This is a genomic window from Insolitispirillum peregrinum (genome assembly GCF_900156605.1).
GTDB lineage: Bacteria > Pseudomonadota > Alphaproteobacteria > Rhodospirillales > Rhodospirillaceae > Insolitispirillum > Insolitispirillum peregrinum.
Genome location: NZ_FTOA01000002.1, coordinates 461373 through 518890, shown reverse-complemented (window position 1 = coordinate 518890; position 57518 = coordinate 461373). Strand labels below are relative to the sequence as shown.

The 57518-nt window shown below is 62.7% G+C and carries 49 protein-coding genes and 2 pseudogenes (2 of these 51 cut by a window edge); 19 read left to right on the top strand and 32 right to left on the bottom strand.

From position 1 onward, the window contains the following. Positions 1-1417 carry the 3' portion of a class I SAM-dependent methyltransferase gene (locus tag BW995_RS06350; protein WP_076399327.1) on the top strand. Its footprint begins 542 nt before the window's first position, so only the last 1417 of its 1959 coding nucleotides appear in the window; its start codon lies off the left edge, out of view; the stop codon is at positions 1415-1417. A 64-nt stretch (positions 1418-1481) separates the two neighbouring features. Here BW995_RS06350 and BW995_RS06345 read toward each other — a convergent pair whose 3' ends face one another. From BW995_RS06345 to BW995_RS06330, 4 genes are all read right to left on the bottom strand, one after another. Beyond that, positions 1482-3158: a cation acetate symporter gene (locus BW995_RS06345; protein ID WP_217696050.1), complete on the bottom strand. Its 1677-nt coding sequence runs from the start codon at positions 3156-3158 to the stop codon at positions 1482-1484. Beyond that, positions 3158-3466 carry a DUF485 domain-containing protein gene (locus tag BW995_RS06340; RefSeq protein ID WP_076399326.1) on the bottom strand — a complete coding sequence of 103 codons (309 nt, stop codon included), beginning with the start codon at positions 3464-3466 and terminating at the stop codon, positions 3158-3160. Before BW995_RS06340 ends, BW995_RS06345 begins: the two co-directional genes overlap by 1 nt. A 581-nt stretch (positions 3467-4047) precedes the next feature. Further along, positions 4048-4767, bottom strand: a complete 720-nt coding sequence (locus BW995_RS06335; protein WP_076399325.1) for a pirin family protein — start codon at positions 4765-4767, stop codon at positions 4048-4050. 39 nt (positions 4768-4806) lie between these two features. After that, positions 4807-5754, bottom strand: coding sequence for a glutathione S-transferase family protein (locus BW995_RS06330; protein WP_076399324.1), 948 nt, complete (start codon positions 5752-5754; stop codon positions 4807-4809). A gap of 126 nt (positions 5755-5880) precedes the next feature. Between BW995_RS06330 and BW995_RS06325 the strand changes: the two genes are divergently transcribed. Then, positions 5881-6834 (top strand): LysR family transcriptional regulator, encoded by a 954-nt coding sequence (locus BW995_RS06325; RefSeq protein ID WP_076399323.1) that lies wholly within the window; start codon positions 5881-5883, stop codon positions 6832-6834. A 20-nt stretch (positions 6835-6854) separates the two neighbouring features. Here the strand turns inward: BW995_RS06325 and BW995_RS06320 are convergent, their stop codons facing one another. Next, a complete protein-coding gene (locus BW995_RS06320; protein WP_076399322.1) occupies positions 6855-7079 on the bottom strand; it encodes a DUF1150 family protein in 225 nt (74 codons plus the stop codon). Positions 7080-7180: 101 nt separating this feature from the next. Beyond that, on the bottom strand, positions 7181-7663 hold the full coding sequence (locus tag BW995_RS06315; RefSeq protein ID WP_076399321.1) for an Hsp20 family protein: 483 nt from the start codon (positions 7661-7663) through the stop codon (positions 7181-7183). Between the two features lie 255 nt (positions 7664-7918). Between BW995_RS06315 and BW995_RS06310 the strand changes: the two genes are divergently transcribed. Further along, positions 7919-8644 (top strand): class I SAM-dependent methyltransferase, encoded by a 726-nt coding sequence (locus tag BW995_RS06310; protein WP_175617002.1) that lies wholly within the window; start codon positions 7919-7921, stop codon positions 8642-8644. Positions 8645-8657: 13 nt separating this feature from the next. Here BW995_RS06310 and BW995_RS20250 read toward each other — a convergent pair. From BW995_RS20250 to ccrA, 6 genes and pseudogenes are all read right to left on the bottom strand, one after another. Next, positions 8658-8801 (bottom strand): annotated as a pseudogene (locus tag BW995_RS20250) (LuxR C-terminal-related transcriptional regulator); the annotation flags it as partial. A gap of 15 nt (positions 8802-8816) precedes the next feature. After that, positions 8817-9368 carry an autoinducer binding domain-containing protein gene (locus BW995_RS06300; protein WP_084194633.1) on the bottom strand — a complete coding sequence of 184 codons (552 nt, stop codon included), beginning with the start codon at positions 9366-9368 and terminating at the stop codon, positions 8817-8819. A 448-nt stretch (positions 9369-9816) separates the two neighbouring features. Further along, positions 9817-10125, bottom strand: a complete 309-nt coding sequence (locus BW995_RS06295) for a DUF3253 domain-containing protein (protein WP_076399320.1) — start codon at positions 10123-10125, stop codon at positions 9817-9819. A 34-nt stretch (positions 10126-10159) separates the two neighbouring features. After that, the gene (locus tag BW995_RS06290; protein ID WP_076399319.1) at positions 10160-10705 is read right to left on the bottom strand and encodes a hypothetical protein; all 546 of its coding nucleotides are present in this window, start codon (positions 10703-10705) and stop codon (positions 10160-10162) included. A 649-nt stretch (positions 10706-11354) separates the two neighbouring features. Continuing rightward, positions 11355-13016, bottom strand: coding sequence for an acyl-CoA dehydrogenase family protein (locus BW995_RS06285; protein ID WP_076399318.1), 1662 nt, complete (start codon positions 13014-13016; stop codon positions 11355-11357). 84 nt (positions 13017-13100) lie between these two features. Beyond that, positions 13101-14381: a crotonyl-CoA carboxylase/reductase gene (gene ccrA, locus BW995_RS06280; protein WP_076399317.1), complete on the bottom strand. Its 1281-nt coding sequence runs from the start codon at positions 14379-14381 to the stop codon at positions 13101-13103. 323 nt (positions 14382-14704) lie between these two features. Here ccrA and BW995_RS06275 point away from each other — a divergent pair, with 323 nt between their 5' ends. After that, positions 14705-16714, top strand: coding sequence for a protein meaA (locus tag BW995_RS06275; RefSeq protein ID WP_076399316.1), 2010 nt, complete (start codon positions 14705-14707; stop codon positions 16712-16714). Positions 16715-17117: 403 nt separating this feature from the next. Here the strand turns inward: BW995_RS06275 and BW995_RS06270 are convergent, their stop codons facing one another. After that, positions 17118-17525 carry a hypothetical protein gene (locus BW995_RS06270; protein ID WP_076399315.1) on the bottom strand — a complete coding sequence of 136 codons (408 nt, stop codon included), beginning with the start codon at positions 17523-17525 and terminating at the stop codon, positions 17118-17120. A gap of 78 nt (positions 17526-17603) precedes the next feature. Continuing rightward, on the bottom strand, positions 17604-18281 hold the full coding sequence (locus BW995_RS06265) for an EI24 domain-containing protein (protein WP_076399314.1): 678 nt from the start codon (positions 18279-18281) through the stop codon (positions 17604-17606). Between the two features lie 280 nt (positions 18282-18561). On the opposite strand from BW995_RS06265, the gene BW995_RS06260 reads away from it, so the two are divergent. Together BW995_RS06260 and typA are read left to right on the top strand one after the other, a co-directional pair. Continuing rightward, positions 18562-19554, top strand: a complete 993-nt coding sequence (locus BW995_RS06260; RefSeq protein ID WP_076399313.1) for an adenosine kinase — start codon at positions 18562-18564, stop codon at positions 19552-19554. Between the two features lie 184 nt (positions 19555-19738). Continuing rightward, the gene (gene typA, locus BW995_RS06255; RefSeq protein WP_076399312.1) at positions 19739-21559 is read left to right on the top strand and encodes a translational GTPase TypA; all 1821 of its coding nucleotides are present in this window, start codon (positions 19739-19741) and stop codon (positions 21557-21559) included. 183 nt (positions 21560-21742) lie between these two features. Here the strand turns inward: typA and BW995_RS06250 are convergent, their stop codons facing one another. The 11 genes from BW995_RS06250 to BW995_RS06200 all read right to left on the bottom strand — a co-directional run bounded on the left by BW995_RS06250 (position 21743) and on the right by BW995_RS06200 (position 33250). Then, entirely contained in the window at positions 21743-22633 is an 891-nt protein-coding gene (locus tag BW995_RS06250; protein ID WP_076399311.1) for an alpha/beta fold hydrolase, read from the bottom strand. 56 nt (positions 22634-22689) lie between these two features. Next, complete coding sequence (locus BW995_RS06245) at positions 22690-23448, bottom strand: ABC transporter ATP-binding protein (protein WP_076399310.1); 759 nt, start codon at positions 23446-23448, stop codon at positions 22690-22692. After that, complete coding sequence (locus tag BW995_RS06240; protein WP_084194631.1) at positions 23445-25304, bottom strand: branched-chain amino acid ABC transporter ATP-binding protein/permease; 1860 nt, start codon at positions 25302-25304, stop codon at positions 23445-23447. The genes BW995_RS06245 and BW995_RS06240 overlap by 4 nt, the downstream gene beginning before the upstream one ends. Further along, positions 25301-26338 (bottom strand): branched-chain amino acid ABC transporter permease, encoded by a 1038-nt coding sequence (locus BW995_RS06235; protein WP_076399309.1) that lies wholly within the window; start codon positions 26336-26338, stop codon positions 25301-25303. The genes BW995_RS06240 and BW995_RS06235 overlap by 4 nt, the downstream gene beginning before the upstream one ends. Before the next feature lie 70 nt (positions 26339-26408). Next, the gene (gene dmpG, locus BW995_RS06230) at positions 26409-27470 is read right to left on the bottom strand and encodes a 4-hydroxy-2-oxovalerate aldolase (protein ID WP_076399308.1); all 1062 of its coding nucleotides are present in this window, start codon (positions 27468-27470) and stop codon (positions 26409-26411) included. A gap of 47 nt (positions 27471-27517) precedes the next feature. Beyond that, complete coding sequence (locus BW995_RS06225; protein ID WP_076399307.1) at positions 27518-28408, bottom strand: acetaldehyde dehydrogenase (acetylating); 891 nt, start codon at positions 28406-28408, stop codon at positions 27518-27520. 34 nt (positions 28409-28442) lie between these two features. After that, positions 28443-29276 (bottom strand): fumarylacetoacetate hydrolase family protein, encoded by an 834-nt coding sequence (locus BW995_RS06220; RefSeq protein ID WP_076399306.1) that lies wholly within the window; start codon positions 29274-29276, stop codon positions 28443-28445. After that, on the bottom strand, positions 29273-30424 hold the full coding sequence (locus BW995_RS06215; RefSeq protein WP_076399305.1) for an ABC transporter substrate-binding protein: 1152 nt from the start codon (positions 30422-30424) through the stop codon (positions 29273-29275). Before BW995_RS06215 ends, BW995_RS06220 begins: the two co-directional genes overlap by 4 nt. A 38-nt stretch (positions 30425-30462) precedes the next feature. Further along, positions 30463-31014 carry a flavin reductase family protein gene (locus BW995_RS06210; RefSeq protein WP_076399304.1) on the bottom strand — a complete coding sequence of 184 codons (552 nt, stop codon included), beginning with the start codon at positions 31012-31014 and terminating at the stop codon, positions 30463-30465. 43 nt (positions 31015-31057) lie between these two features. Continuing rightward, positions 31058-32257 carry an acyl-CoA dehydrogenase family protein gene (locus tag BW995_RS06205; RefSeq protein WP_076399303.1) on the bottom strand — a complete coding sequence of 400 codons (1200 nt, stop codon included), beginning with the start codon at positions 32255-32257 and terminating at the stop codon, positions 31058-31060. 39 nt (positions 32258-32296) lie between these two features. Continuing rightward, positions 32297-33250: a 3-carboxyethylcatechol 2,3-dioxygenase gene (locus BW995_RS06200; RefSeq protein WP_076399302.1), complete on the bottom strand. Its 954-nt coding sequence runs from the start codon at positions 33248-33250 to the stop codon at positions 32297-32299. A gap of 350 nt (positions 33251-33600) precedes the next feature. On the opposite strand from BW995_RS06200, the gene BW995_RS06195 reads away from it, so the two are divergent. After that, positions 33601-34443, top strand: coding sequence for a DNA-binding transcriptional regulator (locus tag BW995_RS06195; protein ID WP_076399301.1), 843 nt, complete (start codon positions 33601-33603; stop codon positions 34441-34443). A gap of 323 nt (positions 34444-34766) precedes the next feature. Here the strand turns inward: BW995_RS06195 and BW995_RS06190 are convergent, their stop codons facing one another. After that, the gene (locus BW995_RS06190; protein ID WP_076399300.1) at positions 34767-35795 is read right to left on the bottom strand and encodes a VHL beta domain-containing protein; all 1029 of its coding nucleotides are present in this window, start codon (positions 35793-35795) and stop codon (positions 34767-34769) included. 138 nt (positions 35796-35933) lie between these two features. On the opposite strand from BW995_RS06190, the gene BW995_RS06185 reads away from it, so the two are divergent. The 5 genes from BW995_RS06185 (at position 35934) to BW995_RS06165 (ending at position 42107) form a co-directional block, all read left to right on the top strand. Beyond that, entirely contained in the window at positions 35934-37223 is a 1290-nt protein-coding gene (locus BW995_RS06185) for a glycerate kinase type-2 family protein (RefSeq protein ID WP_076399299.1), read from the top strand. Positions 37224-37307: 84 nt separating this feature from the next. Further along, positions 37308-37754, top strand: a complete 447-nt coding sequence (locus BW995_RS06180; RefSeq protein WP_076399298.1) for a DUF2946 family protein — start codon at positions 37308-37310, stop codon at positions 37752-37754. 176 nt (positions 37755-37930) lie between these two features. Continuing rightward, positions 37931-40075: a TonB-dependent receptor domain-containing protein gene (locus BW995_RS06175; RefSeq protein ID WP_076399297.1), complete on the top strand. Its 2145-nt coding sequence runs from the start codon at positions 37931-37933 to the stop codon at positions 40073-40075. Between the two features lie 397 nt (positions 40076-40472). Continuing rightward, positions 40473-40973: a hypothetical protein gene (locus BW995_RS06170; protein WP_076399296.1), complete on the top strand. Its 501-nt coding sequence runs from the start codon at positions 40473-40475 to the stop codon at positions 40971-40973. Between the two features lie 117 nt (positions 40974-41090). Continuing rightward, positions 41091-42107 (top strand): hypothetical protein, encoded by a 1017-nt coding sequence (locus BW995_RS06165; RefSeq protein ID WP_076399295.1) that lies wholly within the window; start codon positions 41091-41093, stop codon positions 42105-42107. A 355-nt stretch (positions 42108-42462) separates the two neighbouring features. Here the strand turns inward: BW995_RS06165 and htpG are convergent, their stop codons facing one another. Further along, on the bottom strand, positions 42463-44337 hold the full coding sequence (gene htpG, locus BW995_RS06160) for a molecular chaperone HtpG (RefSeq protein WP_076399294.1): 1875 nt from the start codon (positions 44335-44337) through the stop codon (positions 42463-42465). Between the two features lie 540 nt (positions 44338-44877). Between htpG and BW995_RS06155 the strand changes: the two genes are divergently transcribed. From BW995_RS06155 to BW995_RS06135, 4 genes are all read left to right on the top strand, one after another. Further along, complete coding sequence (locus tag BW995_RS06155) at positions 44878-45228, top strand: HPF/RaiA family ribosome-associated protein (protein WP_076399293.1); 351 nt, start codon at positions 44878-44880, stop codon at positions 45226-45228. A gap of 249 nt (positions 45229-45477) precedes the next feature. Further along, positions 45478-46521: a hypothetical protein gene (locus BW995_RS06150; RefSeq protein ID WP_139332781.1), complete on the top strand. Its 1044-nt coding sequence runs from the start codon at positions 45478-45480 to the stop codon at positions 46519-46521. Between the two features lie 42 nt (positions 46522-46563). Continuing rightward, the gene (locus BW995_RS06140) at positions 46564-49158 is read left to right on the top strand and encodes a helicase-related protein (protein WP_084194629.1); all 2595 of its coding nucleotides are present in this window, start codon (positions 46564-46566) and stop codon (positions 49156-49158) included. After that, positions 49155-49541 carry an RNA-binding S4 domain-containing protein gene (locus BW995_RS06135; protein WP_322099112.1) on the top strand — a complete coding sequence of 129 codons (387 nt, stop codon included), beginning with the start codon at positions 49155-49157 and terminating at the stop codon, positions 49539-49541. The genes BW995_RS06140 and BW995_RS06135 overlap by 4 nt, the downstream gene beginning before the upstream one ends. Positions 49542-49667: 126 nt before the next feature. On the opposite strand, the gene BW995_RS06130 is transcribed toward BW995_RS06135, so the two are convergent. From BW995_RS06130 to hrcA, 3 genes are all read right to left on the bottom strand, one after another. Further along, the gene (locus BW995_RS06130; protein WP_076399289.1) at positions 49668-50852 is read right to left on the bottom strand and encodes an integrase core domain-containing protein; all 1185 of its coding nucleotides are present in this window, start codon (positions 50850-50852) and stop codon (positions 49668-49670) included. 203 nt (positions 50853-51055) lie between these two features. Continuing rightward, the gene (locus BW995_RS06125; RefSeq protein ID WP_076399288.1) at positions 51056-51688 is read right to left on the bottom strand and encodes a nucleotide exchange factor GrpE; all 633 of its coding nucleotides are present in this window, start codon (positions 51686-51688) and stop codon (positions 51056-51058) included. Positions 51689-51703: 15 nt separating this feature from the next. After that, positions 51704-52765 (bottom strand): heat-inducible transcriptional repressor HrcA, encoded by a 1062-nt coding sequence (gene hrcA, locus BW995_RS06120; RefSeq protein WP_076399287.1) that lies wholly within the window; start codon positions 52763-52765, stop codon positions 51704-51706. 254 nt (positions 52766-53019) lie between these two features. Between hrcA and rph the strand changes: the two are divergent. The 3 genes and pseudogenes from rph to hemW form a co-directional block, all read left to right on the top strand. Continuing rightward, a pseudogene (gene rph, locus BW995_RS20955) lies at positions 53020-53727 on the top strand (ribonuclease PH); the annotation flags it as partial. A 48-nt stretch (positions 53728-53775) separates the two neighbouring features. Next, the gene (gene rdgB / locus BW995_RS20950) at positions 53776-54372 is read left to right on the top strand and encodes an RdgB/HAM1 family non-canonical purine NTP pyrophosphatase (protein WP_217696058.1); all 597 of its coding nucleotides are present in this window, start codon (positions 53776-53778) and stop codon (positions 54370-54372) included. After that, positions 54369-55556 (top strand): radical SAM family heme chaperone HemW, encoded by a 1188-nt coding sequence (gene hemW / locus BW995_RS06110; RefSeq protein ID WP_076399285.1) that lies wholly within the window; start codon positions 54369-54371, stop codon positions 55554-55556. The genes rdgB and hemW overlap by 4 nt, the downstream gene beginning before the upstream one ends. Positions 55557-55578: 22 nt before the next feature. On the opposite strand, the gene BW995_RS06105 is transcribed toward hemW, so the two are convergent. Together BW995_RS06105 and wecB are read right to left on the bottom strand one after the other, a co-directional pair. Then, on the bottom strand, positions 55579-56670 hold the full coding sequence (locus tag BW995_RS06105) for a glycosyltransferase (RefSeq protein ID WP_076399284.1): 1092 nt from the start codon (positions 56668-56670) through the stop codon (positions 55579-55581). Continuing rightward, a protein-coding gene (gene wecB / locus BW995_RS06100) for a non-hydrolyzing UDP-N-acetylglucosamine 2-epimerase (RefSeq protein ID WP_076399283.1) crosses the window boundary here: on the bottom strand, positions 56667-57518 show its 3' portion. Its footprint extends 189 nt past the window's final position; the window shows 852 of its 1041 coding nt (coding positions 190-1041); its start codon lies off the right edge, out of view; the stop codon is at positions 56667-56669. The genes BW995_RS06105 and wecB overlap by 4 nt, the downstream gene beginning before the upstream one ends.

The window sequence follows — 57518 nt, the reverse complement described above, 5'->3', positions numbered from 1 at the left end:
TCCCGGTGACTGTGTGGTCGTTTGTAGCTGTGGCGCGGGATACGGCGCGGCGATGATCGCGGCACAGGCTGCGGCGGGTCAGGTCATCGGCATTGATTCCGATGCCAGCGCCGTCGCCTATGCCAGCGCCCACTACGCCCGTCCGGGACTGAGCTATCAGCAGGGCGACCCTGCCCTGCTGGAGCAGAGTCCCGACGCGTCGGTCGATCTGGTGGTGGCGATGGATACCCTTGCCCTGACGGCTGACTGGCAGGCCGTGCTGCAAACCTTTCGTCGCATCCTGAAACCCGATGGCCGCCTGATTGTCAGCGTGCCCGATCAATCGAGCGCCGATTCCACCCAACAGGGCTTTGACTGGGCCACCCTTAACGACGGCCTCAGCGCGCATTTCATTGTCGAAGCCCGCTACCTTCAGGCGGCCCCCGGTGGGGTGAAGCTCCAGCGCTCGCCCCGCCTGTTGCAGCAGGTGGCGCTGGACAGCGCGACCGAGTCGGACTGGATCATTGCCGTCGCTTCGGTCAACCCGCTGGAAGACGGTGCCGCCCGGCGGGATGACTTCCGCCATCCGGCCTTTACCTCGGCGCTGGCCGCCAATCCGCTGCCGGTGATCGACTTTGTCGCCGGCTATGACAACCCCTATCTCTATCGCCCGCTGGTCCAGATGGGCGAGCGACTGAAAGACAACAACCGTCTGTATCGTCTGGCCTGTCTGGCGATGGAGCTGTCCCGCTCCGGCTCGGTCGATCAGGGGGCAGCCCTGTGCGTCGCCGGGTATCAGGCGCTGGAACATCGCAATGGGCAGGTGATCGGTCAACTGTTGCCCTACCTGCTGGGCTATGTCGAAGAAACCGCTGACCAAGCCCTCAACAATCCTCATCTGGTGCGCTGGCGCCTGTCGATTGCCTTTCTGATCGGACGACTGTTCAGCCTGCGTGGTGAGGACCAGCAGGCGCTCGACTGGTTCCGGCAGGCGGCCGCCATGGACTGGGCGCCGTTCTCCCCCCTGCTGGCCACCAAAGCCATCGCCGCCTGCTTCCACGCCGCCACCCTGTTGTTGGCCCGCGAGCAGGACAGCGAGGCCAAGGCCCTGTTCCAGCGCGGGCTGGAAATCTCGCTGCACGCCCTCGCCCAGCCGTCGCAGGCAATCATCGGTTCGGTGGAGGCCCCGATTCCCTTCGCCATGCAGGAAATCGCCGAAGTAGCCGACATGGGCAGCCAGTGCGCACTGGCGATCCATGCCTGGCCCCTGCTGGCCCGCGATCGTGGCCTGTTCTGGCGTCAGATCGACGTCAAACGCTTTGGGGTGGTGAGCTGGGCCAAGCATCTGGAGACCATCAACGCCCATCTGCAACAGCGCCTGCAAACCATTCAAAGCGACCAGCGGGCCGCTCGCCGGGCGATGGCCGCCGCCCAGTAATGGCTGCAAAACAAAACCCCCCGCCAATACATGGCGGGGGGTTTGTTGTCTGCGTCACACTATTTTAGTGCGAAGAGGCACTTTCGGCACCCAGACCGGTCTGGCTGCGCACGAACTGCGCACCGAACTTGGCCTTTTCTTCATCAGCCTCGCGGCTGCCATCGGTGACCGAGAAGAACCAGATTGCCAGAAACGCCACCGGCATCGAGAACAGGGCCGGCTGTTCGAACGGGAACAGTGCGTCCTTGAAGCCGATCACCTGCACCCACACCGTCGGACCGGTGATCACCAGCGTCAGGGCGGTCAGCAGGCCGATGAAGCCGCCAATCAGCGCGCCACGGGTGGTGGTACCCTTCCACATCATCGACAGGATCAGCACCGGGAAGTTGGCCGAAGCGGCAATGGCAAAGGCCAGACCGACCATGAAGGCAATGTTCTGCTTTTCAAACAGGATGCCCAGCACCACCGCCAGCACGCCCATCGCCAGGGTGGCAATCTTCGACACGCGGATTTCGGTACGCTCGTCCGCCTTGCCCTTTTTGATCACCGAGGCATAGAGGTCATGCGACACCGCCGACGCCCCGGCCAGCGCCAGACCGGCAACCACCGCCAGAATGGTGGCAAAGGCAACCGCCGAGATGAAGCCGAGGAACAGGTCCCCGCCCACCGCCTTGGCCAGATGCATCACCGCCATGTTGTTGCCGCCGCGCAGCTTGCCGTCAGCATCCAGGAATTGCGGGTCGGTCCCGACGATCACGATCGCCGACAGCCCCAGAATCCCCACCACCAGAAAGAAGTAACCGATGAAGCCGGTCGAATAGACCACCGACTTGCGGGCTTCCTTGGCATCGGTGACGGTAAAGAAGCGCATCAGGATGTGCGGCAGACCGGCGGTGCCGAACATCAGCCCCAGACCCAGCGAAATGGCTTCGACCGGCTTGGACAGCAACGACCCCGGCGCCATGATCGCGTCGTGCATCGGATGGACTTCGACGGCCTTCTTGGCCAGCGTTTCCAGGCTGAAGCCAAACTGGCTCATCGCCATCACCGCCATGAAGGTGCCGGCGCCCAGCAACATGCAGGCCTTGATGATCTGCACCCAGGTGGTGGCCAGCATGCCGCCAAAGGTGACATAGGCAATCATCAGCACACCGACCAGCATCACCGCATAGGCATAGTCCAAACCGAACAGCAGCTGGATCAGCTTGCCCGCGCCCACCATCTGGGCGATCAGGTACAGCGCCACCACCGACAGCGAGCCACAGGCCGACAGGGTGCGGATCTTGGTCTGATTCAGGCGATAGGCGGTAATGTCGGCAAAGGTGTACTTGCCCAGATTGCGCAGACGTTCGGCCATCAGGAACAGGATCAACGGCCAGCCGACCAGAAAGGCGATCGAATAGACAAAGCCGTCATAGCCCTTGGCAAAGGTCAGGCCGGTCAGGCCCAGCAGGGTGGCCGCCGACATATAGTCGCCCGCAATCGCCAACCCGTTCTGGAAACCGGTGATCCCGCCGCCCGCGGTGTAAAAGTCCTTTGCCGACTTGGTGCGGCGCGCCGCCCAATAGGTAATTCCCAGCGTCATCAGGACGAAAATCAGGAACATCACAATGGCGGTCGGGTTGACCGCCTGCTTCTGGACTTCCCCGCCAATGGCCCCCGCGGCCCATGCCGGAGAAACAGACGCCAGTCCGGCAACAGCAGCCAGCGCTGTGGCGAACATCGCACGCGATGCCTTCATCACTTCAGCTCCTCGATGATCTGCTGGTTCAGACGTTCGAATTCGGTGTTGGCGCGGGCCACGTACAGGGTGGTCAACAACCACGCCAGCACGATGATCGCCGCCCCGATCGGCACGCCGACCGACAGGGTTGCCCCGTCGTACAGCTTGGTGGCCAGCAGGTCGGGGCGAAACGCCACCACCAGCACATAGCCATAAAACACGACCAGCATGATTGCCGACAGCAGCCAGGCGAACCGCGAGCGCTTGGAGGTCAGCTCCAGAAAGCGCGGGTTTGCCAGAATGCGCGCATAAGCGTCCTCTTGCATGAATGTCCCCTCTCTTTTTGTCCTGCCGCCACGATCAGCCAGCGCAACGGCGAGAGCTTTGGTCTAACTCTTTGTATTGCCGCAGGGAGCGAAAACGCTCGAAGCTTTCAAGACTCTGGTGCGGCGCAACATCAGATGAGCCGCATAGACTGTTCTTAGCTCTAGCGCGCTTTAATTGCCACTGAAATCATTTCATCTGCGCGTAATTTTTTGTCGTAGAAATGTTGCGCAATGTAATTTCGTGTTTCACGGAAAACTGTCAAAGAGTCCGATCTCCACAGAGAAAATGGCGCCATTTGGCGTTTTTTTATTGCGCGTCGATGTCGAAGACCACAGGGGGCTTGATCGGTGCCCTCAAGTTGTCGTTATGGGAATGCTGCTTTTACCCCGCCAATCCCGCAGTGCAGCAGTTAGAGCGTTTTCATACCGAGCGAAAACGCTCTTCCCTTTTAGGGTCGCATTTTCCGAGCCGTTGACCGGAGACGGTCAACTTGAAAATGCTCTAAAACGCATCAGGCCGGGCACCTTGCGATGCCCGGCCCGAGAGCAGGAAGAGAGAAGCCGTCTGTTACACAGCCCCTTCACAGGGCCACATCAGCCACCACCACTTCGGCGTCTTCGTCCAGCGCGGTCAGGGCCATGGTCTCGACGCCAGCCACCACCAGCCCGTCGCGCGGGGCAATCTCGATCCGTTCGCCGTCGCTGGTTTCAATGCGCATCCGGCCCCGGGTCGGCACCAGATAGGCGGCGCGATTGCGCCCCAGCTGATAGCGGTCGCTCTGACCACTGGACAGCACCCCGCCAAGGATGGCAGCATCTTGATAGATCTCGATCGGGTTGGCGGCGGCGTGGATCTGTCGCCCTGACGCCAGCGGAATCAAGCCTCCGGCGACTTTGGGGAACTCGCGGTTTTCCCAACGCGGCTGAACTCGTTTCTGGGCCGGAACAACCCAGATCTGAAAAAGCTGCATGTCTTCGGGTTCCAGGTTGTATTCGGCGTGCATAATCCCGGTTCCGGCGCTCATTACCTGCACATCGCCACGTTCCGTGCGTCCCCGGTTGCCCAGTCCGTCCATGTGGGTGATCGCCCCGGAGCGGATGTAGGTGATGATTTCCATGTCACGATGAGGGTGCGGATCAAAGCCGCTGCCCGCTTTGATGGTGTCATCGTTCCAGACCCGCAACGACCCCACCCCCATTCGACTACGATCGTAGTATTCACCGAAGCTGAAGTGGTGGTGTGCATCAAGCCAGTCATTGCGGAACTGCCCGATGGAGGCAAACGGACGGTGGTCGAGCATGATAAAATTCCTTATGTTACAGTGTATTGATAGACACTGTTAAACCAGTTCATGACGGGTGTGCGGCCGGGAAAAATCATCCTCGCCCCCCTTGGGGACCACGCCGCCGGGATTGATGGTGCGCTGGCTGCGGTAGTAATGGGCCTTGATGTGATCCAGACGGACCGTCTCGGCGACTCCGGGGACCTGATAGAGATCGCGGACATAGCCCGCCAAAGCCTGCGTATCGGCGATTCGGTAGGCATTGCATTTGAAATGCCCGAAATAGACCGCATCAAAGCGCACCAGCGTGGTGAACAGACGCCAATCAGCCTCGGTAATCTGCTCGCCAACCAGATAGCGGTGCTGGCTCAGGTGCTGTTCCAGCCAGTCCAGCGTCCGGAACAGCCGGTCGTAGGCTTCGTCATAGGCCTGCTGGGTGGTGGCAAAGCCCGCCCGGTAGACCCCGTTGTTCACGTCGGAGTAAATCCGGCTGTTGATGGCATCGATCTGCTCGCGCAGGGCCAGCGGGTAGAAATCCGGTCCTTGTGCCAGCGCCCCGAAGGCGCTGTTGAACATGCGGATGATTTCCGAGGACTCGTTGGAAACAATCGTCCCGCTGACCTTGTCCCACAGCAGGGGCACCGTCACCCGCCCGGTCATCGTCGGCTGGGCGGCGGTGTAGACCTGATGCAGGAAGCGCGCCCCGTGGATCGGGTCGGCACCGGGGGCAATTTCCCACCCCTGTTCCAGCATGTCCGGCCCGACCACGCTGACCGAAACCACGTCCTGCAACCCCTTCAGCGCCCGGACAATCAACGTCCGGTGCGCCCACGGACAGGCATAGGACACATACAGGTGATAGCGCCCGGCCTCGGCCGGATAGGGGCTGGCCGGATCATCGCTGATCCAGTGGCGGAAGCGGGCTTCTTCGCGTTCAAAGCGGCCACCGGTGGCGGCGGTATCGTACCAGTGATCCTGCCACTGACCATCGATCAACAGTCCCATCGGTGTGCTCCTCATCTCATGCGGTGAATTCCTGAGAAGCACTGTATGGTTCCAGAGAGAGATGGACAATTCAGTGAATTTTCACAATATTGTTTCGCTGTAGGAAACAAAGCCCCGGAGCCTCCGATGGACCGTCTGTCTGCGCTGGAGATTTTTGTCACTGTGGTCAGCGAAGGCAGTTTCTCGGCTGCCGCCCGCTCGCTGGGGATGAGCAAGTCAGCGGTCAGCAAGCATATTGCCGCGCTGGAAGACCGCCTCGGCGTCCGCCTGCTGAACCGCACCACCCGCCGCCTGTCGCTGACCGATGCCGGAGCCCTCTATTGCGAGCGCGCCAACCGGCTGATTGCCGAGGCCGAAGACGCCGAGGCCGAAGTGTCGCAACTGTCCTCCGCCCCCAAGGGGGTGTTGCGGCTCAGTGCCCCCTTGAGCTTCGGGATTCGCCACCTCGGCCCGCTGCTGCCGGCCTTTCTGGCGCAAAACCCCGGCCTGACGATTGATCTGAAGCTGGATGACCGGCTGGTCGATCTGGTGCAGGACGGCTTTGACATCGCCCTGCGGGTGACCACTCTCACCGACTCCAGCCTGATGGTCCGCCGTCTGTGCCCGTCGCGGGTGGTGATGGTTGCCAGCCCGGACTATCTGGCCGAACGCGGGATTCCCGCCGAACCGGCGGACCTGAAGGAACATGCCTGTCTGGTGTACAGCAACCAGACCTATGGGCTGGAATGGCGGCTGGTCGAGGCCGCCAGCGGCGACAAGCTGACCGTCCGTCTGGGGGACAGCCGGGTGCGGGCCAACAACGGCGACATCCTGCGCTTTGCCGCCTTGCAGGGGCAAGGCATCGCCATCCTGCCGACTTTTTTTGTCGGCGAGGATATTTCCTCGCAACGGTTGGTGCGGGTGTTGCCGGGGTGGGAAGGCGTCAGCAATGACGTCTGCCTCGTCTGGCCGCACGCCCGCTATACCCCGGCCAAGGTGCGGGCGTTCGTCGATTACATGGTCAAGGCACTGGGCGGCGGGACCCCGCCGTGGGAGGATTGCCCGTCACTCTCACGCGGCCTTCCTCCCTCTCAGGGATAACCCGTCAGCGGGGTAATCCTTCAGTGGGCGCTGACCGGTTCCAGCTCGTACTGCCGGATGGCAGCAAAGGCCACATCACGCGACGGGGCAGCCCCCAGCGGCTGTCCGTCGGCACCAAAGATGCCCCACACCGATTGACCTTCCGGGTTGACGCTCTGGCGGACATAGGCGGTGTGCCCCAGACCCAGACCGATAAAGCTGTCGGTATCACCAAGAATGAACGGGATGGCTTCGCTGGACGTCATGATAGTCCTCCTGACGCGACGGGCCGGTGCAGATCACCGGCTCCGTGCAGCCGTATGTATTCTGCCAGTGTCCTGTTAAACGGCGGTTAAATATCCCGCGCTCAGCGGGGGCGCCGTTCGGGGGACAGGTCAATGGTGCGCGGTTCGCTGACCATCGGCTCGCTGGCGGGGGGGGCACAATTGATCTTGATGTGACGAACCACCGGCTCGGGCATCGGACGCTCGAGGTCGATATGCAGCAGACCGTTGTCCAGATGGGCCCCGGTGATTTCGATGCCTTCGGCCAGCACAAAGCTGCGCTGGAACTGGCGTGAGGCAATGCCACGGTGCAGATAAATCTTTTGTCCGTCATCGCATTGCTGCTTGCCACGGATCACCAGCTGGTTGTCTTCGGTCGCCACCGACAAATCCTGTTCGGCAAACCCGGCAACGGCCAGAGTAATGCGCAAACGGTTTTCCCCGATCTGCTCGATATTATAGGGCGGATAGCCTTCGGCCTGGGTTTTGGAAACGCGGTCAAGCACACGTTCAAAATGATCAAAACCCAGCAGCAACGGGCTGTTGAAAACAGACATGCGGGTCACGGGAGTCCTCCTGTCGAGCGAGTCCCGGCATTGGACGCCACCGGGCGACCGCCGCCAACAGATAAAGCCAAGGGCCTGACATCTCAGCACCCGGTGAACCGGCGGTCCGGGATGGACCCGCCGGGCGAAACCGGCACCGGTCATCAGAATAACCGGTGTCCTGTCAATCTTGGTCAAGGCCGCGCATTCGTCAAGGGGGCCGGGCCTTCCAGAGAATTGACAGCCATCCGCCAGTGCCTCACTTTTGGGGCCATCATGACCGATCCTGCCGCTCCTCCGCCAGCCCCGACCGACCGCCGTTCCTTTTTACAGGAATTGGGCGACGCCCTGTATCCCGGTGACCGTCTGCTGCCACCGACCACGCTGGCGCGCATTGCCGATTCCTATGATTACACCCTGCGCACCCGTGGTCCCCGCCCGCAAAGTGTTCTGTGGGCCGGCTGGTACAGTCAGTGGCTGCGCTTTCGCGTGCTGCTGGGGGTGATCGAAAGACACTCCTGGCGCACCGGCGGGCTGGTGATCAATGATCTGGGCTGTGGCTATGGCGCGTTGTTCCACCACATCAAGCGCAAACGCTTTCTGAAGGGCGGCGACTATTACGGCTATGACCTGAGCGGATCGATGGTGCGGGCAGCGCGGCAGAAGACCAGTGACCCTCGGGCGACCTTCATCGAATCCGATCGGGTGACGCAGGACGCCGATTACAGTTTTTGTTCGGGAACCTTTGGCCTGCGCCTCGACACCCCGCCCGCCGAGTGGCGTCTGTATGTCCAGCAAGCCCTGAAGGCCACCGCCGAGCGTTCCCGTCGCGGGCTGGCCTTTAACCTGCTCGACAGTCGGGGGGAGGATGACAAGGAAACGCTGTATTATGCCGATCCCGAGGATTATCTCGATTTCTGCCGCCGCGAGCTGTCGCCCAACGTCACCCTGAAATGCGACTATGCCAAAAAAATCGACTTCACCATCTGGGTCAGGTTCTGACCGGAACCAGCCGTTACACGCTGATCACGCCGTAATACAGCCCTTTCACCACGGCGGTAATGCGGGAATCGGCCTCCAGCTTCCGCAGGATGTTGCGGAAGTGGTAGTCAACGCCATGCTCCGAGATATGCAGCAACTCGCCGATCACCCAGTTGCTTTTCCCGCGTGCCGCCTATTGCAGCACTTCCCGTTCACGCGATGACAACGACGGCGGAGCCGGTTCCGCAGGTGTTTCGACCAGCGTATTGTAGACCGCATGGAACTGCTGGGTAATCAGGTTGAGCTGTGGCAGCAGGCGGCGGGTGTCGGCGTTCGGTTCGCTGGAGGCCACCGCCAGCCCCACCAGCTCGCCACCCGGCCCGTGCAGCGGTACTGCCGCTCCATCATACAGCCGCGCATCACGGGCCTCGCCCATCACCTTTTTCTCGATGCGGGAAAAGCGGTAGCGTTCCGACAGCATATCCCATGAAAACGCCGTCCGTTGCAGCTGACCATACCGGCGCAGGGGATCAAGGGTCATGTAATCGCTGGAGACATAGTACTCCAGCCAGTTATCGGGATAGGTGCTGATCATACAGACCTGCTCGCTCAGCCGATGGGCCTGCAAGGCGCTGTACATCATCCGGTCAAAGCCCATGTCACCCAACGCACGCTTGAACAGCAGGCTTGCGTCCTCGACCGACCGGGCCGCCGTGCTTTCCTCGAAAAAGGTTGTTAAGTCCATGTCCCACCCCCACGCGGACCCCACAAGCGTGCAGATCAGTGTACCGGCAATCCTGACGCTAACGAATGATTACCCTGCATCGTCAGCAATTCTTCCGGTGTCGGCAATCCTGTGTATGCGCAAGGAAAACAACCCTTGAGAGAAATAGCCCTTTTTCCCTGATACAAAGCAAAGAAATGAATATCACAGGTTGATTATATAACTGCGGGATACCCCGCAAAGGCGCGGACCGCCCTTTCATTCCTGCCCTGAAACATCAAGGGGGCCCATGGCAGGAGCCCCCCTGACGAGAATGTTCCGGAACAGAAAGCCGCATAACGAGCGAATCGCCCATCCAGCTGGCTAGACCAGCGTGCGTTAAATCTGACGCAGGCAGGTCTAACCTTTTAACTTGTCGCAGTGATTTTGCGCAAAACCGGCACCATTTTTGCGCCCCCTGCTCTATTGTTTATTCATCGGTGCTGGTCGCCAGACGAATGCGAACCAGTCCCCGGAAATCATCCGGGTCAACAGCTTCGCCCTTGCGGGTGATTTCAACCTGTCCGTTACGGGCCAGATGAATCATCTGCTGCTTGACCGGGTTCATGTAACGGCGCCAGCCGTCTGCCGGGTCTTTGGCCTTGCGGTGTTCGGCAAAAAAGCTCTTTGCGACATCCTGCGGGCTGGTGCTGCCGTGCTGGTGGCACAGGGCAATGATCAGATGGGCAATCGGGTCGCCCTTTGGGGCGTCGTCATCGGTGTGTGCGGTGTTGCTCATGATACCTGTCAAATGGGATGCCAGAATGCTGGCGTTACTCAACGCTTTCGTCGCTGCGCAATCGCAGGGCCAAAGCGCGGATAACCGAATGGCCCACACGGTCATCCGGATCAAGACGGGCTGCCATGGCCAGCAGGTGTTCGGCTTCGGTCAGGGCAGCGGCCTTCAGTTTAACAAAAGCCAGCGCCTTTAGCATATAGGTATAAAACCGTTGGCTGCTATCGGGCCGCGCCATCTGCTCTGCCCAGTACGGTGGCAGGTCGGCGGCCAACACATCCCAGTCCGCCGGAAAATTTCCCTGCCGTGCTGCCGACGCCAGACCACCACCAGCCGCCTCGGCCGCAGCCGACAGAAACCCCTGATAGGTATTGATTTTGGTCAGGCAGAACCACGGCACCAGACAGGTCGGGTCTTCGGCCAGCGCCGCCCGGAAATGGCCTTCCGAGGCCGGACGGTCGTCATAATAGGCCGCCACCCCCTGTTGCAAATGGTGGTTCACCGCCGGAGGAATGGCCCCGAAGTCGATGATATCACCGTCTTGCAGCAGATCGGCGAGCCTGTCAGGAAACGATGCACACATGAAATGATCCCCCTTCCGCACCACGGACTGATGGCGTCGGACGTGGGGGGAGAACACGCCAGACTGTGGAGCGATCATAGCATCTGTTGCCAGGAAAACGAAATGGCCGCCGGAAGCTGGGGTATCCGGCGGCCAAGTCAGCCATCATCCACTGTCAGGCCATCGGCAGGAGTCCGATACCCAAAGGCAACAGGGGAGCGGTTCCCGCTGGCACAGTCACCGCTCTCTTTCTCATCGACAGCCGATCAACAGGCTGGATGATGGCTCGGGCCTTGCCGATGCGTCCCCCCTGCCGTGACTCAGGAAGGCGGAGGCCCGAAGTTCGTACACTTCAACTTCAGCAAACACGTTGTTGACTTGGATTTGTGAGCCTTGAACATGAACTCACGATACACGACAAACAGAAAACAGGATCATGGAGCGCTGCTCCAAACCTCGCTGGGGCCTTTAGGCCCCAGACCCCATTCCATTAACAATCAAAGAAAAAATGGAGGCTTGGGAGCATCGCTCCCGAACGGGTATGGGCGGTAGCCCATTATTGTCTCCCAACTGTCGTCTACCGTGATGTGAACCGCGCTCACAACTCCAGTCTTTTGTAGTGCCGCAGTGATGATGCGCAAAAGCGGTTCCCACTTTTGCGCTCACGGCTCTAGCGCGTCAGCAACCCGCGCGCGACCACCTGCGCCTGAATTTCGGCAGCGCCTTCAAAGATGTTGAGAATGCGCGAGTCGCACAGCACGCGGCTGATCTGGTATTCCTCGGCGTAACCATTGCCGCCGTGGATTTGCAGGGCGTTGTCGGCATTGCTCCACGCCACGCGAGCGGCCAGCAGCTTGGCCATCCCGGCTTCGATATCGCACCGGATATCGGCGTCCTTTTCACGACCGGCAAAGTAGGTCAGCTGGCGGGCAATCATCGTTTCGACCACCGACCACGCCACCTTTTGGTGAACGCGCGGGAAGGCAAACAGTTGCTTGCCGAACTGGACCCGTTCCTGAGCATAGCGCAGGCCGATTTCCAGCGCGTTCTGCGCCACCCCCACCGCACGGGCGGCGGTCTGGATGCGGGCCGATTCAAAGGTTTCCATCAACTGCTTGAAACCCTGACCTTCGACCCCGCCCAGCAGGTTGGCTGCCGGAACCTTGAAACCGTCGAACGACAGTTCATATTCCTTCATGCCACGATAGCCGAGCACATGGATTTCACCGCCCTCCATGCCCTGAGCCGGGAACGGATTGCCCTCTTCCCCACGCGGCTTTTCGGCCAGCAGCATCGACAGACCCTTGTAACCCTTTTCATCGGGGTTGGTACGGGTCAGCAGGGTCATCATGTCGGACCGGCTGGCGTGGGTGATCCAGGTCTTGTTGCCGGTGACGGTATAGGTATCGCCATCCAGTACCGCACGGGTACGCAGCGAGGCCAGATCAGAGCCGGTATTCGGTTCGGTAAACACCGCCGTCGGCAGGATTTCGCCCGAGGCGATCTTCGGCAGGTAGTGCTGCTTCTGCTCTTCGGTGCCACCCAGACGGATCAGCTCGCCAGCGATTTCCGAACGGGTACCCAGCGACCCGACGCCGATATAGGCACGCGACAATTCCTCGGTGACGACGCACATCGCCATCTTGCCCATGCCCAGCCCGCCGTATTCTTCCGGGATGGTCAGGCCAAAGACACCCATTTCGGCCATCTGTTCGACGACCGACAACGGGATCAGCTCGTCTTTCAGATGCCATTCGTGGGCATAGGGCACCACCTGATCTTCGGCAAACTTGCGGAACTGGTCGCGGATCATGTCCAGCGTCTCGTCATCCATGCCGAGATCGCCAAAATGGCCATCAGCCACCAGTTCCGAGATGCGCTTTTTGCAGGCGGCGGTAAAGCCGTGCTCGCGCAGCAGGGTGGTATAGGGCGACTGCATCAACTGGCGCTGACGCACCTCGATGCCGAAATCGGCCAGACGAATGTATTCGCCCTGGCTCATCGGGATGCCGCCGTAAATCTGGTGCAGGTATTCGGAATAGGCCGCCTGCAGGATCAACTGTTCCAGTTCGCCGAAACGACCAGCAGCCTCCAGCCGCTTGCCCCATTCCAGCATTTGTTCCAGAGCAGCGACATAGGTCGCATACCATGCATAGCCATGGGCGGAGTGCTGGTTTTCCTCAAACAGCGCGCCATCCACTTTGCCGCCCGGGGCAACGCGGGCCGTGACGGCCTTGTGCAACGTGATCCGCACGTCGCGCGCCAGTTCAAGGGCGCGTTCGCAGGTGTGAAGCAGGTCGGAAAGGATCAGGGGCTTGCCCATCGCGGACATGGTGCGGTCTCCGCAAGAAAATAAGAAAGGGTCCTCACGCGCTCCCCCGGTCTGAACCGGGGAAGCGCGAAACAGGCGAGGCAATCAGCCGTGCAGGCAGTCTTCCAGGGTCCGGCGACCCGGCTTCACTGCCTGCACCATCACGGCCATGTTGCCCGGCTTGTGCTGGTTGCGCAGCATCTTGGTGTGGGCCTTGGGAATGTCATCCCAAGAGAACACTTCGGACATGCACGGATCAATCCGGCGCTCGACCACCAGCTGGTTGGCCTGATTGGATTCCTTGGCGTGGGCAAAGTGGCTGCCCTGAATGCGCTTTTGCCGCATCCACACAAAGCGGGCGTCAAAGGTCAGGTTAAAGCCGGTGGTCCCGGCGCAGAACACCACCATCCCGCCGCGCTTGACGACGTTGCAGGACACCGGGAAGGTCTGTTCACCCGGATGTTCAAAGACGATATCGACGTCCTTGCCCTTGCCGGTGATGTCCCAGATGGCTTTCCCGAACTTGCGGGTTTCCTTCATGTAGGCATCAAAGCCTTCGCCGTTGACCGGCGGCAGCTGGCCCCAGCAGTTGAAGTCCTTGCGGTTCAGCACCGCCTTGGCCCCCAGGCTCATCACGAAGTCGCGCTTGGTTTCGTCCGAGATCACCCCGATGGCGTTGGCGCCGACGGTGGCGCACAGCTGCACCGCCATCGACCCCAGACCACCCGACGCCCCCCACACCAGCACGTTGTGGCCGGGGCGGATGATGTGCGGACGATGCCCGAACAGCATGCGATAGGCGGTGGCCAGCACCAGCGTGTAGCACGAGGCTTCTTCCCAGGTCAGGTGCTTGGGACGCGGCATGCACTGCTGCGACTGGACGCGGGTGAACTGGGCGAACGAGCCGTCGGGGGTTTCATAGCCCCAGATGCGCTGACTGGGCGAGAACATCGGGTCGCCGCCATTGCACTCTTCGTCTTCGCCGTCGGTCTGGTTGCAGTGGACGACCACTTCGTCGCCAACCTTCCAGCGGGTGACCTTCGCGCCGACCTTCCACACGATGCCCGAGGCGTCAGAACCAGCGATGTGGTAGTCCTGCTTGTGCACGTCGAACACCGAGATGGGCTTGCCGAGACCGGCCCACACTCCGTTGTAGTTGACCCCGGCGGCCATCACCATCACCAGCACTTCGTGCGAGTCCAGTTCCGGCACATCGACGACTTCCTGCTGGAAGGACTGCTCGGGATTCCCCTGCCGCTCGCGGCGGATGGCCCAGGCGTACATCTTCTTTGGCACATGGCCCAGCGGCGGGATCTCACCCAGCTCATAGAGATCCTTGACTTGCTGTCCCGGATGGAGCTGGACGACCTCGGCGGCTTCGGTCATGGCGGTCTCCCTATTCTGCTTGCCTGCCCCGATGGTGTCTGTTGCACGGGGGGACGGGGCAATGGTTGACTGAATTGCGGCGGCATTCAGGGCCGGCTCTTGTGGACGGAAACAACGACCTGTCTGTCGTGGGGCCGGTGGGGCCTGATCATCATTCCCGACGGTGACTGTTTTTCCGGTTTACCGTTTTGCGGCTTCCTTCGCAATGCACAAAATGATAAATTCTTTCGCAAAGGAGACGCAATAGGTAATATTGTGTCTCACGAACAGAATGAACCTGCGGGCGTCACCACCCCGCCCGTTGCCTTGTGAGGGAGCCCCCGATGTCTGATTCGCCCGCCGCCGCACCGTCCTCCGCCCCGCAAAACCGCGATAAGCCCTGGCTGTTCCGGACCTATTCCGGGCATTCGTCGGCCAGGGACACGAATCGCCTTTTCCGCACGAATCTTTCGCGCGGGCAGACCGGGCTGTCGGTGGCCTTTGACCTGCCGACCCAGACCGGCTACGACTCCGATCATGTGCTGGCCCGCGGCGAGGTCGGTAAAGTGGGGGTTCCGGTGTGCCATCTGGGCGACATGAGCGCCCTGTTCGAGGGCATTCCCCTCGACAAGATGAATACCTCGATGACCATCAACGCCCCGGCGGCCTGGCTGCTGTCGCTGTATGTTGCCGCAGCGGAAAAGCAGGGCGCGGCCCGCTCCTCGCTGTCCGGCACCACCCAGAACGACGTGATCAAGGAATACCTGTCGCGCGGCACCTACATCTTCCCGCCCGAGCCGTCGCTGCGCCTGATCAACGACGTGATTTCGTTCACCTATCGGGAAATCCCCAAATGGAACCCGATGAATGTCTGCTCGTACCACCTGCAGGAAGCCGGGGCGACCGCCGAACAGGAACTGGCCTATGCGCTGGCCACCGCGATTGCCGTTCTCGATACCGTCAAGGCCGGAGGCCAAGTGCCGGAGTCGGATTTTCCGACCGTGGTCGGCCGCATCTCGTTCTTCGTCAACGCTGGCGTCCGATTCGTCACCGAACTGTGCAAGATGCGCGCCTTTGGCGAGCTATGGGATGAAATCTGCCGCGAACGCTATGGCGTTGAAGAAGAAAAGTACCGCCGCTTCCGCTATGGCGTGCAGGTCAACAGCCTGGGCCTGACCGAACAGCAGCCGGAAAACAACGTTTACCGCATCCTGCTGGAAATGCTGGCGGTCACCCTGTCAAAGAACGCCCGCGCCCGCGCCGTGCAGTTGCCCGCGTGGAACGAAGCCCTCGGCCTGCCGCGCCCGTGGGATCAGCAGTGGTCACTGCGCCTGCAACAGATCGTCGCCTACGAAACTGACCTGCTGGAATACGGCGACATTTTCGACGGCTCGACCGAAATCGCCCGCAAGGTCGAAGAGCTGAAGGATCAGGCCCGCGATGAACTGGCCCGCCTTGACGGCATGGGCGGGGCGGTGGCGGCCATCGAATCGAGCTACATGAAGCAGAAGCTGGTCGAATCGAACAGCCGCCGTTTGCGGGCGATCGAATCGGGCGAACAGACGGTGGTCGGGGTGAACAAGTTCTCCGAGGGCGCCCCGTCACCGCTGACCGCCGGCGATGGGGCGATCATGACCGTTGACCCGAAAGCCGAACAGGAACAGATCGACGCCCTGAAGGCGTGGCGGGAACAGCGCGACTCCAAGGCCGCCGAAAAGGCCCTCGCCGAGCTGCGCTCTGCCGTGCAGGAAGGCCGCAACGTGATGGAGCCGTCGATCGCCTGCGCCCATGCCGGTGTCACCACCGGTGAATGGTCGGACATCCTGCGGCAGGTGTACGGCGAATACCGTGCTCCGACCGGGGTTGGACGGGCGGCCAGTGCCGATTCGACCGGCGGCATGGCAGCGGTGCGCGCCCGCGTCGAAGACGTGTCCGGCAAGCTGGGCCGTCGGGTAAAGATGCTGGTCGGCAAGCCGGGTCTGGATGGCCATTCCAATGGTGCGGAGCAGGTGGCGGTGCGTGCCCGCGATGCCGGGATGGAAGTGGTCTATGAAGGCATCCGCCTGACCCCGGCCCAGATCGTCAACGCCGCGCTGGAAGAAAGCGTCCACGTCGTCGGCCTGTCAATCCTGTCCGGCTCGCATATTCCGCTGGTCACCGAAGTGATGGAACGGATGCGCGCCGCCGGTCTGACCGACATTCCGGTGGTGGTCGGCGGCATCATTCCGCCCGAAGACGAAGCCCTGCTGAAGGCTGGCGGCGTGGCCCGCGTCTACACCCCCAAGGACTACGATCTGACCGCCATCATGAACGACATCGTCACCTTGCTGGAAGAGCAGAAGATCGCGGCATAGCGCGCCCTGCCGCCAGACCCGAACGGGAACGCCGTTGGCCGCGACGTTCCCGCTTTTCCCGACATCTGCAAGAATGTCCCCTGGTCGGTGCCGGGAAGAGCACGCCCCCATTCCTTTGGCGACACAGGAATGGGGGCTGTGGTTTCAAACAGTGTGTGAAAAACGGTTCCCACTCTTCACAGTACACGACAGTTGGTGGAAAAGAATGGGCTATCGCCCAACCCCTTTCGGGGCCTGAGGCCCCGACCATTCACTTGGGGGCGATGCCCCGGGCCCCCATTTTTTCTTTTATGATCAAAGGAATGGGGCCTGGGGCCTCAAGGCCCCAGCGAGGTGTGGAGCAGCGCTCCACGTCCTTGTTCCCTAACTGTCGTGTACGGTTCCCACTTTTGCGCTCACTGCTCTAACGCGACACATCCCTCAGGCAGGCCGCCGGATCACCGGGGTTGCCGTCAAGGCCGCGGCTGCCAACCCAATCGGCGCGCAAGCCGTTATTCGGGTTATCGCGCGGCGGATAAAACACCACATCCAGCACACAGCTTTGGGCGCTGTATTGCCAGACCTCAGCCGGGGGTTCGCGACGGGTGAGCGTCGGGGCCCCCAACCGGTCCCGCACATCTGCCGGGGTATGCCCCTTGATATCGGTCACCGATGGCACGCCACCGCGATTGCCGCCCCGCATCGCGGTTCCGTCCACCCCCGCACAGCCGCTGAGGCCCACCCCCAGGGCAGCCACACTCAGCAAGGCCATCACAACCCGACCGGAACGTTGTCCGAAGGCCTCGAACGGACGATATGCGGCAATGGTCATTCCCGGAACTCCCTTGATGGACACGATGTGTGATGGATACGATCTGCAGGATGCGCCAAAAGACGCAGGCGAACACCGTTACGCCGACAACAGCGGGCGTTGCGGCAGCCTGTGGGCACGATGGGTCATCGCCGCCACCCCAAGGACCGGTGCCAGAATATTCACCACCGGGATCAACAGAATCAAGGCGGTCAGGATACCCATGGTCCAGATCGACCCCAGATGAGCCCGCCGGATAGTGCGCACCGATGCGGTCGGTTGCCGCCGCAGGCCGACGAGTTCGAAATATTCCCGGCTGATCAGATAGCCGTTCAGGGCCACAAAGGCCGCCTGCCCGACCAGCGGAAACAGCAGCAACGGCAGCATCAACAGGTTGAGCGCCACCGATGCCAGCACCAGCCGCACCGACCCGATCAGGCTTTCGGCCAGGGGGATATCCCGGCCCGGCGGCAGGTCGGGATAATGGCGGGCTTCGACCGCTTTTACCACATCCTCAAGGAACACGCCGAGGATACCGGTAATCACCGCCGGAAACAGCAACCATGCCACCACCGGCACCAGCACGATGGCTCCCCAGTCGAGAATGCTTTCCCACAGCGGCAAACCGTTCAGCAGCGTGGTGCCGAACATCAGCCACGCCGCGCCACCGCACAGCACCGCATAGACAATGATCGTTGCCAGCAGCGAGATCATGATGATACGCCTGATTTTGGGATCGCCCAGTTGTCCAACAGCAAGGGCAAAGGCTCGGATCACAACAACTCTCCTGAACAGGACAAGGCGGAAGGGTACCTTAACCTAAGAGAGGCCACTGGTATCGCCAAGGGGGAAGCGGCAAGACAGGTTGCGGAAAAATGCTCTTTATGCGGATATATACTTAATTATTCACAGCAACTGACTGTCATTTTCTCTTTTCTTTTTACAACTCCTATTTACCATCAGCCTTTCGGTTCCATTGCCCCCATGCAGCCCGCCTCCGCCGGGACAAGCCCATCTTGCCGGAATAAGCCTATTTTACCGGAATAAGGACGTCTGGATGACCGCAACCCGCTATGATGTCGTTGCCATCGGGAACGCCATTGTCGACATTCTGGCCTCGGCTGACGACGCGTTTCTCGCGGCCCGTTCGCTGCCCAAGGGGCGGATGGTGCTGATTGATGAGGCCCAGGCCGATGCCTTGTACGACCAGATGGGGCCAGCCGTCGAAGCCTCCGGTGGCTCGGCCGCCAACACCGTCGCCGGACTGGCGTCGCTGGGCAGCACCGCCGCCTTCATCGGCAAGGTCGCCGATGACACGCTGGGCACGGTGTTCCGCCACGACATCACCGCCATCGGGGTGCACTATGAGACTCCCCCCGCCGTCGATGGTCCGGCCACCGCCCGCTGCATGGTGCTGATCACGCCGGATGCCGACCGCACCATGTCGACCTACCTCGGGGCCTGTACCCGCCTGACCCCGGCCGATATCGACGAATCGATCATCGTCGACAGCAAGGTTCTGTACGTCGAAGGCTATCTGTGGGACGAGCCCGAAGCCAAGGACGCCATCATGCAGGCGATCTGCGCCGCCAAGGAAGCAGGCCGTCAGGTAGCCCTGTCACTGTCCGATTCGCTGTGCGTGCGCCGTCACCACGAAGAATTTCAGGAGCTGGTCGCCGGTTTCGTCGATATCCTGTTCGCCAACGAGGCCGAAATCTGTGCCCTGTTTGACGCCCCTTTTGAACAGGCCGTTCAGGCCATTCGCGGTACGGTCGCCATCGCCGCCCTGACCCGTGGGGCCGATGGCTGTCAGGTGGTTACTGCCAAGGAAATCCTCACAGTCCCGATCCGCACCAGCGTTACCGTGGTCGATACCACCGGGGCCGGTGACCTGTTTGCCGCAGGCTTTCTGCACGGGCTGACACAGGGGCAATCGCTGCTCGACTGTGCCCGTCTGGGCAACCTGTGCGCCGCCGAGGTGATCAGCCATGTTGGTCCACGTCCGGCTGTTTCGCTGAAGACGCTGGTTCTCGAGGCAATGGCAGTGTAAACTGCCGCCATCGTGCTTTGGACAAGCGCCCTGCACCCCCTGACGGGATGCGCCTCGGGGGTGCGCCTCGGGGGTGCGACAGTATTGAACGACAGGCCCGGCAAATCTGCTCCTCCCACTTTCCAATGGGGGCAGATTTGCCGAGCCTGTCGTTTGTCCGGCTTTCGTTAACTTTGGAACTCACATGGATCTCCGCAATATCGCGATCATCGCGCACGTCGACCATGGCAAAACCACCCTGGTGGACGCCATGCTCAAGCAATCTGGCACCTTCCGCGACAACCAGCGCGTCGCTGACCGCGCCATGGACAGCAATGACCTGGAACGCGAGCGTGGCATCACCATTCTGGCGAAGTGCACCTCGGTCGAATGGGAAGGCCACCGGATCAACATCGTTGACACCCCGGGCCACGCCGACTTCGGCGGTGAAGTCGAACGCATCCTGTCGATGGTCGATGGCGTGGTGTTGCTGTGCGACTCCGCCGAAGGTCCGCTGCCGCAGACCAAGTTCGTGCTGTCCAAGGCCCTGAAGCTCGGCCTGCGTCCGATCGTTCTGATCAACAAGGTTGACCGTCAGGACGCCCGTCCGCACGAAGTCCACGACGAAGTGTTCGACCTGTTCAGCTCGCTGGACGCCAGCGACGAACAGCTCGACTTCCCGACCCTGTTCGCTGTCGGTCGTGATGGCTGGGCCGTCGAAGATCTGGAGCAGGCTCCGGGCACCGACCTGCGTCCGCTGTTCGAACTGATCCTGCGCCACGTCCCGGCACCGAAGCGCGACCTCGACGCCTCGTTCTCGATGCTGGCCACCACGCTGGAAGCCGACCCGTATCTGGGCCGCATCCTGACCGGCCGTATCGCGACCGGCCGCGCCAAGGTCAACATGGCGATCAAGGCGCTGTCGCGCGATGGCCAGTTGATCGAACAGGGCCGCGCCTCCAAGCTGCTGGCCTTCCGTGGCCTGCAGCGCGTGCCGGTGGACGAAGCCGAAGCGGGCGACATCATCGCCATCGCCGGTCTGGCCAAGGCCAACGTCGCCGACACCATTTGCGCCCCGGACGTCAGCGAAGCTCTGGCCGCCCAGGCCATTGACCCGCCGACGCTGGCGATGACCTTCACCGTCAACGACAGCCCGCTGGCGGGCACCGAAGGCGACAAGCTGACCTCGCGCGTCATCAAGGCCCGTCTGGAACGCGAAGCCGAAGGCAACGTTGCCATTCGCATCACCGAAAGCGAAGACAAGGACGCCTTTGAAGTCGCCGGTCGTGGCGAACTGCAGCTGGGCGTGCTGATCGAAACCATGCGCCGCGAAGGGTTCGAACTGTCGATCTCGCGTCCGCGCGTGCTGTTCACCACCGACGAAAACGGCCAGCGTTGCGAACCGCTGGAAGAAGTCGTGGTGGACGTCGACGAAGAGTTCTCCGGCTCGGTGGTGGAAAAGCTCAGCCTGCGCAAGGCCGAAATGACCGACATGCGTCCGTCGGGCGGCGGCAAGGTGCGCATCACCTTCCTCGCTCCGTCGCGCGGCCTGATCGGCTACCACTCGGAATTCCTGACCGACACCCGTGGCACCGGCATCATGAACCGCCTGTTCCACAGCTATGGCCCGTATCGTGGCGCCATCGAAGGCCGTCGTCAGGGTGTGCTGATCTCGAACGGCACCGGCGATGCGGTGGCTTACGCGCTGTTCAACCTGCTGGACCGTGGTCCGCAGTTCGTTGAACACAACACCAAGGTCTACGAAGGCATGATCGTCGGGGAACACACCCGCGGCAACGACCTCGAAGTCAACGTGTTGAAGGGCAAGCAGCTCACCAACATGCGTGCTTCGGGCAAGGATGACGCGGTCAAGCTGCCGCCGATCCGTCGCATGACCCTGGAAGAAGCCCTGTCGTACATTCAGGACGACGAGCTGGTGGAAGTGACCCCGCAGACCATCCGTCTGCGCAAGCGTTACCTCGACCCGCATGACCGCAAGCGCGCCGCGCGGTCGGTCAGCGAATAAGGTTTCAGACCTTTCTCGCAACAAAACAGGGTGCTCCGGTGGGGCACCCTGTTTTTGTTTTGTGGCAAGAGGGGAAACGACGCTACCCCCAAACCCCCATTTTTCTTTCAAGATCAAAAAGTGGGGTCCGGGGCCTCAAGGCCCCGGTGAGGTGTGGAGCAGCGCTCCACGATCTTCTTACCGTTACGCCAGCGTTTCATCGCGCCGCAGGAAATCAATCACCATCGCATTGAACTTGTCGGCATGTTCCCACTGTGCCCAGTGACCACAGCGGTTAAAGACGTGCAGCTCGGCGTTCTGCATCCCCCACAGCAGGCGCAAGCCGACATCCAGCGGCACAAAGCGGTCATCCCGCCCCCAGATCACCAGCGCCGGAGCCTTGATTTCCCCCAGACGCGGGCTGACATCGGGGAACTGCCGTGGATTGGCGGCCAGACTCTTGACGAAGTTGTCCAGATGGTCGCGGCGGTCCAGCATCGCCTCCAGCCGGGTCTGGATCAGCTCGTCGGTCAACTTGCTGGCATCGAACATGAACACATTGAGCATTTTCTTCAGGGCTTCGACCGTCGGGTCCCGATAGACCGCCTGCAACAGCTTGATGCCTTCCAGCGGCATCGGCTGGAACAGGCTGGGGCCGCCGGTGCCGCCGCCCATCATCACCAGCTTGCCCACCCGCTGCGGCCAGGCGAGGGCAAAGGCCACCGCACTGTGGCCCCCCATCGAATTGCCGATGATGTGGACCGTTTCCAGCCCGAGACAATCCAACAGGCCCTTCAGCGCCCGCGCATTCAGTTCCGAACGCGAGCCGGTGCAGACAATCGGGTCGCTTTTGCTCCAGCCGGGGCAATCCATCAGGATCACCCGATAGCCCGCAGCGGCCAGCGGCTCGATATTGCGGCTGAAGTTGGCCCAGCCACTGGCCCCCGGCCCGGAGCCATGCAGCATCACCACCGTCTCGCCAGAAGACCCGGCACCGGTATCGTTGTAATGCAGGCGCAAACGCAGATCGCCTTCGGCAATATCGGCATAGGCACTGGTGGCGCTCTCGGTCAGTGTCGTCGGATCACAGCTCATCAGGAAACGTCCTTTTCATCAATCATGGGGCAGGTCTACGGTCGAGGTGCCCGCCCTCAACTGGCGAGCATCTGCTGGTGCTTGCTGTTCAGGCCGAGGTAGCTTTCGATCACTCTGGGATCATGGCGCAGGGTTTCCGCCGGGCCATCCATCCGCACTGTGCCGTTTTCCAGCACATAGCCATGGTCGGCGACCTGCAAGGCCGCACGGGCGTTTTGTTCCACCAGCAGAATGGCAATCCCGGCCTGCCGCAGATCAACAAGGATGCGGAAAATGTCGCGGACGATCAGCGGCGCCAGACCAAGGCTTGGCTCGTCGAGCATCAGCAAACGCGGCTTGGCCATCAGCGCCCGCCCAACCGCCAGCATCTGGCGCTCGCCGCCGGACAGGGTGCCTGCCGCCTGCGTGCGCCGCTCGCGCAGACGGGGGAACAGGTCATAGACCTGCTCCATCGTCTGGCGGCTGTCACGGGCGCCCTGCCGGTGGCGGTGAAAGGCCCCCAGCACCAGATTGTCCTCGATGCTCATCGAGCCGAACAGTTCACGCGATTCCGGTACCAGCGCGATACCGTGATCAACCATCTGGCTGACCTCGGGCGTGCCCACCGGCTGACCATCGACCCGGATCGTTCCGGCCCGCACCGGCAACAGCCCCATCAGCGCCGACAGGGTGGTGGTCTTGCCCGCCCCGTTGGGACCGATCACCGTCACGATGCTGGCCGGGGGGACGGTCAGGGAAACGCCGCTGACCGCCTCGACCTTGCCATAACACACCGCCAGATCTTCAACCTGTAAAACCGGAGTGGGGATAGTCATGCCTCAACGCCTCCCAGATAGGCTTCAAGGACCGCCGGATTGCTCTGGATGTCTTCTGGCAGGCCTTCGGCGATTTTCTGGCCGAATTCCATCACCACCACCCGATCCACCAGACCCATCACGAAGTCCATGTCATGTTCGACCAGCAACACCGCCATGCCTTCGGCCCGCAGACGGGTCAGCAAGGCGGCCAGCGCCTGTTTTTCCTTCAGCCGCAAGCCGGCGGCAGGCTCGTCGAGCAGCAACAGGCAGGGGTCCGAACACAGGGCGCGGGCGATTTCCAGCAACCGCTGCTGCCCCAGAGCCAGACTGCCCGCCTCGTCATGCATCACCTCGCCCAGACCGACCCGCTCGACCTGAGCGGCGGCATCGCGCAGCAGACGGGCTTCCTCCGCCCGCTCCAGACGCCAGGCGGCGGACAGGACACCGCGCTGGCCGCGCCGATGAGCGCCCAGCGCCACGTTCTCCAGCACGCTCATCCGTGACAGCACCTTGACGTGCTGAAAGGTCCGGCTCATGCCCAGCGCCGCAATCCGCCGCGCCCCCAGACCGGCAATCGCCCGCCCACGGAACAGGATCTCGCCCGAGGTCGGGGTATCGACCCCCGACAACTGGTTGAACATGGTGCTTTTCCCGGCTCCGTTGGGGCCGATCAGGGCGAGGATTTCCCCGGCCCGCACCTCCAGACTCATCGCGTTGTTGGCGACCAGCCCGCCAAAGCGACGGGTCACCTCACGCGCCTGCAAGATCACCTCGCCATGCGGTGGCTGGTCCTTGCGCGGCAGCGGGGCGGCCTGCGGGTCAATCACCTTGACCTCCTGCCGCACCGGCACCAGCCGGGCCAGCAGCGGCCACAGGCCATCGCGCGCCCGTTGCAGCATCAGCACCATCAGCAGGCCAAAGACGATTACTTCGTAATTGCCCGCACTGCCGAACAGGCGCGGCAGGATGTCCTGCAACCATTGTTTCAGCAGGGTAATGACTCCCGCCCCCAGCAAGGCCCCCCAGACGTGCCCGGCCCCGCCGACCACCGCCATGAACAGATATTCAATGCCGATATGCAGGCCGAACGGCGTCGGATTGACGAAGCGTTGCAGGTGAGCGTACAGCCAGCCAGCGGTGCAGGCATGCAGGGCGGCAATCACAAAGATGATCATCCGCGCCCGCCCGGTGTCGATGCCCATCGCCTCGGCCATCACCCGCCCGCCCTTCAGGGCACGGATGGCCCGGCCTTCGCGGGAATCCAGCAGGTTGCGCGAGGTCAGGACCGCCACCAGCACCACCAGCCACACCACATAGTAATAGTGGCGGGACTCGGTCAGCGGAAAGCCGAACAGCTCCAGCGGCGGAATGCCGGACAGGCCGGAATGGCCCCCCAGCATCTCGGTGGTACCGAACAGGAAATACAGGCTGATTCCCCACGCCATCGTTCCCAGCGGCAGGTAATGCCCCGACAGCCGCAAGGTCACCGAGCCAAGGACAATCGCCACCACCGAGGTCAGCAGCAGGCCAACCAGCAGGGCCAGCCACGGCGATCCGGCCAGCATCGCCAGCGCGGGTGGCAGGTCGGTCCCGGCGGTCAGCACCGCCGTGGTATAGGCCCCCAGCCCGACAAATGCCGCCTGCCCGAACGAGGTCAGCCCGCCAATCCCGGTCAGCAGCACCAGCCCCAGAGCCACCAGCGCCGACAGGCCGACATAGTTCAGCAGGGTGACGGTGAAGTCCGACAGCACCAGCGGTGCCAGCAGCACGGCCAGCAGGAACAGCACCAGCAGGGTCTGCGGACGCAACAGCCCCCAGCTCACCCCACGCCCGGCAGGACGAGAGGAGGTTGATGATACCGGCGCGCCACTCATTCATCGTCCTCCACACCATGAGAAAGGATCGACCGGGCCATCAGCACCGGCAGGATCAGGGTAAACACCAGCACATCCTTGAAGGCGCTGGCCCAGAACGAGGAAAAGGATTCCAGCAGACCAACCAGCAACGCCCCGCCAGCCGCGAGCGGATAGCTGCCCAGACCGCCAATGATCGCCGCCACAAAGCCCTTCAGGCCGACCAGAAAACCGCTATCGTAATAAACGGTGGACAACGGGGCGAACATCAGCCCGGCCATCACCCCGATCAGCGCCGCCAGCAGAAAGGTCAACCGCCCAGCCAGCGCCGGAGAAATGCCCATCAGGCGGGCGCCATTGCGATTGACCGCCGTCGCGCGCAGGGCCTTGCCATACAACGAGCGGCCAAAGAACAGGTACAATCCACCGATCAGCAGCAGCGAAGCGGCCATCACCACCAGCGTATGACCACCGACCAGCAGGCTGCCCAGCTCCAGTTGCGCCTCACTGAACGGCTGGGTGCGTGATCCTTCCGGCCCGAAGATCAACAGGCCCACCCCGACCAGCAGGAAATGAATCGATACGGCAACGATCAGCAGCACCAGCACCGATGCTTCGGCCAGCGGCTGAAAGGCCAGCCGGTACAGCATCGGCCCCAGCGGCACCACCACCAGCATCACCAGCAGGGCCTGCACCGCCTGCGGCAACGCCGCCAGTGGCAACAGCGACAGCAGCCCGGCCAGCACCAGCGGGTAGGCGACATTCCATCCTGCCGACCGCAGCAAGGCCCGCCGGTCGCGCCGCTGGCGCTGGCTCCACAAGTCCAGCACGAACACCAGTCCGCCCGCCAGCAGCAACACCCACAGGGTGCCGGGAACATGCCCGGCCTCGACGGTAGCCATGCTCAACGCCCCCCAGGCGAGGAATTCACCCTGGGGAATGAAAATGATCCGGGTCACGGCAAACACCATCACCAGCGCCAGCGCCAGAATGGTGTAAATCGCCCCGTTGGTGATGCCGTCCTGTGCCAGGAACAGCATGATACTCGGGTCCATTGCGGGCCTCCTGCCAACACCTGCGAGGCCGGAAGCCTGTCGCCCCCGGCCTGTGTTTCACCGATCGCCTTCAGGCGACCGCGCCCTGCCGGGCTTCGCACTGGCGGGCCTCACGCTGGCGGGCAAGGGTCAGGGCGGTGTCTTCGATCATGTCTTCCTGACCGCCGACCATCCCGCGCCGTCCCAGTTCGACCAGAATTTCCCGCGCCGGAACGCCGTACTTCTGTTCGGCCCGCTTGGCGAACAGCAGGAACGACGAGTACACCCCGGCATAGCCCAGAGTCAGGGAATCGCGGTCAATGCGGATCGGATGGTCCATGATCGGCACCACCCGGTCTTCGGCCACATCGCAGATGGCAAAGGTATCAACGCCGGTGACGATGCCCATCCGGTCACAGACCGCCACCAGCACCTCCATCGGGGTATTCCCGGCCCCGGCGCCCAGACCGGCGGCGGCGGCATCAATCCGGGTTGCCCCGGCCCGGATGGCGGCAATCGAGTTGGCCACCCCCATCGCCAGATTGTGATGGCCGTGGAAACCCAGTTCGGTCTCCGGCTTCAGCGCCGCCCGCACCGCCGTCAGGCGGGCGGTGACATCCTCGGGCAGCATGTAGCCCGCCGAGTCGGTGACATAGACGCAGTTGGCCCCATAGCCTTCCATCAGCAGGGCCTGCTCCACCAGCTTTTCCGGGCTGGCCATGTGGGCCATCATCAGAAAGCCGACGGTATCCATCTCCAGACGGCGAGCCATGCTGATGTGCTGCTCCGACACATCGGCTTCGGTGCAATGGGTGGCAACCCGGATGGTGTGAACGCCCAGCTCGTGGGCCATTTGCAGATGGTCCACCGTCCCGATCCCCGGCAGCAGCAGTGCCGACACCTTGGCCCGGGTCATGCGGGGGATCACCGTTTTCAGATAGTCTTCGTCGCTGTGGGCCGGAAAGCCGTAGTTGACCGACGATCCGCCCAGACCATCACCATGGGTGACTTCGATCAGCGGCACTCCCGCCTGATCGAGACCACAGGCAATGTCGGCCATCTGCTCCAGACTCATCTGGTGGCGCTTGGGGTGCATGCCGTCGCGCAGGGTCATGTCGTGGAGGGTGATTTTGCTTCCGCGCAGGGTGCTCATGGGTCGTTCTCCCGTCGAATGTTCTTGCTGTTGTAACCAGAGCGGTTTCACACGCAGGCAACCTGCGCGGCGAACAGCTCGGCGGTGCGGGCGGCGGCGGCGGTCATGATGTCGAGATTGCCGGCGTATTTCGGCAGGTAGTCCCCCAGTCCTTCGACTTCGAGGAACAGCGACACCCGGTTGCCGTCGAACACCGGCCCGTTGACCAGTCGATAGCCGGGAACGTAGGTCTGCACCTCGGCCACCATCTGCTGCACCGAGGCGGTGATTGCCTCGCGGTCGGGGGCCGTTTCGGTCAGGCAATGAACCGTGTCGCGCATGATCAGCGGCGGTTCGGCCGGATTGATGATGATGATCGCCTTACCCTTGCGCGCCCCGCCGACCTCCTCGATGGCGCGGGCAGTGGTGCGGGTAAACTCGTCAATGTTCCGGCGGGTGCCCGGTCCGGCACTGCGCGAGCTGATCGCCGCCACGATCTCGCCATAGGCCACCGGCTGAACCCGGGAGATGGCGGCGATCATCGGGATCGTCGCCTGTCCGCCACAGGTCACCATGTTGACGTTCATTTCACCCCGTCCCAGATGCTCGCGCAGGTTCACCGGCGGCACACAGAACGGCCCGATCGCCGCCGGGGTCAGGTCGATCATCATCACCCCCAACGCCGTCAGCTTGCGGCTGTTTTCGGCGTGGACATAGGCCGAGGTGGCATCAAAGGCGATACGGATGCCGTCAGCCTGCACATGCGGCAGCAGGCCGTCCACCCCCTCGGCGGTGGTCTTCAGGCCCATCGCCCGCGCCTTGGCCAGCCCGTCGGAAGACGGGTCAATCCCGACCATCCACACCGGTTCCAACAACGGACTACGCTGGAGTTTAGCCAGCAGGTCGGTCCCGATATTGCCCGGCCCGATCAGGGCACACTTGATCTTGTTGCTTGTCATCAACCTGTCTCTGTCGTGAAAAGAGGGGGAAGGCTCAGGCGAACAGGGCGCAGACGCTGCCTAGGCCGCTGATCTCGGCTTCGAAGCAGGCACTGCCCTCGACGCTGACCATCGGCCCCAGGGCACCGCTGAGGATCACATCCCCGGCCAACAGGGGCCGACCACAGCGCACCATGGTGTCGGCCAGCCACACGGCGGCGTTCAGCGGATTGCCCAGACAGGCCCGCCCCGAGCCACGGGACACCACCGCCACCCCTGCCGCCGCCTCAGCCGGTGACGGGCCGGTGCCGCTGTGGCGCATTTCCATCCGGCAGCCCGCCAGATCGACCTCGCGCAGCAGCCGGGGCTGGCTGCCCAGCACGAACAGACCGCTGGAGGCATTGTCTGCCACCGTGTCGAAAAAGCGGATGTTCCATCCGGCAATCCGGCTATCCACCACCTCGATGGCAGGCAGCAGGCAGTCGGTGGCGGCGATCAAGTCGAGGTAGGTATGGCGCTCGCGGGTCAGGTCGCGCCCGATCACCAGCGCCACCTCGGCTTCGACCTTCGGCTGGATCAGGCGACCCGCCGGGATCATTTCGCCGTCACCGACCGCCATGTCGGCAAACAGCATCCCGAAGTCCGGTTGATCCACCCCCAACTGGGCCTGCACCGCCAGCGAGGTCAGGCCGATTTTCCGCCCGACCAGCCGCCGCCCGACCGCCAACGCGGCGCGGGTGTTGATCTCCTGAATGGCATAGGCGGCAGAGGCAGAGAGGTCAGCCATCCGGTCGCGCAACGGCGCAACCGGATGACCTGTCTGTCCGGCCTGCGCCAGTGCGGCAGCGGCTTGCGTCGGGGTCAGCGAAGCGGTCAGGATGTCACTCATTGCAGCAGACTCCACTGACCGTTGTTGACCGTAACCAGCACGATCGCTTCGGGGTCATAGCCCGCATGGTCGGTGGCCGAGAGGGTGTAAACGCCGTTGCTGCCCACCAACCGGGTCTTTTCGATCTGGTCACGAACAGCCGTTCTGAACTCGACCGTCCCCGGTTTGGCTTTCTGCGCCAAAGCCCCCTTCAGCCCTTCCTGCAACAGCAGCCAGGCATCCCACGATGCCCCGGCAAAGGTCGAGCGGCTGTCGGTGCCGTTCTGCTGCTCGAACGCCTTGACGAACGCCTCGCTGGTCGCCTTGGTCGGATGGCTGGCGGGCAACTGTTCCGCCACCAGCACCGGCCCGACCGGCACCACCGCGCCTTCGACCGCCTTACCGCCAACACGCAGGAAGTCTTTGCTGGTCACGCCGTGCGACTGATAAATCAGTCCTTTGTAGCCACGCTCGCGCAGAGTGATCTGCGGCATGGCGGCAGGGGTGCCCGACGCGCCGATGAACACCGCGTCGGGCTTGCTGCTGACCACCTTCAACACCTGGGCTTGCACGCTGGGGTCGGCCCGCCCATAGCGTTCGGTCGCAACAATCTCGATCTTGTCCTTGCCTGCTTTGGTCAGGGCCTTCAGCAGCAGCTCGCCCCATGAATCGGCAAAGCCGATAAAGGCCACCTTGTGGATGCCGCGCGTTTCCATGTCCCACACCAGCCGCTGTACCATCAGGTCAGCACTCGGCTCGCTGCGGAAAATGAAACGGCGCTTGTCGCCCTCGACATCCAGCGGGGCCACCGACACCATCGGCACCGCTTCGTCGTTGGCAACGTCGGCCATCGCCACCGCCGTACTGATCAGGTTCGGCCCCAACAGGGCATCCACCTTGTCTTCGCTGATCAGCTTGCGGACGTTTTTAACGGCGTTGGTCGGGTCGGTGGCGTCGTCCATCACCACAAAGCGAACCTTCTCGCCGTTCACCTCGGTCGGGAACAGCGCCACCGCCTTGCGGGTTTCAGCGCCCAGCGCCGCCGCCGGACCGGTCAGCGACGCCATCACGCCAACGGTAATGTCGGCCTGCGCCGGTGACAGTCCGGCCAGCAACGCCAGCGCGGTCAGGCCGGGCAGAACGCCCTTCCCGAGAAAAGAAATGTGCATGGATGTTTCCCCAGTCGATGTGTTTTTTATGGACGGCGTTATTGAGCGATCGTTCGGAACGCTCCGTTGAGGTAAATCAGCGCCTCGCCATCGGTGCGTTCGCGGGTGGCCAGCACCTCGCACAGAAAGGCGTGGTGGGTGCTTTCATCGAACACCTTCACCACCCGGCAATCGAAATTGGCCAGCGCCCCGTCCAGGGTCGGCGCGCCGGTGGCAAGGCTGCTCCACTGGCCGTGCTGGAAACGCTCCTCGCCATGGACACCCTCAACCATGCCGGCGAACACCTTGGCCACCTGTTCCTGTTCGGCAGCCAGCACGTTGACGCACAGCGCCCCGCTGGACAGGATGCCCTGATCGGCCGCCACCGCCTTGTTGACAAACACCACCAGCCGGGGCGGTTCGGCCGTCACCGAACAGACGGCGGTGGCGGTCAGGCCAGTGCGCTGGTCGCCGTCGCGGGTGGTGATGATCGAGACACCAACGGCAAAATGCCGCATGCCGTATTTGTGGTCCTGCGCGCTGACCGTCGGCAGCGAGGCCAGACGGTCGTTCGGACTCCATTCCAGAAGCTGGTTGATCTGGCTGTTCATGGCCCATCCTTTGGGAAATGCGGAAAGGGGAGCGGCGGAGGACTCAGGTGCCGAACTGGTTGCCCGGCGGCAGCGGCGTCCCCAGCAGGAAGGCCCCCAACTGGTCCCCGATGTCATCCTGGTTCTGGGTGATGTGATTGGCGCCGACCAGAATGTCGCGCATCTGGCGCTGCATCGGATTGTTGAGCCATACCCCGCGGGTGGCGGTCTTTTTGAAGATCATGTGGGCGGCCTCGAAACACTCGCCACCGGTGAACATGTTGGTGGCGAAATGACGCACCCGCACATCCAGCGGCACCAGTTCGCCGCGCGTGACAAAGCTCCACGCCTCGTCGGTGTTCAGCAGGACGCGGGCGGCGGCGGCGGTGATCTTTGCCTCGGCCTCTCCCAGCCGCCCCTTGACGAACGGGTTCTGCGTTGCCGCCCCGACCGCCTGCGAAATGTTGGTGCGCGGCTTCATGTGCTCGATGTAGAGGTCTTCCATCCCGCGGGCCATGCCGACAATCACCGACGACACCGCCGCATAGAACACGTACAGGAACGGCATCTTGTACAGCGACGGCAGGTGGCCGTGGCTGGCCTCGCCGTAGGCAATGATGCTGTGGGTCCGGTGTTCCGGCACGAACACCGTCTTCAGGATCAGCTTTTTGCTGCCGGTCCCGGCCAGCCCGACCACATGCCAGTCGTCTTCGATGGTGAAGTCTTTCGCTTCGACCCAAAAGGCCTTGTAATCGATCAGCTTGCCATCCTTGTCGAACAGCCGGGCCCCGACAAAGGCCCCGCCCTGTGCATGGTCGCAACCGCTGGAGGTCAGCCACTGGCCATTCAGCAGATAGCCGCCCTCCACCGCCGTCACCGAGCCGAATGGCGCGTAGGACGACGACACCAGCAGCGACGGATCATCGCCCCACAGCTCGTCGCCGCTCTGCGGGTCGAGCAGGCCGACTTCGAACGGGTGGACCCCCAGCACCATCACGTTCCAGGCGCTGGACGGGCAGCCCCGTCCCAGTTCCATCAGCACGCGGTTCAGCACGTTGGGGTGCATTTCATAGCCGCCCCAGCGGCGGGGCTGGAGGATCTTGAAAAAGCCCGCCTCCTGAAACGCGGCGATCGTTTCCGCCGGGACCATCCGGTCCTTTTCGGTCTGATCGGCCCGTTCGCGCAGCCACGGGATCATGGCACGGGCGCGTTCGACCAGTTCGGCTTCGGTGGGGACAAGGGTGGTAGAAGCAATGTGGGTCATGATGTCTGCATTTCCTTGAAAACAGGCGCTCGGGACGGGTTACTCGGCAGCCGTTGCCCGTGGCTCGGCACTCAGCACGCCGTACCCGGCAATCCATTCCGAAATCGGGCGGTAATAGTCCTGACGGGCGCGATAGGGTCCGGCAGCGGCCAGAGCGGCAAAGGCGGCAACCCAGGTGCGGATTTCGTGCGTTGACCGTCCGGCCTCGCGCGAGATTTCCTCGATGTCAAACTGGTCAACCTGCGCCAGATCGGCGTTGACCAGCAGGTCGATGAACGCCTGATCCCAGTCAGGATTCAGCGGGGTCAGCGGGCACTCCTGCGTGCCGTAGATCTTGCCCGCCGCAATGGTGCGCGCCTGACGGGCGGCACGGAATTCCGGCGTCGGATTGCGCCCGGCAATCAGGAAACTGGCGATCTCGTCCGGTGCTCCGTGCAACAGCGGTACCGGAGGCTCGTGCGACAGGCCACCGGTGCCCAGAATCAGCACCCGCTTGTTCAGACCGGCGGCGAAACGTCCGACGGCATCACCCAGCTTGCGAATGCGGCGGTAGGGGCAAAAGGGCGGAGCCACCGAATTGATGATGATCGGAATCACCGGATAGCGGCTGAGGCTGCCGGTCAGTTCTTCCAGCGTCTGGGTACAGCCATGATCGACCTGCAAGCGGTGCGACAGGGCAATATCGATATCGTCGGCCAGAATGAAGCGCGCCAGTTCCAGCGCCGTCCCGGCTGGCACCGACAGCGAACCGGTCATCGTCTGGTAATCGCCCACCGACTCCGCCGCCGTGGCAATCACGAACGGCGGCATCAGGTCATAGAACAGGCCGTTGTAATGGTCGGGGGCGAAGATGATGATCAGCTCGGGATCAAAGGCTTCGACTTCGGCCCGGCTCTGTGCCAGCACGGCGTCCACGTCCCGGACAACATCCGCACCGGGATCATTCAGCCCGCGCAACGGCGTATGCGACAGGCATTTCAGCTTGATCGTCATGAAAGAATCCTGGACAGGTTTCAGGCAAAGTCATCCCGTGCGAAGGGCGCGGGAATGCTGCCTTCGTTTCAGAAAAACCGCAGTGTCAGGAGAATTTTGTTTACCGGCCCGGCATTCCGGGTCTTATGGCAGAGGTGTTGGACATTGTTTGTTTCTTCCCTGTTTATTCATTTTTCCTTGTTGGTGAATGTATCTTAGGGAAAAAGCGAAACAGGCAGAACTCTATTTTCCAAACTGTGCACATTGTGCACGGTAGAGCAAATCCCGAGCAGATGATCTCATCTGCGACGACGTATTTGCTTAAAGTACAATGCCGTAGCGTTATAAAAAGGTTTCGAGGAGGCCTGACCATGCCCGAGCACCGCGACAGCCCGTACCGTTTCGTTCAGGGCCTCAGCCGGGGTCTTGGCCTGCTGCAAGCGATCAACCGGACGGCGAACGGCTGTGCCACCATTGCCGAACTCAGCACCGCCACCGGCTTGCACCGGACCACCGTCCGGCGCCTGCTGGAAACCCTGCAGGCCGAGGGCTATGTCCGCCGCAGCCGGTCCGACGACAGTTACCGCCTGAACCAGAAAGTCCGTCAGCTGAGCGACGGCTTTACCGATGATGAGTGGATTTCCGAACTGGCCGCGCCGGTGCTGGGCGAGCTGTTGCAGCAACTGGTGTGGCCGTCGGACCTGTGTACCATTGATGGTGACACCATGCTGGTGCGCGAGACCACCCACCGGTTCAGCCCGCTGTCCTTTCACCGCGCCATGATCCGCCAGCGGATGCCGGTGCTGTTCACCGCCGCCGGGCGGGCCTATCTGGCCGGATGCAGCGAGGACGAACGGCAACAGATTCTCGCGCTGATCGCCGGTGGCAGCGGCCCGCAGGCATCCTTTGTGCGCAGCCAGCGCCCGGCCATCGACGCCATGCTGGAACGGGTGCAGCGACAGGGCTATGCCAGCAATGACGGCGAATGGACCGAACAACTGAAAATCTCGGCGCTGGCCCTGCCGGTCCGCCACCAGAACACCATTCTGGCATCGATCAATGTGGTGTTCATCAGGCAGGCAATGAGCATCCCCGAGGCAGTCGAACGCTATCTGCCCGCCATGCGCGCCGCCATCGACAAAATCGAGCGCCAACTCGCCAACCAGCCCCGCCTGTTGCACAGCTGGCTGGCCAGTCAGACGCCCGACACCTAGATCTGTGAGCGTTCAATCTGACGCTCACAGAACACGACAGGAGGGTTTAGAGCGTTTTCACACCGAGCGAAAACGCTCTTCCCTTTGAGTGCCGCATTTTCCGGGCCGTTGACCGGAGACGGTCAACTTGAAAATGCTCTAAAGAGCGGTCTGCCGCCCGAACCTGCTCGGGGCCTGAGGCCCCAAACCCCCATTTTTCTTTTATGATCAAAGGAATGGGGTCTGGGGCCGACTGGTCCCAGCGAGGTTTGGAGCAGCGCTCCATGACCCTGTTTTCTGTTTGTCGTGGCCCGTGGGTTCATGTTTAAGGCTCACAGCCCTGATTACAGACCATCAAACACCCGGATACGGTTGGGAATCGCCGCTTCGATCGATTCCCGCACGTCGACATCCAGCCGTTCCGGGTGAAAGCGCAGGCCGTAATAGAGGCAGAAGCTCTCGGCCACATCCTCGCGATCGGGATGTTCGGCGGCATAGTCCGAGATGGCGGTCGGGTCGGCCTGTTGCGCCGCCCGCCAGGCCGGGAGCGGATAGATGTGGGAATCCAGCGAGGTATGGGCGGCCTCGTGGCACATGGCTTCCTCCAGCACCCCGCGCCGCTGATAGTCCTCGCCCTGTTCGGTATGGATCAGGATGTTGTGACTGCCGCCGCCGAACAGCTCGTTGCCCCGGTGAATGGTCAGTGAAGTCAGGTCCCGCCGCAACAGGGCAGGCAACTGGCCAACCACCCGCGCATAGTGCTCGGCCTGTGCACGGGCCTCGGACGGCGGAAATTCGGAATTGACCTGCACATCCACCGGCCCGCTGTCGCGGAACTCGGCGCGGAACACCTGCATCAGCAGCCGATCCGAACGACCGGTGCGACGGTCAAAGACCGTGCGCTCTTCACGACCACTGTAGGACAGCCCTTGCAGGGCGCTGGGATCGTCTTCGGTCAGGACACCGCTGGCAACGAACACCTGTCCGCTGAACGGCGGATGGCGTCGTGGGGAAGACGACTGCTGCACAGGGGTTGGGGTTGGGGCCGGACGCACGGTTTTTCCCGCCACCGTGACCGGGCCGGATTGATCCTCATCCACCACATAGGTCCGCAGCAGGGTGCCATCGCGGACGGAACGCAGATGCCAGACATGACCGGCGTAGCTTTTCAGCGTCTGGCGCTGACCAGCGGCAAGGGTGGCGTATTGCACTTCCTTGCCGTTGAAATCGACCCACAGCAGCGCCACCGGGTCCGCCGTCGGGTTCTCGAACTCCACCGTCACCGCCACCGATGACGCCGGGGAGCGCTCGGCCCATACCGGCCCGCAGATCACCAGCCCGACCAGCAGAATAACAGCCCTTAGCCACACCATCCTGTCCCCCTTTTCTTGACGTGATACACATAAATACCACACCCCCCTCTCCGGTGATCCCCCTCTGTTACCCGACGGGTTATGCTATCGTTTGGTATGGACTCGTTTTCGCCCCCTTCCCTGCCTTCTGGAGGTCCGATGCCCAACCCAGTACCGTCCCCGGAAAGCCTGCTGCGCGCCATGTTTGACGCCGCCCTTGCCGCCATCGCTCCCGGTCCGTGGATGACCGACCTGTTGCCCGCCAAACCAAAGGGGCGCACGGTGGTGGTCGGCGCGGGCAAGGCAGCGGCAGCAATGGCGGCGACGGTCGAGCAGGCATGGGATGGTCCGTTGTCCGGGCTGGTGGTAACCGGCTATGGTCATGGCTGCCCCACCCGCCAGATTGAGGTGATCGAAGCCGGACATCCAGCCCCCGATCAGGCCAGCCAGCACGCCGCCCGCCGGATTCTCGATCTGGCCCGCAGCCTGACCGCTGACGACCTGTTGCTGTGCCTGATGTCGGGCGGCGGATCGGCCCTGATGGCCGCCCCGGCCAGCGGGTTGACGCTGGCCGACAAGCAGGCCGTCACCCGCGACCTGCTACGCTGTGGTGCAACGATCAATGAAATCAACTGCGTCCGCAAACACCTGTCGGCCATCAAGGGCGGACGGCTGGCAATGGCGGCAGCCCCGGCGCGGGTGGTAACACTGATGATTTCCGATGTGCCGGGCGATGACCCGTCGGTGATCGGCTCCGGCCCGACGGTTCCCGACCCCACCACCTTTGCCGATGCGTGGGAGGTGGTGCGCAAATATGCCGTTCCCCTGCCGCCCGCAGTACGCCAGCACCTGACCGAAGCCGCCGAAGAAAGCCCGAAACCCAACGACCCGTTGTTTGCCCGCACCCAGGCCCTGATGGCCGCCACACCGCAGAACGCCCTTGATGCCGCCGCCGAAGTGGCGCGGCGGGCCGGAGTCACCCCGCTGATTCTCGGCAATGCCATCGAAGGCGAAGCCCGCGACGTGGCGCTGGTGCACATCGGCATGACCCGGCAGGTGGTGCTGCACAACCAGCCAATTGCCCCGCCTTGCGTCCTGCTGTCTGGGGGCGAAACGACCGTCACCGTTACCGGCAACGGACGAGGGGGGCGCAATCTGGAATTCCTGCTGGGGCTGGCAGCGGCCCTGAAAAGCCAGCCAGCCGAGGTTCACAAGGCGGTGTGGGCGCTGGCAGCGGACACCGACGGCCTTGACGGCACCGAAGACAACGCCGGTGCCCTGTTGCGGCCAGACTCCCTGCGGCGGGCGCATGCTTTGGGGCTGTCGGCCTCGGCCCATCTTGCCGACAACAACAGCTATGGCTTTTTCCGCGCCCTCGACGATCTGATCATCACCGGCCCCACCCGCACCAACGTCAACGATTTCCGCGCGGTGCTGATTATCCCCTGAGACAGAGAATGGTCTTTCCCTCGACCGCCGATCCGTTTATGAACAAACGCTGAAGCAAGACTTGCGGGGACGGACAGCACAGCGATGACGCGGGGCAAGCCTCAGCACGCACCATCGACATTTCTCCTGCGGCGGCGTATTGCCGCGTGGGCCGGCTTGCTGTTGCTGCTGCTGAATGCCGTTTCGGTCGCCGTGGTTGCCCCCCGCCCGGCGCTGGCTTCGGTCGCCAAAGGTGAGCAGATCGTCATCTGTACTCCCAGCGGCCTGCGGGTGATTACCCTCAATGACGACGGCACCCCCGATCAGCAACAGGACAGTACCCGCGAGGGATCGTGCCCGCTGTGCCTGCCACTGAACAATGCCACCAGCGGAGCCTTGCCAGCCCCCGTCCTCGCCGCCCTGTGGAGCCTGCCCGATCTGGCCCCGGTGCTGATCGTCCCGGTATTGCGGCCCGATCATCAGCATCCGCCCGCCACCGCATCGCCTGAACGCAGCGTCTCCCGCCCGCGCGATCCTCCGTCTGCCGGATAAGCCCATCCCGTCTGCGTCTCTGCCTGCCCTGCCAGAGCAGTGGGCGCAAAAGTGGTTCCGGTTTTGCGCAAAATCACTGCGACAAAACAAAAACCTGGACCAGCGTGCGTCAGGTTTACCGCACGCGGGTCTGGCGGAGCCTTCTGGCTTATTCCGATTTCCCACGGAGCTTTTCCATGTCGGATCTGTTTTCTGTCCGCCGGGCGCTGCTGCGCTCTGGCAGCGCCCTGTCGTCTGCCTCCCTTGTCCTTGCCCTGACCCTCTCCGCCGTCCACGCCGCCGACGAGACCACCCCGGCAGCCTCTGAAACCAAAGTCGCCCCCGACGCCACCCTGCCCGAGCTGGCCGTTGACACCACCCTTGATGCGGAAACGCCCTCGACCACGGTCCTGACACCAGATCAGACCGGCACCCTGCGCCCATCCGCCGACCTCGGGGCCTTGCTGAGTGACCTGCAAGGCATTTCCAGCGGCAAGATGGGGCAACACGCCAGCGACATCGTGATTCGCGGCCAGTCACAGGATCGGCTGGCGGTGATCAATGATGGCGCCTATGCCTTTGGCGGCTGCCCGAATCGCATGGACCCGCCGACCTCGATGATCTCTGAGGCCAGCATTGACACCCTGACCGTGCAGCGCGGCTATCAGACCGTCACCAATGGCGCTCCGGCTCCCGGTGGGTCGGTGATCGTGGATCGCCAGCGCCCGACCTTTGACACGCTGGGGGCCACCGGCAGCATTGATGCCGGTATCGAAACGAACGGCAACCTGCGCACAGGCTCGGTCAATGCCAGCGCCGGGATCAAGGAAGGCTATCTGCGCGGCTTTGCCGATTCCGGGCGGGCCGACTCCTACAAGGACGGCAAGGGAACCCTCGTCCGTTCGGGCTTCAAAAGCGAAAGCGGCGGCCTCGAAGCAGGCTGGAACATCAGTGAAAACACCCATCTATCGGTCGGGGCCGAGCGGATGGAAAGCACCGATGTGCTGTTCGCCGGGGCCGGGATGGATGGCGTGTTTGACGGCAACACCACCTATCGTGTGAAGGGCGACCATCAGTTTCAGGATGCCGGTCCGCTGCACAGCCTGAGCTTTTCCGCCTATCAGTCGCAGGTTGACCACATCATGGACAACTACAGCCTGCGCACCGCCACCGGCATGAAAATGGTCACCAACTCGACCTCCAACACCTATGGTGGCACGGCGTCGGCGGACTGGCAGTTCAGCGGCATTACCCTGACCACCGGCATGGATCACCGTACCAACACCCGCGATGCCCAATCCCGCACCGGCATGGCGGCGGGTCTCGATCCGACCACCATCAGCGGCTACACCTGGCCGGACATGCAGATTTCGGACACCGGCCTGTTCGCCGAAGCCAAAGCCCCGGTGGGCAGCGCCACCGTCCTGACCGCCGGGGCACGGCTGGACCGGGTCGAAGCCGATGCCCGCAATGCCGATGCCACGCCGCAGAACGGCACCTCCAGCGCGCGGGTGTTGTACCGGCAGTACTACGGCAGCGATGACGTGACGCAGGAAGAATACAATCTCAGCGGCCTGTTGCGGCTTGAACACGACTTCGGCCCGCTGTCCGGCTGGGCCAGCGCCAGCCGGGCAGTACGCACCGCCGATGCCACCGAGCGCGGCATTGCCCGTTCCAGCGGGGCAAACAGTTGGGTCGGCAACCCGACCCTGAAGCCGGAAAAGCATTATCAGGTCGAAACCGGCCTCAGCGCCAAGCGCAGCGACTGGGGCGTGACCGGCGGCGTGTGGTACGATCAGGTGGAAGACTTTATCACCCGCGACACTGCCCGAGGTCAAAGCGGCGTGCTGATGTCCAACGGTGCGTCAATTTTCCGCAACGTTGATGCCCGGCTGGCCGGGGTCGATCTGTCCGGAAGCTGGCAGGCGACCTCCGCTCTGAAGCTCAACGCCACCATCACCTATACCTACGGCGACAACACCAGCGACGACCGCCCGCTGTACCAGATTCCCCCGCTGCAAGGGACCGTCGAGGCCGCCTATACGATGGGCGATGTCACCTTTGGGCCGCGCCTGCGCTGGGCCACCACCCAGACCCGCGTCGATACCAGCACCGCCAACGGGTCGGGGCTGGACGTCCAGAAAACTTCAGGCTACGGGGTGATCGACCTGTTTGCCACCTGGTCCCCCACCGACGCCGTGGAACTGCGCGCCGGGGTCAGCAACCTGTTTGACCACACCTATGCCAGTCACCTGAACCGGTCCAACAGCGTTGACCCGACGATGGTGCAGGTCAACGAGGCCGGACAGTCGTTCTCGGTCGGGGGGAAGATTCGGTTCTAAAGCAGGAAAGGGAACAAGGATGTGGAGCGCTGCTCCACACCTCGCCGGGGCCGAAAGGCCCCGGACCCCGTTTTATGAGGGCCCGGACGGCGGATAGTCATTTGCATGGACCGTGAGTACTGTACATGACAGGGGGGCAAAAAGAGCGTGGGGCATCACTCCAGGCGGTGCTACCGCTGATGCATGATAGAATATAATACATTGATATCAAAATACAATTTTCCCCATCGAGCTGCGACTCCGCCCCAGTCCCCTTGTTTTTGCGACAGTCTAGAATACATATGAATACACAACCTATTCCTCTGCACCGTTCATCCAGAAGGGGAAAAGGACTACCCTAAAGTAGGGGGAAGACATACGTCTTCCACCCCTCTCCGCAATCAAGGGGACAACGGGCGTGAGCGAACGGTTAACCCTCATCCTTGGGCTTGGGCAACCCGGCCAGGGCGATGCCGCCTGCGGCCTGCAGGTTGCTGAAACCCTCAAGGCCTCGGCTCTGGCCACAGACCCTTCGGTGGTGATCATGACCCACATCGGAGATGGCGAGGCTTTGCTGCACTTGCTGCGAACATTCGAACGGGTGATCCTGATCGGAGGCATGATGCCGTTCCGCAAGGAGCCCGACTATCACGGGGGAAAGATTGTCGAACTGTGTGACTGGCAAATCAATCTGCCACTGGCGATGGATTGGGCCTCTCCCGCGCGCGGGCTGTCGATCACCAATGCGCTGGCGCTGGCCTACAGTACCGGTGCCTGGCCCGACCGGCTGATGGTGTATGGGATCACCGGCGAACAGTGGTGGCCGGGCGCACCGCTGAGCGACGAGGTACAAGCCATCCTGCCCGAAATCAGCCAGCGGATCACCGCCACGGTCAGCGCTTGGCTGGGGCATCCCTGACTCTCCGCAGTACCCTCACGATCATTGATTGGAATTTTCTTGTCGCACTGGTTTGCAGATGCCCTTGCCGTAAGGGCGTGATAGCATCACTTTCCATCATGAGGGGTGGGGTGCGCGATGAGAACCTATAAGCTGTCAGAGGCCGCCACCCGCTTGAATGGGGGCAATTTCGGTGTCAACCGACGCCTGTTGTACCTGGCCGCCGGAGATGATCTCAGCAGCTCGGTCGGCCTGTTCTGGCACCTGTGCGACAGCTTTTATCTGGTTGATCCCTTTTACGGAAAGGGCATCAGCTACGCCTCCCTCGTCGAGCAGCTGACGTCCGGCTTCAATGACATGAAGACCCTCCGTCTGGAGATTGCAGGTGAAGAAACCGGATACTGGGAAGGAGCCTGTCCGGGACGCCGCTTCCATGTCCGCCTCAAGGGATCTCCGCCCCACACGCCAACCAAGCGGGTTTGCTTTGCGGCCTGTGGCACAACGGAATGGCTGCTCAGAACAGCAACGGGCTACAACGTGGTCCTGAACAAGGATTACGCCGGCATCACCGACAACTCCGATTCCGATTACCCCTATTCAGAAACCTGGGGCCTGCTGGACACCGGGGGAATTTTTGCTGAAACCATCGGCGTTAGCCGGGGAAGTGACGCTACCGGTTTTTGTCAGTACCGCTATCGTGGCTTTGATCCTCTGTTCAAGGTCTCTCGGGACACTGGCGCACAATTGGGGTTTAGCGGCGGCCTGACTCTTTTCCAAAAGGTGCGCCCCGGCAACAAAAGCACTTACGAAGGTATTGATGCCGAAATAGACAAAATTGAAAAGGAAATGAACGCCATATGCAGCCCGTTTGTGAACGGACTCGATGGCTTCAAGGACGAGGCCAGTGACTTTGACGCAGCATTACTTGAATATAGGAAATGGGGATCAAACTATGAAGCAGACCTCATTTCCCAGCACAGACTGAAGTACACACAACTCCTGAATGATATAAACACAAGAAATACAATAGGGATGAACAATGTCGCCACGACGGACTATTTTTTCAACTTTGTGAAATCAATCATAACAATCAAATACCCGAATCTGAGCGATGATTATATCAGGGCAATGATCAGCTCCCGAAATTTCTATTAGAGCAAATCCCGAGCAGATGGACACATCTGCGACGACGCATTTTCTTAGATAACAAGTCATGAGAGCATTTATCGTGATCCTTGGAGACCGAGAAATGCTCTAAAACATTGTGCGAAAAGTGGGAACCGAATTTCGCAACAACACTGCGGCAATACAAAAAGTTAGAGCCGCATGCCTGCGTCTGGTTACAGTACACGACAGTTTCTGAAAAAGAATGGGCTATCGCCCAAACCCATTCGGGACCTGAGGCCCCGAACCCCCATTTTTTTCTTTTATGATCAAAGGAATGGGGTCCGGGGCCTAAAGGCCCCGGCGAGGTGTGGAGCAGCGCTCCACGCCCTAACCCCACCCTTCCTCAGGCGAAACCGCGCTCCATCACCTTGGCCATCCGGCGGGCAAAGGCCACCGGGTCGAGCGGGCCTTCGCCTTCGATGATCCGCGCCTGATCGAGCAGCAGGTGAGCGGCATCGTCAAGGCTGCTGCCTTCACCGGCTTCGGCACGGGTGGCAAGGCCCTTGATCAGCGGGTGCGACGGGTTGATTTCCAGCACCCGCGCCGGGAAGCTGTCCGGCCCGCGCTTGTGCGCCTTCAGCAGACGCTCAAGGTGCAGCGACATTTCGCCGTCATTGGCCACCAGACAGCAGGGGGAGGAGGTCAGGCGGTCGGTGGTCCGCACATCCTTTACCGCCTCGCCCAGCGCCGCCTTCAGCGCCGCAATCAGGCTGTCGAGGGCCGAGGCCGGAGCTTCGTCCTTCTTTGCCTCATCCTCGGCCTTCTCTTCGCCCTTGATCTTCGACAGGTCGGCCACGCCCTGCCCGACCGACTTCAGCGGCGTCCCGTCATAGGACGGCACCGACGCCACCCAGAACTCGTCGATATCGTCGGTCAGCAGCAGGACTTCGACGCCCTTGGCCAGATAGCCTTCGACCTGCGGGCTGTTCTTCAGCGCGTCCACCGATTCGCCGGTGATGAAATAGATGGCGTCCTGACCGTCCTTCATTCGCGCCTTGTACTCGGCCAGCGACACCAGCCCATCGCCCTGCGTCGAGGCAAAGCGGCACAGTTTGGTGATGTCGTCACGGCGCTCATAGTCTTCGTGCAGACCTTCCTTCAGCACCGCCCCAAAGGTGGCCCAGAAGGTGGCGTATTCGTCCGCCGCGCCCTCGGCCTTTTTGGCGAGTTCGGACAGGATGCGCTTGGTCAGGCCGCTGCGGATTTTGGCCAGCATCGGGTTGTGCTGCAGCATCTCGCGCGAGACGTTCAGCGGCAGGTCCGGGCTATCCACCACCCCGCGCACAAAGCGCAGGTACGGCGGCAGCAAGCCTTCGCAATCCCCGCTGATGAACACCCGGTTGACGTACAGCTTCAACTGGTTCTTGCGTTCGGGGGTAAACAAGTCGAACGGCTTTTCGGTCGGCACGAACAGCAGGCCGGTGTATTCAATCGCCCCTTCGGCGCGGTAATGCAGGGTCAGCCACGGCGCATCAAAGGCATGGGCGATGTGGTGATAGAACTCGGTGTATTGCTCGTCGGTGATGTCTGACTTCGAGCGGGTCCACAGGGCCGAGGCGCTGTTCAGCGTCTCGTCTTCGGCACCCTCGGCTCCCTTCAGCACCACCGGCAGGGCGATATGGTCGGAATAGGTCTTGACCACCTGACGCAGGCGGAACGGCTCGAGGAACTCGCCCTCGTCGTCCTTCAGGTGCAGGGTGATCGAGGTGCCGCGCGCCACGTCCGCCACTTCGGTAACGGTGAACTCGCCCTTGCCGTCTGACACCCAGCGCCAGCCGTGTTCGTCGCCTGCCTTGCGGCTACGCACCTCAACGGTGCCCGCCACCATGTAGGCCGAATAGAAACCAACGCCGAACTGCCCGATCAGCGAGACATCCTTACGCTGGTCACCGGACAGGGCCTTGACGAACTCCGACGTGCCGGACCGCGCGATGGTGCCCAGATTGTTGATCAGGTCTTCGCGGTTCATCCCGACGCCGTTGTCGCGCACGGTCAGGGTGCGGGCGTCCTTGTCGATCACAAGCTCGATGCGCAGATCGGCATCCCCGGCCAGCAGGGCCGGTTCGGTCAGCGCGGCATAGCGCAGCTTGTCGCAGGCATCCGAGGCATTCGAGATCAGTTCGCGCAGGAAGATTTCCTTTTGCGAGTACAGCGAATGCACAACGATATCGAGGAGCTTTGCCACCTCTGCCTGGAATGAAAGCTTTTCCTCGGTCATGGGTCTGGAATCCTTCTGTTCTGACAGTGTCACAGATCGGGGGCAGATATGGACCGGCACGGCCTTTCCCGCAAGGGTTTCACGCAACAGACCTGCACGGAACCCCCGCACAGCCCCGGTTTCCATAGGGTTTTTCCAAACATCGGCCATGCAGCAAGAAAGACTTGCCGAACGGACGTAAGAGTGAGAAACTGTTTGTTATTCAAGGGTTGCCGGAAATCGGCAGCGTCCTTGAGTGCAGCCCGAGACCGGTTTTCCCGGTCGAAACTGCATCGTGCAAGGTGACCCGCGCACAGGGAGCCAGCGCCGAGGTCACTGTCCTTTAGCGACGGAGAAGTGTCCTGTTTGCGTCGCACTGATGTTCGCCAGAGGGGCCCGTTCCTACCGACCCGCTGGTATCGCCGGTCATCTCCAAACCGGCACCGTTCGCTCGGTTCGCCATCCTTGAAATGGCCTGAGCTTGTGACCACATAGAAGTCCTTGGGGCCATAGCCCGATTTTTTCAGGGCCCCGTGGGATATAATGTTGAGGGAGAGCGTTATGCAGGTTCCCGTGCAAGTCACCTTCCATGGTCTGGACCATTCTGCTGCTGTGGAAGAGCGCGTGCTCGAAAAGGTCGCCAAGCTGGAGCAGTTCTGCTCTGACATCATCAGCTGTCGCGTGACCGTTGAACTTCACCACAAGAACACTTCCAATGCGCACCGCAAGGGCGAGCCGTACCTGATCGGCGTCAGCGTCTCGGTCCCCGGCGATGAACTGATCGTCAAGCGCAGCCTGAAGGATGACGAACTCCACGAACATGAAGACGTTGGTGTGGCCCTGCGCGATGCGTTCCAGGCGATGGAACGGCAGGTCAAGGAATACGTCGAACGCCGTCGCGCAACGGTCTGATACCGTTGCGTCCCAGCCGGGACAGACGCCAGAGTCAATGAGACTCCATCAAAACCGCCGCTCCGCTCCCGGGGCGGCGGTTGACGTTTCAGCGCCATTCTTCGGGCGTACAGTACGCCCGGGAATAAAATGCCCCCGGGGTGAATTGATCGTTCCAGAAAGCTGACCATCGCGGTATGCTGACTCCGAACCCCTTTTGTGCGCTGCCACATCGCAGTTTTTACCAGAAAAAGTACCGGACTCCGGGCCATGCCGCCTCTGTTACGCCCTCGGGCGCTCCGTCATCGTCACTCTCGCCTGCCCGGCTTGTTCAACGGGCTCCTCCTCGGGGGAGCACTGCTGGCCCATGCCGCCTGCTCACCGCTGGATGATGACACAGAGTTCGACGCAAGCCTGATGGGTGCCCCCCCCACACACACTGTCGCCGCACTGGTACCGCCGCCGCCGCCAAAGCCGGTCATTCCGGCCAGCCTGTCGGCCAGCCAGACCAGCACTGCCGTCACAGTCCCCGTCCAGCCGTCAGCCAGCACCCCGCGTCCGACCTGGACCGTGGTCCCCCTGATCACGCCCGAGCATCAAGGCACCAGCGGAAACACCGAACTGGCGGTCAGCCAGACCACCGCCAGCACCACCGGCATTGCCCCGCAACGGGCGCTGCGTAGCGTCCCGGCGGCCTCGGAAAGCGCCCTGCCTGCGGTGCCATCGACCCTGCCGACCTCGCCCGAGGCTCAGGCCGCCCTGCTGACCCGTCCGCCGATCTCCCCCCCGATTGCACCGCTGACCCCGCCGACGGTCAGCAGCAAGGACCGGGACAAGGAATCGGCCCGTCGCTGCGTCGAGGCGGTCAACGCCGCCCGCACGGTCGTTGCCCGGCCCCTGGGCCTGCCGGTCGAGCAATTGAAGAATGCCGACTGGAAAGAAGAGGCCCTGCGCGCCACCGAGCTGGCACAGATTGCCTGCCGGGGAGAAACCGGCGAACAGGCAGCGCAATACTGGCGGGCCACCGCCTTTGTCCTGCATGGGCAATATGCCCGCGCAGCGCTCAACTATCGCCGGGTGATTGAGCTGCCCGGGTCTTATGCCAACTGGGGCTATGTGCAGGGGCTGGCGTCGATGCTCGACACCTGCGCCCGTGCCGACCGCGATGCGCTGGATGCCTGGACCCTCGGCGGCCTGCTGGAAGCCCGTGGCGCTGGCAGTGATGCCCGCCTGCTTTATCGCCGCTCGGTCGAAGCCCGTTGCCAGCCCTTGCGCACCTGGAGCAAGGCCCGCATGGCGCTGGTTGACGGTTAACGCCTGATACCTCCTTGTTTTGTTCCCCTGTTGCGGATTGTCATGTCCCTTTCCGAGTACAGCCAGATTACCGCCGTCCTTGGCCCGACCAACACCGGCAAAACCCATCTGGCGATTGAACGCATGCTGGGCTACGCCAGTGGCATGATCGGCTTTCCCCTGCGTCTGCTGGCTCGTGAAAACTATGACCGGATCGTGCGCCTGAAAGGCCCGGCCCATGTGGCGCTGATCACCGGCGAAGAACGCATCATCCCGCTGCATCCCCGCTGGTACGTCTGCACGGTCGAAGCGATGCCGTTGCAGCGGTCGGTGGAGTTCCTCGCCATCGACGAAATCCAGCTTGCCGCCGACCCCGACCGCGGCCATGTTTTCACCGACCGCCTGCTGCATGCCCGGGGCCGCTCCGAGACGATGTTCCTCGGGGCCGAGACCATCAAGCCGCTGATTCGCCAGTTGATCCCCGATGTGGAAATCATCACCCGCCCGCGCCTGTCGCAACTGACCTACAGCGGCCCGCGCAAGCTGACCCGCCTGCCCCGCCGGTCGGCGGTGGTAGCCTTTTCGGCGCAGGATGTTTATTCCATTGCCGAACTGATCCGCCGGACCCGTGGCGGTACGGCGGTGGTGCTCGGTGCGCTCAGCCCACGCACCCGCAATGCGCAGGTGGCGATGTTTCAGGCCGGGGAAGTCGAACATCTGGTCGCCACCGACGCCATCGGCATGGGCCTGAACATGGACATTGACCATGTGGCCTTTGCCGCCCTGCGCAAGTTCGATGGCCGCGCCCCCCGGGACCTGAGCGCCGCCGAAGTGGCCCAGATCGGTGGCCGCGCCGGGCGTCACCTGAACGACGGCACCTTTGGCACCACCGGCGATGTCGGCGGCATTGATGCCGACATCATCGAGCAGGTCGAAAGCCACCAGTTCCCGCCGTTGCAGGGGATTTTCTGGCGCAACCGTGACCTGCGCTTTACCTCGATCGAGGCTCTGCTTGGCTCGCTGGGCAAGGCTCCGCAAACCCCCGGCCTGATCCGCACCCGCCCGGCAGACGATCAACTGGTGCTCGAGGCACTGGCGCGCGAGCCGGATATTGCCCAGGCGGCCCGTGGTCTGGGGCAACTGAAACTGCTGTGGGAAGTCTGCCAGATTCCCGACTTCCGCAAGGTGCAGCCGGAAACCCATGCCCGCCTGCTGGGGCAGATTTTCCGCCACCTCGCCAGCCATGGCCGCCGCCTGCCGACCGACTGGCTCGCCGGGCATCTGGCCGGACTGGACCGCGCCGACGGCGACATGCACGCCCTGATGGATCGCATTGCCTCGATCCGCATCTGGACCTACGTCAGCCAGCGCGCCGACTGGATTCTGGATGCCGCCCACTGGCAGGAACGCACCCGCGCCATCGAAGACATGCTGTCCGATGCCCTGCATGATCGCCTGACCCAACGCTTTGTCGATGTCCGCACCAGCGTTCTGGCCAAAAGCCTGAAACAGGGCGGCCCGCTGCTGGCGGCGATTTCCGGCAACGACTCGGTCAGCGTCGAGGGGCAATACCTCGGGCGACTCGATGGACTGACGTTCGTTCCCGATGCCAGCGACAGCCATTCCGGCAACCGGGCGGTGCTGAATGCCGCCTCCAAGGCCTTGCGCGGCGAGATCAGCCGCCGGATTGGCATTCTGCGGCAGGACGGGCTGGATGCCTTTACGCTGGCCGATGATGGCGAAATCCTCTGGCGCGGCTCGGTGGTGGCCCGGCTGGTGCCCGGCCCGACTCCGTTGCGGCCCCAGATCGAGGTGCCCGCCGATGACCTGCTCGACAGCGACAACCGCACGCTGGTCCGCCGCCATCTGGAGGGCTGGCTGAAAGAACAGCTCGCCCGCACCCTCAAACCGTTGATCGAGCCATGGCCCGAACGCCTGAGCGGTCCGGCGCGGGGGATGCTGTACCAACTCGCCGAGGCCTTTGGTGCCCTGCCGGTAACGCAGGTCCACGCCCAGAGCAGTTCCCTCAGCAAGAGCGACCGCGACCTGTTGGCCCACCTCGGGGTGAAGATCGGGGCCGAAATGGTCTTTGCCCCCCGCCTGTACAAGCCCGCCGCACAGCACTTGTCCGGCATTTTGTGGTGCGTCGCCCGTGGCACGCCGGTGCCTGCCGTTCAGCCCAACGGGCGCGTTACCCTGCCTGCCGGAACGGTTCTGCCGCCGGAACTGGCCAAGGTGTGGGGATACCGGGCAATTGGCGACCGCTGGGTGCGGCTGGACGCGCTGGAAACGATCATCGCCGCCATCCGCCAGCGCAACCGCGACAAGGCCACCACCCTCGGAAACGCCGAGCTGGGTCAACTGCTGTCGCCGCTGGGATTGCCTGCGGCGATGGCTCCGGCGGTGTTCGCCACCCTCGGCTACCAACTGGACAAGGCCGATGACGGGACGTGGACCTATGCCCCCGCCGTGCGCCAGCGTACCGAGCGCCCCCGCCGTGGCCCACCCCCGCCGCCACGTCCCCCGGCCCCTGTGACCGAGGCCGAAACCCCGTTTGCCGTGTTGCGCAGCCTGATCCCGCCCCCGGCCCCGCCGCCCGCGCCAGCCCGCAAACGCCGCCGCCCCAAGAAAGCCAAGCCCGTGACTCAGGAGTCATGATGACCGAACAAGCCCCCGCCCGTCTGCGTCTGGACAAATGGCTGTGGTTCGCCCGCTTCGTCAAAAGCCGGACGCTGGCGCAAGAACTGTGTGAAAGCGGCCACGTCACCCTGAACGGCGCTTCGGTCCACAAGGCATCGACCACCGTCAAGGCCGGTGACACCCTGACGCTGGTGCTGGGACCATACAAGAGGTTCATTACGGTGGTGGAGCTGGGCAGCCGCCGGGGTCCGGCCCCCGAGGCCCAGTTGCTCTATCAGCAGACGCAGGATCCCGAACGCCTGATCGGCTTCCGGGGCGAATGGGAAGACCGCCCACAGGGCGAGGGCCGCCCGACCAAGAAGGACCGCCGCGCCATTGATCAGTTGAAGGGGTGGGAATAGTGGTTCAATGGAGGGAGGAAACAAGGTCGTGGAGCGTTGCTCCACACCTCGCCGGGGCCCTTGAGGCCTGTGCAACCGGAAACATGGGTAACACTTTGTCCGACAACATAGGTAACAGTTTTCTTGTTATGTTCCGGTCTGGCCCGATCGGGCCAGACCGGAACAGCAAACTTTTTTGCCACCCTGATCTATATAGGCCAAATCAAAACCCCTGAAGCGGATAACGGATCTGCCATCATCCATTGTTGCAATACCAACGTGCTCTCCATTGAATGCTTCTGACAGGTAAATAGCCTCTCCTCCAAAGTCTATGTATCCCTTCCTCTTTACCTTCAAGACAAGGTGGTCCACCGGGTAATCCCATGGCCGAATTATCTCCGGATAAGCGCGAGGTGATGGGCTGAACAGGTCTGCCGGATACTTGTCACCGATCCCTTGGTGCGGTCTTTCGGTGTTGTAAATCCGGCGCCACTGATCAAGCCGTTCCTGTTGCAAGGCCAGGGTATCCGCAGGGGGCTGCGCAGTATCTTCTGCCAGTGTCCGGTGCATCCGCTCGTGACGTCCGTTCTGTGTTGGACAACCCGGCGTGATGCGGTCTGGCCAAACGTCGAGTTTCAGTAACCAGACTGAAAACCGCGATAATCCACCCAGCCCGAAGTGATGCGCGAATGGAGCCCCATTATCTGTACGCAACGCCGTGGGTAGCCCGTACTGGCGAAAACAATCGATAAAGAGCGGACGGATATCCTCGTCCGTCAGTCGCGGCACCGCATGACAGACGAGGAGAAAACGACTGTAATTATCTGAAATGGTTAAGGGTTCACAACGCACTCCATCACCTGTGCGGAACCATCCCTTGAAGTCGGCGGACCAACTGTCATTGGCAGATACAGCCTCAATTATCGGGCCGGAAGAGGCTGGGGACGCCCGACGTCCCTGCCGTGGAGACGTCAAGTCATGCCGGGACAAAAAGTCTCCGACCGTACTGACTGCAGGCCATTGTCTCTCGGGATAATCACGCGCCAGCTTCGCCAGAATTTTCCGCGGACCCCACGTCCGGTGGCTGCTTTTCAGGGCGAGAATTTTCTCCGACTGCTCTTCATCAATCCGGCTTCCCACTGTCTTTGGAGCGCGACTACGCTCTTCCAAACCGGCTACCCCATCTGCGCGATAGCGCGAAAGCCATTTGTACCCAGTCTTGCGGCTGATCCCATAATGGGAACAGATCCTACTCATCGGCTCGGCTGCCCGCAGGCAGGCCGAGATAAAACACAGGCGATCATCCATCACGGTTTTCTCAGTAAAAGGCATCAGGCTGGTCCTCCCAGCCTGTGACTCTGTACTGTTACCCATGTCTCCGGACAGAGTGTTACCTATGTACCCGGTTTATACAGCCCCGGACCCCATTAATTTGATATTAAAAGAAAAAATGGGGGCCCGGGGGCATTGTCCCCCGGGCAGGTGTGGACGGCAGTCCACCATCCTCTTTCAACTGTCGTGTACCGTGGGCAGGCTTACACCGAATGGTTCACGCCAGCCTGAGCCTCGGCCGCCGGAGCGGGTTCGCGCTTCGGGCCACCGCGCGAGACGACCACCATTGCCGGGCGCAGCAGGCGTTCGGCGATCACATAGGCATCCTGGAACACCTGCACCACCGTCCCGGTCGGCACGTCGGTCTTTTCGACTTCCTGCACCGCCTGATGATAGTTCGGGTCAAACGGCTGGTTCAGGCTGTCCACCTTGCGCACGCCGTACTTGCCCAGCGCCGAGGCCAGTTCCTTTTCGGTCATTTCGATCCCGACCGCCAGCGTGTTGACCAGATCGGTCTTGCGGGCGTCGGGGGTGGCGGCCAGCAGGGCGCGGCCCAGATTGTCGGCCACCGACAGCAGTTCCTTGGCGAAGTTTGACACCGCGTACTTGCTGTTGTCTTCGATGCGCTTGTCGGCCATCCGCTTGGCGTTCTGACCATCGGCCAGCGCGCGCAGATAGTCTTCCTTCAGCTTGCGGACTTCGAGTTGCAGGGCGGCAATGCGCTCTTCCGGTGAGCCATCGCCAGCAGTCCCCGCCGCATCATCGGCGTCGGGACCATCGGCGAGGGTGTCCACGGGGATGTCCTCAGGGGTCGGCTGCTCGGTATTCTGGCTCATGGGGTTTCCTAACGTCTATCCAATCAGGCGCCCGATCACCTTGGCAGTATAATCCACCAGCGGAATGATACGGGCATAGTTAACGCGTGTCGGTCCGATCACACCGATCGCACCGACGATTTCCTCGCGGGAATTCTGATAGGGGGCAACGATCATCGAGCAGCCCGAGGTACTGAACAGCTCGTTTTCGGCCCCGATAAAAATCTGTACGCCTTCGGCACCGTGGACCAGATCCAGCAACCGCAAGGTCTGCTCGCGCGCCTCGAGGGCGGTGAACAGGCCGCGGATGCGCTCCAGATCCTCCAGTGCGTGGACGTCGTTCAACAGGTTGCTCTGGCCGCGCACGATCAGCGCGCCGTCGCTGCCGGTACCGGACCAGGTCGCCAGCCCGGCCTGCACCACCCGGCCGGTCAGTTCGTCCAGTTGGGCTTTCTTGCCGACCAGCTCGCCGGTGATCACCTCGCGGGCCTCATCGAGCGTCCGTCCGGCCAGCCGGGCCGACAGGTAGTTCGAGGCCTCGGACAGCGCCGACGGCGGCAAGCCCTGCGGCACCTCGATGATACGGTTTTCCACCAGACCATGCTCGGTGACCATCACCACCAGCGCCCGGCCCGGTCCCAGATTGACGAATTCGATATGCTTCAGCGCCGTTTCGGTCTTGGGAGCCAGCACCACCCCGGCGCAGTGCGACAGGCCGGACAGCATCGACGAGGCTTCGCCCAGCATCGACTCAAGACTTTTGCCCTGCGCCCGGCAACGCAAATCCACCTGCTCGCGTTCCTCGGGCAGCAAGGCCCCGACTTCCAGCAGGCCGGAGACAAACAGCCGCAAGCCCGCCTCGGTCGGCAGACGCCCGGCGGAGGTGTGCGGGGCATAGAGGAGACCGGCGTCTTCCAGATCGGCCAGCACATTGCGGATGGTGGCCGGTGACAGGCTGGTTGTCAGGCGACGCGACAGGGTCCGCGAGCCGATCGGCTCGCCGGTTTCCACATAGGCATCGACCACATGGCGAAAGATCTCGCGGGACCGCTCGTTCATTTCGCCGACCGTGGTCTGTGATCCGTCCTTTGCCCGCATCGACCGCCTGCTTTCCCACATCGCCAGCCCGGATCGTGTCTCCGGATGGCTTTTCCGACCGGCTCCGACAGCATCCTTTACTGCCGAAATGTAGGCACCCCCCGCGACAGCGTCAACAACACAAGCATGGCTGTGTCCCCCGGATCACCTCTTGCCCCGCGCGACAGAGGCGGATACCGTGCCGCACAGTCGTTTTCCCCCGATCCGGGGGCATTCGTGTCTTTGCCCATTTCTGCCCATTAAGGAGCCTGCCCATGCGTCCCTCTGGCCGCGCCGCCAACGAACTGCGTTCCGTCAGCCTGGAACTGGATGTCAACAAGCACGCCGAAGGCTCGTGTCTGGTGAAGTTCGGTGACACCCATGTCCTGTGCACCGCCAGCATTGACGAGCGCGTTCCGGGCTGGCTGCGCAATCAGGGCAAGGGCTGGGTGACCGCCGAATACGGCATGCTGCCGCGCGCCACCGGCTCGCGCACCGACCGCGAAGCCGCCAAGGGCAAGCAGACGGGCCGGACGCAGGAAATCCAGCGCCTGATCGGTCGTTCGCTGCGCTCGGTGACCGATCTGGTCGGGATGGGTGAACGGCAGATCAAGGTTGACTGCGACGTGTTGCAGGCCGATGGCGGCACCCGTACCGCCTCGATCACCGGGGCCTATGTCGCCCTCTATCGTGCGTTCCAGAAGCTGGTCAATCAGGGCCTGCTGCCTGCGGTGCCAATGACCGATTCCGTCGCCGCCGTGTCCTGCGGCCTGTACAAGGGCGAAGCGGTCCTTGACCTCGACTATGCCGAAGACTCGTCGGCGCAGGCCGATGCCAACTTTGTGCTGACCGGTCGCGGGCTGGTGATCGAAGTGCAGGGCACCGCCGAAGAGGCTCCCTTCACCCGCGCCCAGTTGAACGAGCTGCTCGATCTGGCCGAACAGGGTGTCTCGACCCTCAGTACCATTCAGCGGCAGGCTCTTGGGTTGGCCGAGCAACCGTCCCCTCTTTTTTGCTCAGGAGTCCCCGGCATGGCCCGTACCCTCGACCACGGCAGCACCCTGATCGTTGCCAGCCACAATCAGGGCAAGGTGCGTGAAATCCGCGACCTGCTGGCCCCGTTCGGCATCACCGTCCGTTCGGCAGGCGAACTGAACCTGCCCGAACCGGAAGAAACCGAAGACAGCTTTGCCGGGAACGCCGCGCTGAAGGCTCTGGCGGCGGCCAAGGCCGCCAACCTGCCCGCCCTGTCGGATGATTCCGGGATGGCGGTCACCGCCCTTGACGGCGCGCCGGGGATTTACTCGGCCCGCTGGGCTGGCCCGGGCAAGGATTTCCAGTTTGCCATGCAGACCGTGCAGGACAAGCTGGGCGATGCCAGCGACCGCAGCGGAGCGTTCATCTGCGCCCTCTGTCTGGCCTGGCCCGATGGCCACACCGAAATCTTTGAAGGCCGCGTTGACGGTACGCTGGTCTGGCCGCCGCGCGGGGATCAAGGGTTTGGCTATGACCCGATGTTCCAGCCCGAGGGCCATCAGCGCACCTTTGGCGAGATGCCCGCCGAAGACAAGCACGCCATCAGCCACCGCGCACGCGCCTTTGCCCTGCTGGTCGAGGCCTGCTTTTGACCTCGACCCATTCTCAGGGCCGGGAAGGCTTTGGCCTGTACATCCACTGGCCGTTTTGCCTGTCAAAATGCCCCTATTGTGATTTCAACAGCCACGCCGCCCGCCAGATCGATCAGGATCGCTGGCGGCGGGCGTTGATCACCGAGCTGGACCATGCCGCCGCCGAGGCCGGGCGCGAGGATCGTTTGCTGACCTCGATCTTTTTCGGCGGTGGCACGCCGTCGCTGATGGCCCCAGACACCACGGCGGCCCTGATCGAGCACGCCCGCAGCCTGTTCCGGTGCAGCAACGACCTGGAAATCACCCTCGAAGCCAACCCCAGCGCCGTTGACCGCGACCGCTTTGCCGCTTTTCGGCAGGCCGGGGTCAACCGCGTCTCGCTGGGGATTCAGTCGCTGCGTGAAGACTCGCTGCGCTTTCTGGAACGACACCACGACCGGCAGGAAGCCCTGACCGCCATCGAAACCGCCGCCAGCCTGTTTCCCCGTTATTCCTTTGATTTGATCTATGCCCGCCCCGGCCAGACGGTCGAGGAGTGGCGCAGCGAACTGGCCGAGGCCCTGACGCTGGCCGGGGATCACCTGTCGCTGTACCAGTTGACCATCGAACAAGGCACCCGCTTTTTCAACGATTATGCCAAAGGGGCGTTCATCCTGCCCGATGACGAGCAGGCGGTGGCCCTGTACGAGGTCACGCAACAGATGATGACCGCCGCCGGACGGCCGGCCTATGAGGTGTCCAACCACGCCCGCCCCGGCGAGGAATGCCGCCACAACCTGACCTACTGGCGCGGAGGTGACTATCTGGCGGTTGGCCCCGGAGCCCATGGCCGCCTGACCCTTGGCGACGGTGCCCAGCGCCACACGCTGGCCCTGCGCCGCCACCGTGCCCCCGAGATTTGGCTTAGTCAGGTTGAGGCAAATGGTCATGCCACCCGAGAAAAAACAATCCTGTCGGCGGCTGAACGGCGAGAAGAGCTGATTCTGATGGGCTTGCGCCTGTACGACGGTCTCGATCCGGCGCTGTTTGCCCGGCTGGGCGGGCAGTCGCTCGACAGCGCCCTCAGCGCCAGTGGTCTGGCGATGCTGCGCGACGAAGGGCTGATTGCCACCGACGGGCCATTGCGGGTCACGCCGCAAGGGATGCTGTGCCTGAATAGTGTTATCGCAGCCCTGCTGCCGTAGAGCCAAAAATCAGCGCGTTGGATTATTTTCCATAAGCCTGCAAAAAGCCGTCCAGCGTCGCCGCCATCGTAAACTGGCTTTCGGCACGCTGGCGGCAGGCGGCCCGGTGACGGGCAAAGGTTTCCGCATCCCAGTCGAGCACGGTCTGTAATGCCTGCGCCAGCGCCAGCTCATCGCGGCGCGGTACCGCCAGCCCGCACGGCCCGATCAGGGCAGCAGCATCACCGACATCGGTGGACACCGGCACACAGCCGCAAGCCATGCCCTCGGCCAGAACGTTGGGGAAGCCCTCGCCAAAGGCCGAGCTGGAGGCGATCACGTCGGCTGCCGCCAGCAGGCGCGGCACATCGGACCGCACCCCCAGCGCCAGCACGCGCGGATGCCGGGGCAGGTCTTCGGTTCCCTTGCCAACCAGCACCACCCGCCCGCTGGTCAGCCGATCGACAGCGGCCAGAAACAGCGCATGGTCCTTCATCGGATCGACGCGCGCCACATGGGCGATCACCCGTTCGCTTTCCGCCACCCCCCATTCGGCCCGCACCTCGGCGCGTGCCTGCGGATCGGGCCGGAAGCGGCCGGTATCAATGCCGTTCCACACCACTGCCTGCCGCCGGGGGCGATAGCCCAGCGCCAGATGGCTGTCCAGTCCGGCCTGCGAGTTGGCAATCACCCCGTCAGGACAGGCCGAAAAACGGGCCGACAGCGCCAGCACCCAGCGGAACACCCGACCATAGCGGCTGGGGTCCATGTCCGAACAGCGGATGCCCCAGAACTGGCGGGTGCGCTGGCGACGCCCGGACAGGACCAACGCCAGCGAGGCCAGCAGGTCGGCATGGTACATCCAGCCCTGAATGACGTCCGGCGTACTGCGGCGGATCAGGCTGGCCAGCCGGGCAATCGCCAGCGGCGACGGCACGCCCCGGCTCATCCCCAGATCACTGACCGGGATTCCTGCCGCCTCGATCCGCGCACGCACCGCCCCGGCGGGCAGCAGCGACACCACCTGATGCCGCACGCGCGGGTCAGGACGGCTCACCAGTGCCGCCAGCATCGTTTCGGCGCCACCGAACTCAAGATCGGTGATCACATGCAGGATCGACAGCGGGCGGGTCATGCGCGGGCGGCTCCGGCAATCACCGCCGCAATCCGTGCCGACGCATCGCCGGTGCCATAGTCGGCAATCTCGCCCCGGGGGGCATAATCGGGCTGGCTCCACAGGCGGTTCCAGCCCTGCTCGATGGTTTCCATCCATTCAGTTTCGCTGCGCAGGGTGACGCAGGGGCGACGATGGAAATAGGCTTCTTTTTGCAGCCCGCCGGAATCGGTCAGCACCGAGCACGCCCCGGCCACCAGCCAGGTCATGTCCAGATAGCCCAGCGGCTCGCACAGGGTCAGGCCATCAAAATCAAGCCCGAACCGGTCGACAGCCTGGCGGGTGCGCGGATGCAGTGGCAGCACCACCGGCATGTCCACCGCCAGCGTCTTCAGGTACTGCAACACCACCGTCAGCGCCTCGGGGGTATCGGTGTTTTCCGCCCGGTGGACGGTGGCAACGTGATAGCCGCCTTCACTCAGCCCCAACCGCTGGCGGATGGTCGAAACCGTCGCCGCCCGCGCCCGCGCATCCAGCGCCGCATCAAACATCACATCGCCCACATGGTGGACGCCGCGGGTAATGCCCTCGGCGGCCAGGTTGACCGTAGCCGAGCGGGTCGGTACGAACAGAAGTTCGCTCAGGTGATCGGTCATCACCCGGTTGATTTCTTCCAGTATCTGGCGATTGAACGACCGGACCCCGGCTTCGACATGGGCCACCGGGATATGCAGTTTGGCCGCGGCCAACGCCCCGGCCAGTGTCGAGTTGGCATCACCATAGACCAACATCCAGTCCGGCTTTTCGCTCAGCAGAACCGCCTCGATTCTTTCCAGCATCTGGCCGGTCATCGCCCCATGACTGCCACC

Bases quoted from the DNA above. Each gene is read 5' to 3' on its own strand.
- BW995_RS06345 (WP_217696050.1), bottom strand. From the start codon at position 3,158: ATGAAGGCATCGCGTGCGATGTTCGCCACAGCGCTGGCTGCTGTTGCC.
- BW995_RS06340 (WP_076399326.1), bottom strand. From the start codon at position 3,466: ATGCAAGAGGACGCTTATGCGCGCATTCTGGCAAACCCGCGCTTTCTG.
- BW995_RS06335 (WP_076399325.1), bottom strand. From the start codon at position 4,767: ATGCTCGACCACCGTCCGTTTGCCTCCATCGGGCAGTTCCGCAATGAC.
- BW995_RS06330 (WP_076399324.1), bottom strand. From the start codon at position 5,754: ATGGGACTGTTGATCGATGGTCAGTGGCAGGATCACTGGTACGATACC.
- BW995_RS06325 (WP_076399323.1), top strand. From the start codon at position 5,881: ATGGACCGTCTGTCTGCGCTGGAGATTTTTGTCACTGTGGTCAGCGAA.
- BW995_RS06320 (WP_076399322.1), bottom strand. From the start codon at position 7,079: ATGACGTCCAGCGAAGCCATCCCGTTCATTCTTGGTGATACCGACAGC.
- BW995_RS06310 (WP_175617002.1), top strand. From the start codon at position 7,919: ATGACCGATCCTGCCGCTCCTCCGCCAGCCCCGACCGACCGCCGTTCC.
- BW995_RS06300 (WP_084194633.1), bottom strand. From the start codon at position 9,368: ATGGACTTAACAACCTTTTTCGAGGAAAGCACGGCGGCCCGGTCGGTC.
- BW995_RS06295 (WP_076399320.1), bottom strand. From the start codon at position 10,125: ATGAGCAACACCGCACACACCGATGACGACGCCCCAAAGGGCGACCCG.
- BW995_RS06290 (WP_076399319.1), bottom strand. From the start codon at position 10,705: ATGTGTGCATCGTTTCCTGACAGGCTCGCCGATCTGCTGCAAGACGGT.
- BW995_RS06285 (WP_076399318.1), bottom strand. From the start codon at position 13,016: ATGTCCGCGATGGGCAAGCCCCTGATCCTTTCCGACCTGCTTCACACC.
- ccrA (WP_076399317.1), bottom strand. From the start codon at position 14,381: ATGACCGAAGCCGCCGAGGTCGTCCAGCTCCATCCGGGACAGCAAGTC.
- BW995_RS06275 (WP_076399316.1), top strand. From the start codon at position 14,705: ATGTCTGATTCGCCCGCCGCCGCACCGTCCTCCGCCCCGCAAAACCGC.
- BW995_RS06270 (WP_076399315.1), bottom strand. From the start codon at position 17,525: ATGACCATTGCCGCATATCGTCCGTTCGAGGCCTTCGGACAACGTTCC.
- BW995_RS06260 (WP_076399313.1), top strand. From the start codon at position 18,562: ATGACCGCAACCCGCTATGATGTCGTTGCCATCGGGAACGCCATTGTC.
- typA (WP_076399312.1), top strand. From the start codon at position 19,739: ATGGATCTCCGCAATATCGCGATCATCGCGCACGTCGACCATGGCAAA.
- BW995_RS06250 (WP_076399311.1), bottom strand. From the start codon at position 22,633: ATGAGCTGTGATCCGACGACACTGACCGAGAGCGCCACCAGTGCCTAT.
- BW995_RS06245 (WP_076399310.1), bottom strand. From the start codon at position 23,448: ATGACTATCCCCACTCCGGTTTTACAGGTTGAAGATCTGGCGGTGTGT.
- BW995_RS06240 (WP_084194631.1), bottom strand. From the start codon at position 25,304: ATGAGTGGCGCGCCGGTATCATCAACCTCCTCTCGTCCTGCCGGGCGT.
- BW995_RS06235 (WP_076399309.1), bottom strand. From the start codon at position 26,338: ATGGACCCGAGTATCATGCTGTTCCTGGCACAGGACGGCATCACCAAC.
- dmpG (WP_076399308.1), bottom strand. From the start codon at position 27,470: ATGAGCACCCTGCGCGGAAGCAAAATCACCCTCCACGACATGACCCTG.
- BW995_RS06225 (WP_076399307.1), bottom strand. From the start codon at position 28,408: ATGACAAGCAACAAGATCAAGTGTGCCCTGATCGGGCCGGGCAATATC.
- BW995_RS06220 (WP_076399306.1), bottom strand. From the start codon at position 29,276: ATGAGTGACATCCTGACCGCTTCGCTGACCCCGACGCAAGCCGCTGCC.
- BW995_RS06215 (WP_076399305.1), bottom strand. From the start codon at position 30,424: ATGCACATTTCTTTTCTCGGGAAGGGCGTTCTGCCCGGCCTGACCGCG.
- BW995_RS06210 (WP_076399304.1), bottom strand. From the start codon at position 31,014: ATGAACAGCCAGATCAACCAGCTTCTGGAATGGAGTCCGAACGACCGT.
- BW995_RS06205 (WP_076399303.1), bottom strand. From the start codon at position 32,257: ATGACCCACATTGCTTCTACCACCCTTGTCCCCACCGAAGCCGAACTG.
- BW995_RS06200 (WP_076399302.1), bottom strand. From the start codon at position 33,250: ATGACGATCAAGCTGAAATGCCTGTCGCATACGCCGTTGCGCGGGCTG.
- BW995_RS06195 (WP_076399301.1), top strand. From the start codon at position 33,601: ATGCCCGAGCACCGCGACAGCCCGTACCGTTTCGTTCAGGGCCTCAGC.
- BW995_RS06190 (WP_076399300.1), bottom strand. From the start codon at position 35,795: ATGGTGTGGCTAAGGGCTGTTATTCTGCTGGTCGGGCTGGTGATCTGC.
- BW995_RS06185 (WP_076399299.1), top strand. From the start codon at position 35,934: ATGCCCAACCCAGTACCGTCCCCGGAAAGCCTGCTGCGCGCCATGTTT.
- BW995_RS06180 (WP_076399298.1), top strand. From the start codon at position 37,308: ATGACGCGGGGCAAGCCTCAGCACGCACCATCGACATTTCTCCTGCGG.
- BW995_RS06175 (WP_076399297.1), top strand. From the start codon at position 37,931: ATGTCGGATCTGTTTTCTGTCCGCCGGGCGCTGCTGCGCTCTGGCAGC.
- BW995_RS06165 (WP_076399295.1), top strand. From the start codon at position 41,091: ATGAGAACCTATAAGCTGTCAGAGGCCGCCACCCGCTTGAATGGGGGC.
- htpG (WP_076399294.1), bottom strand. From the start codon at position 44,337: ATGACCGAGGAAAAGCTTTCATTCCAGGCAGAGGTGGCAAAGCTCCTC.
- BW995_RS06155 (WP_076399293.1), top strand. From the start codon at position 44,878: ATGCAGGTTCCCGTGCAAGTCACCTTCCATGGTCTGGACCATTCTGCT.
- BW995_RS06150 (WP_139332781.1), top strand. From the start codon at position 45,478: ATGCCGCCTCTGTTACGCCCTCGGGCGCTCCGTCATCGTCACTCTCGC.
- BW995_RS06140 (WP_084194629.1), top strand. From the start codon at position 46,564: ATGTCCCTTTCCGAGTACAGCCAGATTACCGCCGTCCTTGGCCCGACC.
- BW995_RS06135 (WP_322099112.1), top strand. From the start codon at position 49,155: ATGATGACCGAACAAGCCCCCGCCCGTCTGCGTCTGGACAAATGGCTG.
- BW995_RS06130 (WP_076399289.1), bottom strand. From the start codon at position 50,852: ATGCCTTTTACTGAGAAAACCGTGATGGATGATCGCCTGTGTTTTATC.
- BW995_RS06125 (WP_076399288.1), bottom strand. From the start codon at position 51,688: ATGAGCCAGAATACCGAGCAGCCGACCCCTGAGGACATCCCCGTGGAC.
- hrcA (WP_076399287.1), bottom strand. From the start codon at position 52,765: ATGCGGGCAAAGGACGGATCACAGACCACGGTCGGCGAAATGAACGAG.
- rdgB (WP_217696058.1), top strand. From the start codon at position 53,776: ATGGCCCGTACCCTCGACCACGGCAGCACCCTGATCGTTGCCAGCCAC.
- BW995_RS06105 (WP_076399284.1), bottom strand. From the start codon at position 56,670: ATGACCCGCCCGCTGTCGATCCTGCATGTGATCACCGATCTTGAGTTC.